This is a genomic window from Streptomyces sp. YKOK-I1 (assembly GCF_054660435.1).
In genome coordinates, this window is sequence record NZ_BAAGDR010000001.1 from 7,625,664 (window position 1) to 7,682,547 (window position 56,884).

At 71.2% G+C, this 56,884-nt stretch carries 48 protein-coding genes and 2 pseudogenes (2 of these 50 only partly in view); 25 read left to right on the plus strand and 25 right to left on the minus strand.

Annotated elements, in window-relative coordinates:
* The 6 genes and pseudogenes from ACYQ8Q_RS34020 to ACYQ8Q_RS34045 all read left to right on the plus strand — a co-directional run.
* Positions 1–273, plus strand: a pseudogene (locus ACYQ8Q_RS34020) (IS256 family transposase) (its annotated part extends 881 nt beyond the left edge of the window); the annotation flags it as partial.
* A gap of 48 nt (positions 274–321) precedes the next feature.
* Positions 322–696, plus strand: coding sequence for a YybH family protein (locus ACYQ8Q_RS34025; RefSeq protein ID WP_460070451.1), 375 nt, complete (start codon positions 322–324; stop codon positions 694–696).
* A gap of 96 nt (positions 697–792) precedes the next feature.
* Positions 793–1,557 (plus strand): annotated as a pseudogene (locus ACYQ8Q_RS34030) (TIGR03560 family F420-dependent LLM class oxidoreductase); the annotation flags it as partial.
* 119 nt (positions 1,558–1,676) lie between these two features.
* The gene (locus tag ACYQ8Q_RS34035; RefSeq protein ID WP_460070452.1) at positions 1,677–2,639 is read left to right on the plus strand and encodes a DUF4232 domain-containing protein; all 963 of its coding nucleotides are present in this window, start codon (positions 1,677–1,679) and stop codon (positions 2,637–2,639) included.
* Between the two features lie 105 nt (positions 2,640–2,744).
* Entirely contained in the window at positions 2,745–4,214 is a 1,470-nt protein-coding gene (locus tag ACYQ8Q_RS34040) for a 3' terminal RNA ribose 2'-O-methyltransferase Hen1 (protein WP_460070453.1), read from the plus strand.
* Positions 4,211–6,796 (plus strand): polynucleotide kinase-phosphatase, encoded by a 2,586-nt coding sequence (locus ACYQ8Q_RS34045; RefSeq protein WP_460070454.1) that lies wholly within the window; start codon positions 4,211–4,213, stop codon positions 6,794–6,796. The genes ACYQ8Q_RS34040 and ACYQ8Q_RS34045 overlap by 4 nt, the downstream gene beginning before the upstream one ends.
* A gap of 2 nt (positions 6,797–6,798) precedes the next feature.
* On the opposite strand, the gene ACYQ8Q_RS34050 is transcribed toward ACYQ8Q_RS34045, so the two are convergent.
* The 3 genes from ACYQ8Q_RS34050 to ACYQ8Q_RS34060 form a co-directional block, all read right to left on the minus strand.
* On the minus strand, positions 6,799–7,896 hold the full coding sequence (locus tag ACYQ8Q_RS34050; RefSeq protein WP_460070455.1) for a Kelch repeat-containing protein: 1,098 nt from the start codon (positions 7,894–7,896) through the stop codon (positions 6,799–6,801).
* A gap of 109 nt (positions 7,897–8,005) precedes the next feature.
* Positions 8,006–8,905: an NAD(+)/NADH kinase gene (locus ACYQ8Q_RS34055; RefSeq protein ID WP_460070456.1), complete on the minus strand. Its 900-nt coding sequence runs from the start codon at positions 8,903–8,905 to the stop codon at positions 8,006–8,008.
* Positions 8,902–10,065 (minus strand): SPFH domain-containing protein, encoded by a 1,164-nt coding sequence (locus ACYQ8Q_RS34060; protein WP_460070457.1) that lies wholly within the window; start codon positions 10,063–10,065, stop codon positions 8,902–8,904. Before ACYQ8Q_RS34060 ends, ACYQ8Q_RS34055 begins: the two co-directional genes overlap by 4 nt.
* A gap of 139 nt (positions 10,066–10,204) precedes the next feature.
* Between ACYQ8Q_RS34060 and ACYQ8Q_RS34065 the strand changes: the two genes are divergently transcribed.
* Both ACYQ8Q_RS34065 and argF read left to right on the plus strand, forming a co-directional pair.
* The gene (locus ACYQ8Q_RS34065; RefSeq protein ID WP_460070458.1) at positions 10,205–11,428 is read left to right on the plus strand and encodes an arginine deiminase; all 1,224 of its coding nucleotides are present in this window, start codon (positions 10,205–10,207) and stop codon (positions 11,426–11,428) included.
* 88 nt (positions 11,429–11,516) lie between these two features.
* Positions 11,517–12,524 (plus strand): ornithine carbamoyltransferase, encoded by a 1,008-nt coding sequence (gene argF / locus ACYQ8Q_RS34070; RefSeq protein ID WP_460070459.1) that lies wholly within the window; start codon positions 11,517–11,519, stop codon positions 12,522–12,524.
* Between the two features lie 6 nt (positions 12,525–12,530).
* On the opposite strand, the gene ACYQ8Q_RS34075 is transcribed toward argF, so the two are convergent.
* The 6 genes from ACYQ8Q_RS34075 to ACYQ8Q_RS34100 form a co-directional block, all read right to left on the minus strand.
* Positions 12,531–13,019, minus strand: coding sequence for an ATP-binding protein (locus ACYQ8Q_RS34075; protein WP_460070460.1), 489 nt, complete (start codon positions 13,017–13,019; stop codon positions 12,531–12,533).
* 197 nt (positions 13,020–13,216) lie between these two features.
* Positions 13,217–14,428 carry a sulfate adenylyltransferase subunit 1 gene (locus ACYQ8Q_RS34080; protein WP_460070461.1) on the minus strand — a complete coding sequence of 404 codons (1,212 nt, stop codon included), beginning with the start codon at positions 14,426–14,428 and terminating at the stop codon, positions 13,217–13,219.
* A 2-nt stretch (positions 14,429–14,430) separates the two neighbouring features.
* Entirely contained in the window at positions 14,431–15,333 is a 903-nt protein-coding gene (gene cysD / locus ACYQ8Q_RS34085; RefSeq protein WP_460070462.1) for a sulfate adenylyltransferase subunit CysD, read from the minus strand.
* Positions 15,330–15,896: an adenylyl-sulfate kinase gene (gene cysC, locus ACYQ8Q_RS34090; RefSeq protein WP_460070463.1), complete on the minus strand. Its 567-nt coding sequence runs from the start codon at positions 15,894–15,896 to the stop codon at positions 15,330–15,332. The genes cysD and cysC overlap by 4 nt, the downstream gene beginning before the upstream one ends.
* Before the next feature lie 116 nt (positions 15,897–16,012).
* Positions 16,013–16,825, minus strand: a complete 813-nt coding sequence (locus ACYQ8Q_RS34095; RefSeq protein ID WP_460070464.1) for a PaaX family transcriptional regulator — start codon at positions 16,823–16,825, stop codon at positions 16,013–16,015.
* 98 nt (positions 16,826–16,923) lie between these two features.
* Complete coding sequence (locus tag ACYQ8Q_RS34100) at positions 16,924–17,118, minus strand: DUF5999 family protein (RefSeq protein ID WP_460070465.1); 195 nt, start codon at positions 17,116–17,118, stop codon at positions 16,924–16,926.
* A gap of 234 nt (positions 17,119–17,352) precedes the next feature.
* Here ACYQ8Q_RS34100 and ACYQ8Q_RS34105 point away from each other — a divergent pair, with 234 nt between their 5' ends.
* Positions 17,353–17,781: a DUF6299 family protein gene (locus ACYQ8Q_RS34105; protein ID WP_460070466.1), complete on the plus strand. Its 429-nt coding sequence runs from the start codon at positions 17,353–17,355 to the stop codon at positions 17,779–17,781.
* A 128-nt stretch (positions 17,782–17,909) separates the two neighbouring features.
* Here the strand turns inward: ACYQ8Q_RS34105 and ACYQ8Q_RS34110 are convergent, their stop codons facing one another.
* The 4 genes from ACYQ8Q_RS34110 to ACYQ8Q_RS34125 form a co-directional block, all read right to left on the minus strand.
* Positions 17,910–18,926, minus strand: coding sequence for a LacI family DNA-binding transcriptional regulator (locus tag ACYQ8Q_RS34110; protein WP_460070467.1), 1,017 nt, complete (start codon positions 18,924–18,926; stop codon positions 17,910–17,912).
* A gap of 93 nt (positions 18,927–19,019) precedes the next feature.
* Positions 19,020–19,856, minus strand: coding sequence for an ATP-binding cassette domain-containing protein (locus ACYQ8Q_RS34115; protein WP_460070468.1), 837 nt, complete (start codon positions 19,854–19,856; stop codon positions 19,020–19,022).
* Positions 19,853–20,848: an ABC transporter permease gene (locus ACYQ8Q_RS34120; protein ID WP_460070469.1), complete on the minus strand. Its 996-nt coding sequence runs from the start codon at positions 20,846–20,848 to the stop codon at positions 19,853–19,855. Before ACYQ8Q_RS34120 ends, ACYQ8Q_RS34115 begins: the two co-directional genes overlap by 4 nt.
* A gap of 107 nt (positions 20,849–20,955) precedes the next feature.
* Positions 20,956–21,978 carry a substrate-binding domain-containing protein gene (locus ACYQ8Q_RS34125; protein ID WP_460070470.1) on the minus strand — a complete coding sequence of 341 codons (1,023 nt, stop codon included), beginning with the start codon at positions 21,976–21,978 and terminating at the stop codon, positions 20,956–20,958.
* Between the two features lie 194 nt (positions 21,979–22,172).
* Between ACYQ8Q_RS34125 and ACYQ8Q_RS34130 the strand changes: the two genes are divergently transcribed.
* From ACYQ8Q_RS34130 to helR, 3 genes are all read left to right on the plus strand, one after another.
* Positions 22,173–23,147: a carbohydrate kinase family protein gene (locus ACYQ8Q_RS34130; protein WP_460070471.1), complete on the plus strand. Its 975-nt coding sequence runs from the start codon at positions 22,173–22,175 to the stop codon at positions 23,145–23,147.
* 15 nt (positions 23,148–23,162) lie between these two features.
* On the plus strand, positions 23,163–23,453 hold the full coding sequence (locus ACYQ8Q_RS34135) for a putative quinol monooxygenase (RefSeq protein WP_460070472.1): 291 nt from the start codon (positions 23,163–23,165) through the stop codon (positions 23,451–23,453).
* 156 nt (positions 23,454–23,609) lie between these two features.
* Complete coding sequence (gene helR, locus ACYQ8Q_RS34140; protein ID WP_460070473.1) at positions 23,610–25,778, plus strand: RNA polymerase recycling motor ATPase HelR; 2,169 nt, start codon at positions 23,610–23,612, stop codon at positions 25,776–25,778.
* Between the two features lie 26 nt (positions 25,779–25,804).
* Here the strand turns inward: helR and ACYQ8Q_RS34145 are convergent, their stop codons facing one another.
* On the minus strand, positions 25,805–26,659 hold the full coding sequence (locus ACYQ8Q_RS34145) for a LysR family transcriptional regulator (RefSeq protein WP_460070474.1): 855 nt from the start codon (positions 26,657–26,659) through the stop codon (positions 25,805–25,807).
* Positions 26,660–26,728: 69 nt separating this feature from the next.
* On the opposite strand from ACYQ8Q_RS34145, the gene ACYQ8Q_RS34150 reads away from it, so the two are divergent.
* From ACYQ8Q_RS34150 to ACYQ8Q_RS34165, 4 genes are all read left to right on the plus strand, one after another.
* A complete protein-coding gene (locus tag ACYQ8Q_RS34150; protein ID WP_460070475.1) occupies positions 26,729–27,655 on the plus strand; it encodes an EamA family transporter in 927 nt (308 codons plus the stop codon).
* A 154-nt stretch (positions 27,656–27,809) separates the two neighbouring features.
* Entirely contained in the window at positions 27,810–28,556 is a 747-nt protein-coding gene (locus ACYQ8Q_RS34155) for a ZIP family metal transporter (protein WP_460070476.1), read from the plus strand.
* 220 nt (positions 28,557–28,776) lie between these two features.
* Positions 28,777–30,219, plus strand: coding sequence for a tyrosinase family protein (locus ACYQ8Q_RS34160; protein WP_460070477.1), 1,443 nt, complete (start codon positions 28,777–28,779; stop codon positions 30,217–30,219).
* A 19-nt stretch (positions 30,220–30,238) separates the two neighbouring features.
* Positions 30,239–30,673, plus strand: coding sequence for a hypothetical protein (locus ACYQ8Q_RS34165; protein ID WP_460070478.1), 435 nt, complete (start codon positions 30,239–30,241; stop codon positions 30,671–30,673).
* 84 nt (positions 30,674–30,757) lie between these two features.
* Here ACYQ8Q_RS34165 and ACYQ8Q_RS34170 read toward each other — a convergent pair whose 3' ends face one another.
* From ACYQ8Q_RS34170 to ACYQ8Q_RS34205, 8 genes are all read right to left on the minus strand, one after another.
* Complete coding sequence (locus tag ACYQ8Q_RS34170) at positions 30,758–32,773, minus strand: M36 family metallopeptidase (RefSeq protein ID WP_460070480.1); 2,016 nt, start codon at positions 32,771–32,773, stop codon at positions 30,758–30,760.
* Positions 32,774–32,823: 50 nt separating this feature from the next.
* The gene (locus ACYQ8Q_RS34175; RefSeq protein ID WP_460070481.1) at positions 32,824–34,794 is read right to left on the minus strand and encodes a M28 family metallopeptidase; all 1,971 of its coding nucleotides are present in this window, start codon (positions 34,792–34,794) and stop codon (positions 32,824–32,826) included.
* A 285-nt stretch (positions 34,795–35,079) separates the two neighbouring features.
* Positions 35,080–36,018: a hypothetical protein gene (locus tag ACYQ8Q_RS34180; RefSeq protein WP_460070482.1), complete on the minus strand. Its 939-nt coding sequence runs from the start codon at positions 36,016–36,018 to the stop codon at positions 35,080–35,082.
* Entirely contained in the window at positions 36,015–36,503 is a 489-nt protein-coding gene (locus tag ACYQ8Q_RS34185; RefSeq protein WP_460070484.1) for a hypothetical protein, read from the minus strand. The genes ACYQ8Q_RS34180 and ACYQ8Q_RS34185 overlap by 4 nt, the downstream gene beginning before the upstream one ends.
* Positions 36,503–37,729 (minus strand): macrolide family glycosyltransferase, encoded by a 1,227-nt coding sequence (locus ACYQ8Q_RS34190; protein ID WP_460070485.1) that lies wholly within the window; start codon positions 37,727–37,729, stop codon positions 36,503–36,505. The genes ACYQ8Q_RS34185 and ACYQ8Q_RS34190 overlap by 1 nt, the downstream gene beginning before the upstream one ends.
* Positions 37,726–38,652, minus strand: coding sequence for a patatin-like phospholipase family protein (locus ACYQ8Q_RS34195; protein WP_460070486.1), 927 nt, complete (start codon positions 38,650–38,652; stop codon positions 37,726–37,728). The genes ACYQ8Q_RS34190 and ACYQ8Q_RS34195 overlap by 4 nt, the downstream gene beginning before the upstream one ends.
* Positions 38,653–38,672: 20 nt before the next feature.
* Entirely contained in the window at positions 38,673–39,236 is a 564-nt protein-coding gene (locus tag ACYQ8Q_RS34200) for a DUF5134 domain-containing protein (RefSeq protein ID WP_460070487.1), read from the minus strand.
* 11 nt (positions 39,237–39,247) lie between these two features.
* On the minus strand, positions 39,248–39,691 hold the full coding sequence (locus tag ACYQ8Q_RS34205; protein WP_460070488.1) for a cupin domain-containing protein: 444 nt from the start codon (positions 39,689–39,691) through the stop codon (positions 39,248–39,250).
* Positions 39,692–40,075: 384 nt separating this feature from the next.
* Between ACYQ8Q_RS34205 and ACYQ8Q_RS34210 the strand changes: the two genes are divergently transcribed.
* The 4 genes from ACYQ8Q_RS34210 (at position 40,076) to ACYQ8Q_RS34225 (ending at position 44,176) form a co-directional block, all read left to right on the plus strand.
* Positions 40,076–40,972, plus strand: coding sequence for an RNA polymerase sigma-70 factor (locus ACYQ8Q_RS34210; protein ID WP_460070489.1), 897 nt, complete (start codon positions 40,076–40,078; stop codon positions 40,970–40,972).
* A gap of 77 nt (positions 40,973–41,049) precedes the next feature.
* Positions 41,050–41,547, plus strand: a complete 498-nt coding sequence (locus tag ACYQ8Q_RS34215) for an Ohr family peroxiredoxin (protein WP_460070490.1) — start codon at positions 41,050–41,052, stop codon at positions 41,545–41,547.
* 108 nt (positions 41,548–41,655) lie between these two features.
* Positions 41,656–43,356, plus strand: a complete 1,701-nt coding sequence (locus ACYQ8Q_RS34220; RefSeq protein WP_460073610.1) for an L-aspartate oxidase — start codon at positions 41,656–41,658, stop codon at positions 43,354–43,356.
* Positions 43,357–43,429: 73 nt separating this feature from the next.
* Positions 43,430–44,176, plus strand: coding sequence for an SDR family oxidoreductase (locus ACYQ8Q_RS34225; RefSeq protein WP_460070491.1), 747 nt, complete (start codon positions 43,430–43,432; stop codon positions 44,174–44,176).
* 88 nt (positions 44,177–44,264) lie between these two features.
* Here ACYQ8Q_RS34225 and ACYQ8Q_RS34230 read toward each other — a convergent pair whose 3' ends face one another.
* Positions 44,265–45,314, minus strand: a complete 1,050-nt coding sequence (locus tag ACYQ8Q_RS34230) for an IS701 family transposase (RefSeq protein ID WP_460070492.1) — start codon at positions 45,312–45,314, stop codon at positions 44,265–44,267.
* 875 nt (positions 45,315–46,189) lie between these two features.
* On the opposite strand from ACYQ8Q_RS34230, the gene ACYQ8Q_RS34235 reads away from it, so the two are divergent.
* From ACYQ8Q_RS34235 to ACYQ8Q_RS34250, 4 genes are all read left to right on the plus strand, one after another.
* Complete coding sequence (locus tag ACYQ8Q_RS34235) at positions 46,190–46,450, plus strand: hypothetical protein (RefSeq protein ID WP_460070493.1); 261 nt, start codon at positions 46,190–46,192, stop codon at positions 46,448–46,450.
* 107 nt (positions 46,451–46,557) lie between these two features.
* Positions 46,558–51,321 (plus strand): hypothetical protein, encoded by a 4,764-nt coding sequence (locus tag ACYQ8Q_RS34240; protein WP_460070494.1) that lies wholly within the window; start codon positions 46,558–46,560, stop codon positions 51,319–51,321.
* A 140-nt stretch (positions 51,322–51,461) separates the two neighbouring features.
* A complete protein-coding gene (locus ACYQ8Q_RS34245; RefSeq protein WP_460073611.1) occupies positions 51,462–52,274 on the plus strand; it encodes a transposase in 813 nt (270 codons plus the stop codon).
* 43 nt (positions 52,275–52,317) lie between these two features.
* Positions 52,318–52,491 carry a hypothetical protein gene (locus ACYQ8Q_RS34250; protein WP_460070495.1) on the plus strand — a complete coding sequence of 58 codons (174 nt, stop codon included), beginning with the start codon at positions 52,318–52,320 and terminating at the stop codon, positions 52,489–52,491.
* A gap of 30 nt (positions 52,492–52,521) precedes the next feature.
* Here the strand turns inward: ACYQ8Q_RS34250 and ACYQ8Q_RS34255 are convergent, their stop codons facing one another.
* Complete coding sequence (locus ACYQ8Q_RS34255) at positions 52,522–53,190, minus strand: sigma-70 family RNA polymerase sigma factor (protein ID WP_460070496.1); 669 nt, start codon at positions 53,188–53,190, stop codon at positions 52,522–52,524.
* Positions 53,191–53,517: 327 nt separating this feature from the next.
* Here ACYQ8Q_RS34255 and ACYQ8Q_RS34260 point away from each other — a divergent pair, with 327 nt between their 5' ends.
* Positions 53,518–56,292, plus strand: coding sequence for an ATP-binding protein (locus tag ACYQ8Q_RS34260; protein ID WP_460070497.1), 2,775 nt, complete (start codon positions 53,518–53,520; stop codon positions 56,290–56,292).
* 59 nt (positions 56,293–56,351) lie between these two features.
* Here ACYQ8Q_RS34260 and qcrB read toward each other — a convergent pair whose 3' ends face one another.
* On the minus strand, positions 56,352–56,884 hold the end of the coding sequence (gene qcrB, locus ACYQ8Q_RS34265) for a cytochrome bc1 complex cytochrome b subunit (RefSeq protein WP_460070498.1). 1,033 nt of this gene lie beyond the right edge of the window; the window shows 533 of its 1,566 coding nt (coding positions 1,034–1,566); the start codon falls outside the window, past its right edge — the gene reads right to left on this strand; its stop codon occupies positions 56,352–56,354.

Consider the following 56,884-nt stretch of genomic DNA (forward strand, 5'->3'; position numbering starts at 1 on the left):
CTGGCGTTCTACGACTTCCCGGCCGAGCACTGGATCCACCTGCGGACCACGAACCCCATCGAGTCGACCTTCTCCACGGTGAAACTCCGCACCAAGGTCACCCGCAGCGCCGGCAGCCCGACCGTGGCCCTCGCGATGGTCTTCAAGCTCGTCGAGCCCGCCCAGGTCCGCTGGCGCGCGGTCACCGGAGCCCACCTCGTCGCCCTCGTCCGCGCTGGCACCACGTTCGAAAACGGCGTCCTCGTCGAGCAGGAGCAGGCCACGGCAGCCTGACAGCCCCCTGTCATGTGTCCCGCCGCGAAAGGAAGAAAGGACCAGTCCATGCCCGAACCCACTGCCACGCTCACCGACTTCATCCGTGCCTACGAACAGGCCACCAACAGCCACGACATCACCCAGCTCGTCCCGCTGATCGCTCCCGAGGCCGTCTACTGGTTCTCCGACGGATCACACCGCGGCCGTGAAGCCGTCCTCTCCGCCATCACCGAGACCTTCTCCACCATCCACGACGAGACCTACCGGATCGACGACCTGGAGTGGATCACCCACAGCGACGACCAGGCGGTATGCCGCTACCGCTTCGCCTGGACCGGAACCATCGACGGCCAGCCGCGATCAGGAAGCGGCCGAGGCACCAACGTGCTCGTCAACAACGCCGGAACCTGGCAGATGCTCCACGAACACCTCAGCACATAGCCAAGCGACAGCGCCGATCCACAGGAATTGACAATTGCTCATCGTTTTCGCAGGTAAGGGACCGTGATGGTCTTAGGTAGTAAGGAGGCCGGATCTTCCTGGATCACCCTGGCCGGCCTCGCCCGCGAGACCCGCCGCATACGCCTCGGCACGCTCATGACGGCCGCCACCTTCCGGCTGCCCGGCGTGCTCGCCATCCAGGTCGCGCAGGTGGACCAGATGTCCGGCGGGCGCGTCGAACTCGGCCTCGGCGCGGGCTGGTTCGAGGAGGAGCACCAGGCGTACGGCATCCCGTTCCCGAAGGCGAGGTTCGGCCGCCTGGAGGAGCAGCTGGAGATCGTCACCGGTCTGTGGGCCACCGAGTCCGGCAAGACCTTCGACTTCCACGGCGAGCACTACGACCTCACGGAGTCGCCCGCACTGCCCAAGCCCGCGCAGCCGAAGATCCCCGTGCTGATCGGCGGCCAAGGAGCGACCCGTACGCCCCGCCTCGCGGCCCGGTTCGCCGACGAGTTCAACATGCCGTTCTCCTCGATCGAGTCCAGCGCGCGCCAGTTCGGCCGGGTCCGGGCCGCCGTCGAGGAGATCGGCCGCGACGCCGACAGCCTCACCTACTCCAACGCCCTCGTCGTCTGTGTCGGCAGGGACGACCGGGAGGTCGCCCGACGGGCCGCCGCCATCGGCCGCGAGGTCGACGAACTGAAGACCAACGGCCTGGCCGGCACCCCCGCCGAGGTCGTCGAGAAGATCGGCCGCTACGCCGAGACCGGCTCCCGCCTCTTCTACCTCCAGATCCTCGACCTGCACGACCTCGACCACCTGGAGCTGATCTCCGCCGAGGTGCAGTCCCAGCTGTCGTAGTCCGGCTGTCGTAGCCCGGCGGGCGGGGCGGCGTGCATCCGGTGATCTGTGACAGGCCTGTGACGGGAACTATGGCTTCCGCCACAGGGCGGCCGGGCCGCTCCTGATGGGGTGACCGGATGCGCCCACCCCGCCGACCCCGCCCCGTTCGTCTCCTCCCGGCCGTCGCCGCCGTGCTCCTGCTCGCCACGGCGTGCGGAACGGAACGGGCGGGCGACACCCTCGGTGAGGGCGACGGCGTGGGAGCGGCCTCCCGGGCGCCCCGCACCCCGGTCACCGACCCGCCGGTGGACGGCGTCCGCATCACCGCCGTGACCCTCCCCGCCACCGCCTCCACCCCGACGCCCAGCGCGTCCGACTGGACCGTCCACGCCGACCGCCTGGCCGACGACTCCGGGATCTCCGCCGCCTACGAGGTCACCAACGACGGCACCGAGGCGCTGACCTACTCCGTGCTGTTCGACTTCACCACGAGCGCGGGCGAGGTCATGAGCAACCAGTGGGTGACCGTGCGGGACGTGGGCGCGGGGAAGACCGTCCGGGGGACCGTCGAGCTGGGCGTCCTCGCCCCGGGCGCCTCGCCGGTGACCACCGTGAAGGTCGCCGAGGTCCGCAAGGTCCCCGCGGCCGAGGCCCCGACGCAGGAGGGCGTCTGCCCGGCCTCCGGGATCCGGGTCACCGCCGACGACGGCGACGCCGCGATGGGCCTGCGTGTCGTCGGACTGCGCCTGGAGAACTGCGGCACGAAGGACTACACCCTCGACGGCTACCCGCTGCTCACCCTCCTCCGCGAGGACCGCGAGCCGGTCGAGGGCGTGCGGATCCTGCACGGCGGCGCCGCCGTCACCACCGGCACCGGCCTCGACGACCCGCCCCGCGCCCTCACCCTGGAACCCGGCGAGAGCGCCGTCTCCGGCCTGGTCTGGCGCAACACCACCGAGGCCGGCCGGGACCCCGTGAACGTCCCCTATGTTCGGATCCGTGCGAAGTCCGGCGCCGCCCCGGTCACGATCACCCCCCGCCTCGACCTCGGCACCACCGGCAAGCTGGGCGTCGGCGCCTGGCAGCGGGCGGAGCGCTGAGGCGGAAATTCGCCCGCCCCCGGGCCCGCACCTCTGTACGTTGGAGCTGCGCACAAGCGCACGACCAGCGCTTTCGCTCGTTCCCGACCCTTCGAGGCACCCACCGTGTTCCTGACGATCACCACCACCGGCACCCCCGAACGCCCCGCCACCGACCTGGGCTATCTGCTGCACAAGCATCCCGGGAAGTCACAGGCGTTCTCCACGTCCTACGGCACCGCGCACGTCCTCTACCCCGAGGCCGAGGCCGACCGCTGCACGGCGGCGCTGCTGCTGGAGGTGGACGCTGTGGCGCTGGTCCGGCGCGGCAAGGGCAAGGGCCGCGGCGGCGCCCCCGACGCGGCGCTCGCGCAGTACGTCAACGACCGCCCGTACGCGGCCTCCTCGCTGCTGGCCGTCGCGCTGAGCGGCGTCTTCTCCAGCGCGATGCGGGCCGTGTGCGCGGCCAGGCCCGAACTTCCCGGGCAGGCCCGGCCGTTGCGCATCGAGGTGCCCGTGCTGCCCGCCCGCGGCGGCCCCGGTCTCGTCCGGGCGCTGTTCGAGCCGCTCGGCTGGACCGTGACCGCCGACCCGGTGGCCCTGGACCCCGCGTTCCCGGAGTGGGGCGATTCGCGGTACGTACGGCTCGTCCTGGAGTCGGGGACCCTGACCCTCGCCGAGGCCCTGCGGCATCTGTATGTGCTGCTGCCGGTCCTCGACGACGCCAAGCACTACTGGGTCTCCTCCGACGAGGTCGACAAGCTGCTGCGCGCCGGTGAGGGCTGGCTGCCCGAGCACCCCGAGCAGCGGCTGATCACCAGCCGCTATCTGTCCCGCCGCTGGTCGCTGACCCGGCAGGCGATGGAGCGGCTGGAGCTGGTGCGGCTCGCCGAGACCGACGACAGCGCGGTCGAGGACATCGACAACGCCGTCGAGGCGGAGGCCGAGACCGAGGAGAAGCCGACCCCGCTGGCCGTGCAGCGCCGCGACGCGATCATCGAGGCGCTGCGGAGGGCCGGTGCCGCCCGGGTGCTCGACCTCGGCTGCGGCCAGGGCCAGTTGGTGCAGGCGCTGCTGAAGGACCCGAAGTTCACCGAGATCGTCGGCATGGACGTGTCGATGCGCGCGCTCACCATCGCCGCCCGCCGGCTGAAGCTGGACCGGATGGGCGAGCGGCAGGCGTCGCGCGTCCGGCTGGTGCAGGGCTCGCTCGCGTACACCGACACCCGTCTCAAGGGCTACGACGCGGCCGTGCTCAGCGAGGTGATCGAGCACCTCGACCTGCCGAGGCTGCCCGCCCTGGAGTACACGGTGTTCGGCGCGGCCCGCCCCCGCACGGTCCTCGTCACCACCCCGAACGTCGAGTACAACGTCCGCTGGGAGTCCCTCCCGGCCGGACACGTACGGCACGGCGACCACCGCTTCGAGTGGACCCGCGAGGAGTTCCGCGCCTGGGCGGCCGCCGTCGCCGAACGACACGGCTACACCGTGGAGTTCGTCCCCGTCGGACCGGACGACCCCGAGGTGGGCCCGCCCACCCAGATGGCCGTGTTCACGGCCGGCACCCCGCACGAGAAGGAGGCGAAGGCGGCATGACCGAGACAGCGAACAAGGGCCGGGTGCTCCCCGTCACCGATCTCTCCCTCGTCGTGCTGATCGGCGCCTCCGGCTCCGGCAAGTCCACTTTCGCGCGGCGGCACTTCAAGCCCACCGAGGTCATCTCCTCCGACTTCTGCCGGGGTCTGGTCTCCGACGACGAGAACGACCAGAGCGCCACCCGGGACGCCTTCGACGTCCTGCACTACATCGCGGGCAAGCGGCTCGCCGCCGGCCGCCGCACGGTCGTCGACGCCACCAGCGTCCAGCAGGAGTCCCGCAGGCAGCTGATCGACCTGGCGAAGCAGTACGACGTGCTGCCCATCGCCATCGTGCTCGACGTGCCCGAGGAGGTGTGCGCCGAGCGCAACGCGGGCCGCACCGACCGCGCCGACATGCCGCGCCGCGTCATCCAGCGCCACACCCGCGAACTCCGGCGCTCCCTGCGCCACCTGGAGCGCGAGGGCTTCCGCAAGGTGCACGTCCTGCGGGGCGTGCAGGACGTGGAGAACGCCACCGTCGTCACCGAGAAGCGCTTCAACGACCTGACCCACCTCACCGGCCCGTTCGACATCGTCGGCGACATCCACGGCTGCGCCGCCGAACTGGAGTCGCTGCTGGGCAAGCTGGGCTACGCCGACGGCGTGCACCCCGAGGGCCGGACGGCCGTCTTCGTCGGCGACCTCGTCGACCGCGGCCCGGACAGCCCCGGCGTGCTGCGCCGGGTGATGTCCATGGTGAAGTCGGGCAACGCCCTGTGCGTGCCGGGCAACCACGAGAACAAGTACGGCCGCCACCTCAAGGGCCGCAAGGTCCAGCACACCCACGGACTCGCCGAGACCATCGAGCAGATGGACGGCGAGAGCGAGGAGTTCCGCGCCGAGGTGCGGGAGTTCATCGACGGACTCGTCAGCCACTACGTCCTCGACGGCGGCCGGCTGGTGGTCTGCCACGCCGGTCTGCCGGAGAAGTACCACGGCCGCACCTCCGGCCGGGTCCGCTCGCACGCGCTGTACGGCGAGACCACCGGCGAGACCGACGAGTTCGGGCTGCCGGTGCGCTACCCGTGGGCGGAGGACTACCGGGGCCGGGCGGCGGTCGTCTACGGCCACACCCCCGTCCCGGAGGCGACCTGGCTGAACAACACCATCTGCCTGGACACCGGTGCCGTCTTCGGCGGCAAGCTCAGCGCGCTGCGCTGGCCGGAGCGCGAGCTGGTCGACGTACCGGCGGAGCAGGTCTGGTACGAGCCGGCGAGGCCGTTGCGGTCGGAGGCGCCCGGCGGGCACGACGGGCGGCCGCTCGACCTGGCGGACGTCCACGGCCGCCGGATCGTCCAGACCCGCTACGACGGGCAGACGCGCGTGTCGATCCGGGAGGAGAACGCGGCGGCGGCCCTGGAGGTCATGAGCCGGTTCGCGGTCGACCCGCGGCTGCTGCCGTACCTCCCGCCGACCATGGCCCCCACGGCTACGAGTCAGGTGGAGGGTTACCTGGAGCACCCGGCGGAGGCGTTCGCGGAGTACGCGAAGGACGGCGTGCGGCGGGTCGTGTGCGAGGAGAAGCACATGGGCTCGCGCGCGGTGGCCCTGGTGTGCCGCGACGCGGAGGCCGCGCGCAGGCGCTTCGGTGTCGAAGGGCCGACCGGGTCGCTCTACACCCGTACCGGCCGGCCGTTCTTCGACGACGCCGCGGTGACCGAGGAGGTCCTCGGGCGGCTGCGGGCGGCGGTGGACGCGGCGGGCCTGTGGGCGGAGCTGGAGACCGACTGGCTGCTGCTGGACGCCGAGCTGATGCCGTGGTCGCTGAAGGCGTCGGGGCTGCTGCGGTCCCAGTACGCGGCGGTCGGCGCCGCCTCCGGGTCCGTCTTCCCGGGCGCGCTGGCCGCGCTGGAGGGCGCCGCGGCCCGGGGCGTCGACGTCACGGACCTGCTGGCGCGGCAGCGCGAGCGCGCCTCGGACGCGGCCGCGTTCACGGAGGCGTACCGACGCTACTGCTGGACGACGGACGGCCTGGACGGCGTACGCCTGGCCCCGTTCCAGCTGCTCGCCGTCCAGGGCCGCAGCCTGGCCGGCCTGCCGCACGACGAGCAACTGGCCCTGCTGGACCGGCTGGTGGAGCACGACGGCACCGGACTGCTGCAGACCACCCAACGGCTGTACGTCGACACCGCCGACCCGGCCTCGGTGGCGGCCGGTGTCGACTGGTGGCTGGAGATGACCGGCCGGGGCGGCGAGGGCATGGTCGTCAAGCCGCTCGGCGCCGTGGTCCGATGGGGGTCCCCCCGCTCGAGCGAAGCCGAGAGTGGGGGAGGCGAGGGCCGTCTGGTCCAGCCCGGCATCAAGTGCCGGGGCCGGGAGTACCTCCGGATCATCTACGGCCCGGAGTACACCCGCCCCGACCACCTGACCCGGCTGCGCGGACGCTTCCTGAACCACAAGCGTTCGCTGGCGATCCGCGAGTACGTGCTCGGCCTGGAGGCCCTGGACCGCCTCGCGGAGGGCGAGCCGCTGTGGCGCGTCCACGAGGCGGTGTTCGGGGTGCTGGCCCTGGAGTCGGAGCCGGTGGACCCGAGACTGTGAGGTCAGCGCCTGCTGCCGAGCGGCGGGTCGAGGGCCTCCAGGGTGGCCAGCGCGTTGTTCCTGATGCCGCCGACGACATAGACGCAGTTGCCGTTCTCCCCGGGCGGGCAGGGGAGGGCGGCGGCCGCCGCGGAGTAGCGGCGGGTCGGCGCCGACGGCAGCGTGGTCCAGAAGCCGGAGGCCGGGTTGTACGACTCGGCGTCGGCCAGCGCGCCGCCGTTGTTCAGACCGGTCACCGCGTAGACACAGGTGCCGGTCTGACCCGGCGGACAGGTCGTGGCCGCCACACCCAGGGCGCCCCGGGGAACGGGCAGCGACGCCACCGTGCTCCAGGCCCTGGTGGCGGGGTTGTACGACTCCACCGTGCCCAGGTACCGGCCGCGGCTGTCGATGCCGCCCACCGCGTAGACGCAGGTGCCCTTCTGGCCCGGCGGGCAGGGGGCGGCCGCGGCGCCCAGGGCGTACCGGGCCGTGGGCAGGGACGCGAGCGTGGTCCAGGTCCTGCTGACCGGATCGAAGGTCTCCACGGACGCCGTGACACCGGAGCGGGCGTACCCGCCCACCGCGTAGACACAGGTCCCCCCCTGCCCGCCCGGGCAGGGCGCGGACGCGGCGCCCAGGCCGTACCGGGCCGTCCGCAGCGCGGTGACCGTGGTCCAGCTGCTGGTCGCGGGGTTGTAGGACTGGGCCGTCGGCAGGACGCCGCCGGTGTCGGCGCCCCCGAGGGCGTACACGCACGTTCCGCTCTGTCCGTCCGGGCAGGGCGCGGCGGCCGCCGTGGGTTCGCTGCGTGGCGACGGCAGATTCGGCAGCGTGGACCAGGCGTTGGTGCGCTGGTTGTACGCCTGCACCGTGGCCAGGAAGCCGGTGCCGTAGCCGCCGATCGCGTAGAGACAGCTTCCGGTCTGCCCGCGCGGACAGGGCGCGGCAGCGGCGCCCAGGTCGAAGCGGGCCGTGGGCACGGACGGCAGCGTGGCCCAGTTCAGTCCGGTGCCGGCACCGGCGGGCAGCATCCCGCACAGCACCGCGACGGCGGCGAGGATCCCGGTCAGGGTGCAGCGGGCGCGCCACCTTCCCGGGATCGTACGTATGGGGGGCACGGCGGACTCCTGTCACCGAGGGGGCATGTACCAGAGATGTCCCACGCCTCCGCGCCGACGCGCCGCCACGGTCCCGTAGTTAGCCCTATCGGCCCAGGGCCCCCGCGCCTCATCCCACCAGCCGCAGCCGCTCCCCGCACACCCCCACCGTCACCGTCTGTCCCCAGGTCAGCTCCACCGCGTCGCTCTCGATGCCGTCCCCGAACGCGACGATCCGCTCGGACTCGACGGTGAGCGTCAGCCGGCTCCCGCCGGTCAGCTCGCCCGCCACGTACGAGGTCCCCGTCGCCGGTGACGGCCATGCCTCCCGGACGCACCACACCAGCCGGTCCTCCGTCGGCGCGGGCAGCCGGGGTCCTTTGCCGCGCTCCTGCCACACCGAGCGGATCCAGCCCGTCGCGCCCGTGCCGGTGCCGACCAGCACGCCGGAGGAGGCCTGGGCCTCGACGACACCCCCGTCGTCCTCGAGGCCCAGGCGGTAGCGGGCGGTCTGGTGACCGGCGGCGCCCAGATAGATCTCGTTGAGGGCCAGCAGCCGCTGGGTGTCGTCGGCGACCGCCTCGACCATGGTCAGCTCGGACACCCCGGTCCCGGAGGCGAGTGCCGAGGGCAGCAGGGCGGCGGCGTCGGCGGGGCGGTGGCGGACCAGGACGCCGGGGTTGCGGCCGGGGTCGGTGTCGATGCCGACCACGGGCTGCCCGGCGAGGTACTTGGCGACGTTCGCCACCAGACCGTCCTGGCCCACCACGATCACCACGTCCTCCGGGGCGAACAGGAAGCGGTCCAGGTCGGCCCGTTCCACCTGGCTCTGGCGCCAGGTCAGGGGGATCGCCGAGGTCACCTCCGCCAGCGCGCGCCGGGTGCGGCGGTGCCGTTCGGCGATCTCCTCGACGTCCCGGCCCCGCGAGGAGAGGAAGAAGGCGGCCTGGCCGTGGGTGCCGTGCCGGGCCACCAGTTCCTCGTACTCCGTGGTGCGGTGGACCAGCACGGCCCGCGGGGCGAGGCTCACTCCCGCGCTCCCAGCTTGGCGAGCAGGCCGGTCAGCACGTCCGGCGAGATGGTGACGCTGTCGATGTGCGGCAGGTTCTCGGCGAGCCGGGTGCCGGTCAGCGCGTTCAGGGTCGTGACGTCGACGTCCGCGTGGACCCGCAGCCAGGCCGCCTGCGCCTGGGCGCGGGCCTCGCCGACCTCGCGCGCCGCCTCGGCCTCCGCCCGGGCGAGCCGTACCGAACGGGCCGCCTCGGCCTCCGCGAGCTTCACCGTGCGCGCCGACTCCGCCTCGGTCAGCCGCTCGCTGCGCCGCGCCTCGGCGTCCGCGAGACGCACCTGCCTGGCGGCCTCGGCCTCGGCGAGCTTCACCGAGCGCGCGGCCTCCGCCTCCGCGAGGCGGACCGTCCGGGTCGCCTCGGACTCCGCCCGCACCTGGTCGGCCGCCGCGGTCTCCTCCGCCTCCCGGCGGGCGTTGGTGCCCCGCTGCTCGACCAACTGCTCCTCGCGCCGGGCGAGTTCGATCCTGCTGGCCAGTTCGTTCTCGGCGATGGTCCGTTCCCGCTCGACCGCCACCGCCCGCCGTTCGTACGTCGCCCGGTCGGCCTCCTGCTGGATCTGCTCACGGGCCGGGGTGCGCAGCGCGCGTTCCACCTCCGGCTCGGGGCGCAGCGCCATCACCCGTACGGCGACCACCTCGATGCCCGTCGCGGGCAGCCGCGGTTCCGCCGCGAGTCCCGCGGCGACCCGTTCCCGTACCGCCGTCACGCCGTCGACCAGCGCCGCCGACAGCGCCGTACGGGCGAGGACGTCCAGGGCGTGCTGCTGGGCGGTCTCGGTGAGCAGGGTGCCGAGCTGTTCCAGGGGCGCGCCGCGCCAGACGCCGGTGTCCGGGTCGACGGAGAAGTCGAGGCGGGCGGCGGCGACGGCCGGGTCGCTGATCCGGTAGGTCACCGTCGCCTGCACGGTGACGTCCTGGAAGTCGACCGTGCGGGCGTGGAAGGTCATGGCCAGTTCCCGGTCGTCGACCGGTACCTCGGAGAGCGCCGCGGTGAGCGCGCGGAACCAGAAGCTGAGCCCCGGGCCGTCGTGCACCAGGGTGCCCGAGCGGTGGTGGCGGATGTGCGCCGTCGGTGCGCCGCGCAGATGGCGCCAGCCGAACCGGCGGGTGATGTCGGCCATGAGAGGTCCCCCCTCGTCCTGATTGTCGTCACTGAGACGATAATCGGAGGGATCACTTGTCGTCAAGAGGACGAAAACAAGCGGTTGCGAAACGACACAAGAGCGGGTGAAGGCGGGCGCGGATGGTCAGGATGGAGGCATGGGATTCCATGTCGACTCCGAGGCCGGGCGGCTGCGCCGCGTCATCCTGCACCGGCCGGATCTCGAGCTCAAAAGGCTCACCCCCAGCAACAAGGACGCACTGCTCTTCGACGACGTGCTCTGGGTACGCCGGGCACGCGCCGAGCACGACGGGTTCGCCGACGTCCTGCGCGACCGGGGCGTCGAGGTCCATCTGTTCGGTGATCTACTCGTCGAGGCCCTGGAGATCCCGGCGGCCCGCGCGCTCGTCCTGGACCGCGTCTTCGACGAGAAGGAATACGGGGTGCTCGCCACCGACCACCTCCGCGCCGCCTTCGCGAACCTGTCCGCGCCCGACCTGGCCGAGGGCCTCGTCGGCGGCATGACCAAACGGGAGTTCCTCCAGGCCAACCCCGAACCGACCTCCGTGCGCTTCCACGTCATGGACCTCGACGACTTCCTCCTCGCCCCGCTGCCCAACCATCTCTTCACCCGCGACACCTCCGCCTGGATCTACGACGGCGTCGCCGTCAACGCCATGCGCTGGCCCGCACGGCAGCGGGAGACCGTGCACTTCGAGGCGATCTACCGCCACCACCCGCTGTTCCGCGGGGAGGACTTCCGCGTCTGGTCCGAGGGGCAGGCCGACTACCCGTCGACCATCGAGGGCGGCGACGTGCTCGTCATCGGCAACGGCGCCGTCCTCATCGGCATGAGCGAGCGCACCACCCCGCAGGCCGTGGAGATGCTCGCGCACAAGCTGTTCGCCGCGGGCTCGGCACAGACCATCGTCGCTCTGGACATGCCGAAGCGGCGCGCCTTCATGCACCTCGACACCGTGATGACGATGGTCGACGGCGACACCTTCACCCAGTACGCCGGCCTCGGCATGCTCCGCTCCTACACCATCGAGCCGGGCGTCGGCGAGAAGGAGCTGAAGGTCACCGACCATCCGCCCGAGCACATGCACCGGGCGATCGCCGCCGCCCTCGGCCTCAGCGAGATCCGGGTGCTCACCGCCACCCAGGACGTGCACGCGGCCGAGCGCGAGCAGTGGGACGACGGCTGCAACGTCCTCGCCGTCGAACCGGGTGTCGTCGTCGCCTACGAGCGCAACGCCACCACCAACACCCATCTGCGCAAACAGGGCATCGAGGTGATCGAGATCCCGGGCAGCGAGCTGGGCCGGGGCAGGGGCGGGCCGCGCTGTATGAGCTGCCCGGTCGAACGGGGGGCCGTGTAGCGAACACGGGAGCCGACGGGACTGTATAGAAATGCTAATCGTCGTATAGACTTCCATGGTCCCGTTCTCGTACCCCTGGAGCGCCCCCATGGCGACTGTCCCGACCGCCCTCGCCGGCCGCCACTTCCTCAAGGAGCTGGACTTCACGGGGGAGGAGTTCCGCGGTCTGATCGAGCTGGCCGCCGAGCTGAAGGCCGCCAAGAAGGCCGGGACCGAGGTCCAGCACCTGCGCGGGAGGAACATCGCGCTGATCTTCGAGAAGACCTCGACCCGCACCCGCTGCGCGTTCGAGGTCGCCGCCGCGGACCAGGGCGCCGCCACCACCTACCTCGACCCCTCCGGCTCGCAGATCGGCCACAAGGAGTCGGTCAAGGACACCGCGCGCGTGCTGGGCCGGATGTACGACGGCATCGAGTACCGCGGCGACAGCCAGCAGAAGGTCGAGGAGCTCGCGGCGTACGCCGGTGTGCCCGTCTACAACGGTCTGACCGACGACTGGCACCCCACCCAGATGCTCGCCGACGTCCTCACGATGACCGAGCACACCGCGAGGCCCCTGCCGGAGATCGCCTTCGCCTACCTCGGGGACGCCCGCTTCAACATGGGCAACTCCTACCTGGTCACCGGGGCCCTGCTCGGCATGGACGTCCGGATCGTCGCGCCGAAGACCTACTGGCCCGCCCAGGAGATCGTGGACCGGGCCCGTGAGCTGGCCGAGGCCAGCGGCGCCCGGATCACGCTCACCGAGTCCGTCGCCGAGGGCGTGCTCGGCGCGGACTTCGTCGCCACCGACGTCTGGGTGTCCATGGGCGAGCCCAAGGAGGTCTGGGACGAGCGGATCGCGGCCCTCGGCCCGTACGCGGTGACCATGGACGTCCTGCGCGCCACCGGCAACCCGGACGTCCGGTTCCTGCACTGCCTGCCGGCCTTCCACGACCTCGGCACCAAGGTGGGCCGCGAGATCTTCGAGACCCACGGCCTGGACTCGCTGGAGGTCACCGACGAGGTCTTCGAGTCCGCCCACTCGGTCGTCTTCGACGAGGCGGAGAACCGCCTGCACACCATCAAGGCCGTCCTGGTCGCCACCCTCGCCTGACCGGCCTCACTCGGGCCGCGGCCGCCACTGCGGGGGCACCACGGCCAGCCGGAACCACACCGCCTTGCCCTTGTCGGTGGGGCGGTGCCCGCAGGACGAGCTGAGGGCGCGGATCAGCAGCAGCCCCCTTCCGTGCTCCAGCCAGGGGTCGGGCTCCACGCCGGAGGGGCGGGTGAGATCGCCCGGCGGCATCGGGTCGGGGTCGTGCACCTCGACCTGGCAGCCGCTCGGGCGCAGCTCCACCACCAGCTCTATCGGGGCGTCCCCGGCGGCCGTGTGCTCCACGGCGTTCGCCACCAGCTCGGCCGTCAGCAGCTCCGCGGTGTCGCTGTCGGCTCCGTGCTCCAGCTCCGCCAGCGCCGTACGGACCAGTGCACGGGCCACCGGCACGGCCGCGGCGGAGTGCGGCAGTGCGATCCGCCAGGAGGCGGCCGAGTCGGAGGGGCGATCTTGCAAGGCGAGTCCGTTCTTGGCGCAGGGTCCCGTGATCGGCATCAGGTGGTCCTGCCTTCAACTTTCAGGAATGGTACGGCTAACGGGTTGCTTACCCCGCCCAACGCTCCGTCTCGCCTGCCTGCTCCCGTTGTTACCGCGTTATTGACGAGCGGTGACACTGCGGGGGGCCGTACAAGAAAAACCGCCCTCCCGAGGGGGAGGGCGGTAAGAAGGCTTACCTCGGTCGCACATGTGCCTCAGCCGAGGTCCACCATGCCCGCCGTGAGCGTCGCCCCGTCGGCCGGGTCGATCAGGATGAACGCCCCCGTGCGCCGCGAGACGGCGTAGTCGTCCAGCGCGAGCGGCTCGGCGGTGCGCAGGGTGATCCGGCCCAGGTCGTTCACGGCCAGCGCGGAGGCCCCGCCGAGGTCCTTCACCAGCGCCTTGACGGTCCTGGTGGTGTGCTTGAGCAGCACCCGGTCGCCGACCCGCAGCGGACGGTCGGCCAGATGGCACACGGCCGCCCGCACGTCCTGGGTGAGCGTCGGCGCGTCGCCGCCCGCCGTGATCATGTCCCCGCGGGAGACGTCCCGCTGGTCCGCCAGCCGCACCCCGACCGACTGCGGCGCGTACACCACCGGCACGTCCTCGCCCAGTACGTCGAGGGCGGCGACCTCGGTGCTCTCGCCGGACGGATGGACCCTCACCCGGTCGCCCACCCGCAGCGAGCCCGACACCAACTGGCCCGCGTAGTGGCGGACATCGCCGTGCCGCAGGACGTACTGCACCGGGAACCGGGCGGGCGCGTCGGCCGGATCGGTGCCGACGGGCACGCTCTCCAGGAACTCCAGCAGGGCCGGACCGGTGTACCAGTCCATGGGCGCCGACCGCTCCACCACGTTGTCTCCGGCCAGCGCCGAGACCGGGATCGGGGTGAAGCCGGGCAGCCCGAACTCGGCGGCGTCGGCGGCGAATTCCTCGACGATCCGCTCGAAGACGTCCTGCCGGTAGCCGACGAGGTCCATCTTGTTGACGGCGAGGACGACCTGCGGCACCCGCAGCAGCCCGGCCACCGCCGCGTGCCGGCGGGTCTGCTCGACGATGCCGTTGCGGGCGTCGACCAGGATGATCGCCAGCTCGGCCGTGGAGGCACCCGTCACCATGTTGCGGGTGTACTGCACATGGCCCGGGGTGTCGGCGAGGATGAACCGCCGCCTGGGCGTGGCGAAGTAGCGGTAGGCCACGTCGATGGTGATGCCCTGCTCGCGCTCGGCGCGCAGCCCGTCGGTGAGGAGGGCCAGGTCGGGCGCGTCCTGGCCGCGGTTGCGGGAGGCGGTCTCCACGGCCTCCAACTGGTCGGCGAGGACCGACTTGGAGTCGTGCAGCAGCCGGCCGACGAGGGTGGACTTGCCGTCGTCGACGGACCCGGCGGTGGCGAACCGGAGGGTGTCTACAGTCATGCCGGTCATCTCTAGAAGTACCCCTCGCGCTTGCGGTCCTCCATGGCGGCCTCGGAGAGCTTGTCGTCGGCGCGGGTGGCGCCGCGCTCGGTGAGCCGGGAGGCGGCGATCTCGGAGATCACCTTCTCGATGGTGTCGGCGTCGGAGTCCACCGCGCCGGTGCAGGACATGTCGCCGACCGTGCGGTAGCGGACCTGCCGCTTCTCGACGGTCTCACCCGGCCGGGGCCCGCCCCACTCACCGGCGGTCAGCCACATCCCGCCCCGTCCGAACACCTCGCGGTAGTGCGCGAAGTAGATGTCGGGCAGTTCGATGTCCTCGCGGGCGATGTACTGCCAGACGTCCAGCTCGGTCCAGTTGGACAGGGGGAAGACGCGGACGTGTTCGCCGGGGGCGTGGCGGCCGTTGTACAGGTTCCACAGCTCGGGCCGCTGGCGGCGTGGGTCCCACTGCGAGAACTCGTCGCGCAGCGAGAACACCCGTTCCTTGGCGCGGGCCTTCTCCTCGTCGCGGCGGCCGCCGCCGAAGACGGCGTCGAACTTCTCCGCCTGGATCCTCTCGGTGAGCGGGAGGGTCTGGAGCGGGTTGCGGGTGCCGTCGGGCCGCTCGCGCAGCACCCCGCGGTCGATGTAGTCCTGTACGGAGGCGACGTGCAGCCGCAGTCCGTGCCGGGCGACGACGCGGTCGCGGTACTCGAGGACCTCGGGGAAGTTGTGCCCGGTGTCGACGTGCAGCAGGGAGAAGGGGATCGCGGCCGGGGCGAACGCCTTCAGCGCGAGGTGCAGCATGAGGATGGAGTCCTTGCCGCCGGAGAACAGGATCACCGGGTTCTCGAACTCGCCCGCGACCTCGCGGAAGATGTGCACCGCCTCGGACTCCAGCGCGTCCAGGTGCGAGAGCGTGTACCCGCTCACACCAGCCCCCGCTCCGCCAGCAGCGCGTACACCGCGTCCGCCGACTCCTGCGGGGTCTGCCGCTGCGTCGGCAGCACGAGCGAGGGGTTCTCCGGCGCCTCGTACGGGTCGTCGACACCGGTCAGGCCGGTCAGCTGTCCCGCCGCCTGGCGGGCGTACAGCCCCTTCACGTCCCGCTCGCTGCACACCTCCACCGGGGTGGCGACATGCACCTCCAGGTACGGCGTCCCGCTCTTCTCGTGCCGCAGCCGCACCGCCTCGCGGCTGTCGGCGTAGGGGGCGATGACGGGGACGACGGACAGCACGCCGTTGCGCGCCAGGACCTCGGAGACCAGCCCGATCCGCTGCACGTTGGTGTTGCGGTCGGCGCGGCTGAAACCGAGCCCGGCGGAGAGGAAGCGGCGGATCTCGTCGCCGTCCAGGACCTCGACGCGGTGTCCCTGGGCCTTCAGTCGCTCGCCGAGCAGGCGGGCGATCGTCGTCTTGCCGGCGCTCGGCAGTCCGGTGAGCCAGACCGTGGCCCCCTGGGCCCTCGGGGCAACGGCCCTTGGCGTGCTGGTCATCCGCAACAGTCCTCTTTCCTACCCGGCGTACAACCCGTCGAACGGTAGGTAAGGAGTCTGAGAGGAGTTGTTAAGGAACCTGAGGTTTAGCTGAGTGACACCTGGTGTCCGTGAGGTCACACCCCGGCGAACTCCGCTCCCGCGTCGCGCAGTCGCTCGTGCAGCCCGTGGAACACGGCCGCCGAACGGGCCCCCGGCCAGTCCCGCGGGAGCAGCCGCGCGGGCAGCCCCGGATCGACGTAGGGCAGATGGCGCCAGGAGTCCAGGGCAAGGAGGTAGTCGCGGTAGGCCTCCTCCGGCGGGGTGTCCGGCCGCTCCTGCCAGGCGTGCAGCACGCCCGCGTGGCGGTCGAGGAACGCCTCGTGCTCCTTGGCGATGGCCGTCAGGTCCCACCAGCGGGCCACCGCCTCGACGGTGGGCGCGAAGCCGAGGTGCTCACCGCGGAAGAAGTCGACGTAGGCCTCCAGCCCGAGCCGCTTCAGGGCGTGCCGGGTCTCCTCGTACAGCCGGGCGGGGGCGATCCACACGCCCGGTGCGGCCGTGCCGAAACCGAGACCGGCCAGCCGGGACCGCAGGACGTGCCGCTTCTGCCGCTCCGACTCCGGCACGGAGAACACCGCCAGCACCCAGCTCTCGTCCCCGGCCGGTGCGGCGCCGTAGACCCGCCGGTCCCCGTCGTCGAGCAACTCCACGGCCTCGTCGGAGAGTTCGTACCCGGCCGAGCCCTGTGCCGTGCGGGCCGGCAGCAGCAGCCCGCGCCGCTTCAGCCGGGACACCGAGGAGCGTACGGAGGGCGCGTCGACGCCGACCGCGGCGAGCAGCCGGATCAGCTCGGCGACGGGCAGCGGACCCTGCGCGAAGCGGCCGTACGCGCCGTAGAGCGTGACGATGAGAGACCGAGGTGCGGGCTGGTCGGACACATTGATCATTTTAGGTCGTCACCCTCACGGCCGGTCACCATCGGTGTCCCGACCGGATGTGACCTTCGTCGTGCCGGCCGACGGCGTACCGCGGGCGGCGTGCGGGGTCAGGCCGCGACGGTCAGGCGGTCCGCCGGGACGCGGTGGGGGGCCACCACGCTGCCGTCGGGGAGGAGTTCGCCGGAGTCGTCGAAGACGATCGTGCCGTCGCACAGCAGGTTCCAGCCCTGCTCCGGGTGGGCGGCGACGACGTGCAGGGAGCGGGCGTCGGCAGGAGCGGCGGCGAAGGAGTGGGAACACATGGCGCACCTCCACGTCGGTGGTGGGCCGGCCGTCCGGTCGGCCTCGCATGGAACGACCATGCGCCCGCCCCCGGGGGCATCGCCAGAGCGTTGCCCGAAGCGTGACAGCACCAGGACAACTCCAGGACCGTTCGCCGACGACCGGTGCGGACTCGCCACCGAAGGGGTGACGGTCACGGCCGCGGGCCCCTTCGCCCGGTACCAGTGGAGGCCCCCCACCACAGGAGGTCTTCCATGTTGCTCCGCCCCGCACTGGCCACGGCGGCCGGTGCCGCCCTGGTCCTGCTCGCGCTGCCGGCCCAGGCCGCCACCGCCGACCCCACCGAGTCCCTCACCGTCTCCTCGGCCGGCACGATCGCCGCGGACGGCACCATCACCCTCTCCGGCACCTACCGCTGCGTCGGCAACACGGGCCCGGTGTTCATCAGCTCCGCCGTCCAGCAGGGCGACGCCCCCGCCCGTTACGGCATCGGCGGCAGCCGTGCGGTGTGCGACGGCGCCGTCCACTCCTGGCGGAACGCCGGCAAGGTCCAGGGGGACGCCGTGGTGGCCGGTCCCGCCCACGTCGAGGCCACGATCACCGAACTCGAACCCCGCGGCGGCCTGCCCCTGCCCCGCTTCCACGCGATCCACCAGCAGGACGTCACGCTGACCCAGAGCTGATCACCCGCCGCGCGCCCCGGCGAGCAGGACGGCAGCCGGGGCGCGGGGGCGGTTGGAGTGTCGGGCGGAGGGCGGTTACCGGTGTCCTTCGCCCGATGGCGACGGATGCCGAGCCCCGGCCCGGTGATTCACGGAGCCGGTCGTTCTCCGGAGCCCCGGACGATCAGGTGGGTGGGTACGGTGAGGGTGCGGGCGCGGGAGCGGTCGCCGTCGAGGCGGGACAGGGCGGTGGTCGCGGCGGTGCGGCCGATCTCCTCGGGATCCTGGGCCACCACGGTCAACGCCGGTTCGAGCGCGTCCGCGAGGGCCACGTCGTCGAAGGCGACGACCGCGACGTCCTTGCGGTGGCTGCGGGCGAGTTCGGTCACTATGCCCAGCGCGACGATGTTGTTGCCGGCGAACAGGGCCGTGGGCGGATCGGGCAGGTCCAGCAGCTGCGCGGTGGCCACCGAGGCGCCGTGCTGGTCGTGGGCGTTGGTGACCAGGGAGCGGTCGTCCGGCAGGCCGGCCTCCCGCAGTGCCTCGCGGTATCCGGCCAGACGTTCGCGGCGGGTGTACAGCTTGGTGGGCAGGTCCCCGATGAAGCCGATCCGGCGGTGGCCGTGGGCGATCAGATGGGCGACGCCGTCGTGGGCGCCCGAGCGGTTGGTGCTCACGACGCTGTCCGTGGCGAGGCCCGTGCCCGGCCGGTCCAGGAAGACGACGGGCAGCCCGCCGGACCGGTGCGGCTTGAGGTGGGAGTGGTCGGCGCCGACGGAGGGGACGACCATCAGAACGCTGACCCGGCGGGCCAGGAAGGTGGCGGTCAGGGCGCGTTCGCGTTCGGGGTCGTCCGCGGAGGAGCCCATGAGCAGGGTCAGCCCCCGGTCGCGGACCGTGTCCTCGATGCTGCTGGCCACGGCCCCGAAGAAGGGGTTGCCGAGGTCGGGGATGACGAGCCCGACGGTGGTGTCGGGCCCGCCGACGCGGATGTTGCGCGCCATCAGGTTCGGCTGGAAACCCAGCCGGGCCACGGCGGCGAGCACCTGTTCCCTGGTCTGCGCGGAGGCGGGTCCGTCCTCGTTGAGGACGCGGGAGACGGTCTTGGCGCTGACACCCACTTCACGGGCGACATCGGCCAGGGTGGGGCGGCGGCTGGCTGCCATGGAGGTGCGGATCTCCTGTGCTCGTCGGTTCCGCCCGCGGCCTCGGGCGGATCCTTGGAGTCGAATCGTGTCGCCAGAACCTGTGGAGCGGTTCTAGCCGGCCTGGACCCCGGCGGCCTTGGCGGCCTTGGAATCCGTCACGACAGTATCCCCGGCCGCGTCGATGGTGAGCGCGCCGGTCATGACGGCGACGACCTCGGCCATCGAGTAGTCGGAGGGCTTGATCACGGCGGCCCGCCGCCCGAGGCGGTGGACGTGGATCCGGTCGGCGATCTCGAAGACGTGCGGCATGTTGTGGCTGATCAGGACGACCGGCATGCCCTTGTCCCGGACGCGCCGGATCAGGTCGAGGACCTGACCGGACTCCTTGACGCCGAGGGCGGCGGTGGGTTCGTCCATGACGACGACCGAGCGGGCCCAGGCCACGGACCGGGCCACGGCGACGGCCTGCCGCTGTCCGCCGGAGAGGGTCTCCACCGACTGGGTCAGCGAGCGCAGCCCGATCTTCAGATCGGCCATGTGCTCGGCGGCCTCCTGCCGCATCCGCTTCTTGTCCAGCATCCGCAAGACACTGCCGAGGACTCCGGGGCGGCGCAGCTCCCGCCCGAGGAACATGTTCGAGGCGATGTCCATCGAGGCGGCCACGGCGAGGTCCTGATACACCGTCTCGATGCCGTGGGCGCGGGCGCTCTGCGGACCGGAGAAGGTGATGGGCTCTCCGTTGAGCCTGATCTCGCCGGCGTCCGGCGTCACCGCGCCGGTGAGCGCCTTGATCAGGCTGGTCTTGCCGGCGCCGTTGTCGCCGATCACGGCGAGGACCTCACCGGGCAGCAGATCGAAGTCCGCGCCGTCGATGGCGGTGACATGGCCGTAGCGCTTGACCAGACCACGGGCCTGGAGGACGGGGGTGGGGGAGTCCGAGGTGGTCATCGGGCCTTCTTCCGGGAGATCTGGTCGACGGTCACCGCGAGGATCACCAGCACACCGGTGATCAGGGTCTGGTAGATGGAGGCGACGCCCATCAGCTGGAGCCCGTTGCGGAAGACACCGACGATGAGCACGCCGATGAACGTGCCGAGGACCGAGCCCCGGCCGCCGAACAGACTGGTCCCGCCGAGGACCACGGCGGTGATGCTGTCGAGGTTGTCGGTCTGCCCGGCCTGCGGATCGCCGACCCCGGTGCGGGAGATGAGCAGCAGGGCGGCGACGCCGTAGAGCAGACCCGCGACGGTGTAGATGCCGATGGTGAGCCGGGAGGTGCGGATGCCGTTCAGCCGGGCGGCTTCCTGGCTGTTGCCGAGGGCGTAGACGTGCCGGCCCCAGCCGGTGCTGCTCAGCGCGTAGGCGAAGGCGAGGAACAGGGCGATGGTGACGAGGGAGCCGTAGGTGATGTCGGTGCGGCCGAGCGGGAAGGTCTCCCCGAGGGCGGTCAGCGGCGCGGGCAGGCCGGTGACCGTCTGCTCCTCGGAGTAGATGTGGGTCAGCGCGAACGCCACGTTGAGCATGCCGAGGGTGACGATGAACGGCGGCAGCGGGATCTTCTGCACCAGCAGCCCGTTGAGCAGTCCGAAGCCGCCGCAGACGACGATGCCCAGCCCGATCGCGACGAGCGGCGGAAGCGACCCCTGCGCGGCCATCTTGGCGATCACGATGCTGCCGAACGCCATGACGGCACCGCACGACAGGTCGATGCCGGCCGTGAGGATGATCAGGGTCTGTCCGATGGCGAGGGTGCCGACCACCATGACCTGTTGCACGATCAGCGAGAAGTTCCCGCCGGTGAGGAACTGGTCGGTGGAGAGGGAGAAGAAGGCACAGGCCAGGAGGAGGGCGACCAGCGGGCCGGTGGTGGGTGCCGTGAGCAGTCTGCGGGCCGTGGTCGGTGCCTTGAGCTCGGCGTACGGCGTGGTCGTGGCTGTCATGCGAAGTCCTTGTCGGAAGACAGAAGTCCTGGTCGGAAGGCACAGGCCCTGAGGGGAGGGCGGCCCGTACGACGGGAAGGGCGTCGTACGGGCCGGGCGCGGCCGGCTCAGCCCCAGCAGTTCTCCAGGCCGAAGGCGGTGTCCTTGGAGTCGACCCCGGTCTGCGCCTTGTCGGTGATCAGGGTGACGCCTGTGTCGGTGTAGCCGGAGGCCTTCTTGCCGTCCTTGGCGTACGTCACCACGGCCTTGACGCCCTCGGCGGCCATCTTCAGCGGGTACTGCTGCGAGGTCGCGGCGATCTTGCCGTCCTTGACCGCCTGGGTGCCGGTGCAGCCGCCGTCCACGGAGACGACGAGGACGTCCTTCTCACGGCCCTTGGCCTTCAGCGCGGTGAACGCGCCGAGGGCGGCCGGCTCGTTGATGGTGTAGACGACGTTGATGTCCGGCTCCTTCTGGAGGCAGTTCTCCATCGCCGTCTGGCCCTTGGCCTGGTCGCCGCCGGTGTCCTGGGCGCAGACCACGTCCTTGTCGGTGGCGCCGAAGCCCTTGAGGAAACCGTTGTGCCGCTGGACGCCGACGGAGACGCCGGGCGCCAGGTCGAGGGTGGCTATCTTCGCGCTCTTGCCCGCCATGGCCGCCTTGGCGTACTCGCCGATCAGCTGCCCGGCCTTGAGGTTGTCGGTGGCGAAGAGGGCGTCGACCGCGCTCTCCGGCTCGGTCGGGGTGTCCAGCGCGATGACCAGGACGCCCTTGGCGCGGGCCTTCGCGATCGCGGGCACGATGGCCTTGGAGTCGCTCGGGGTGATGAGGATGCCCTTCACCCCGGCGGCGACCATGTTCTCGATCGCGGTGACCTGCCCGGCGTTGTCGCCGTCGAACTTGCCGGCCGCGGTCATGAGCTTGACGCCCTCGGACTTCGCGGCCTTCTCCGCGCCCTCCTTCATCTTCACGAAGAACGGGTTGGTGTCCGTCTTGGTGATCAGACCGACCTTGACGCTGCCCGATCCCGATCCGGAGCTCGCGGAGTCCGAGCCGGAGCCGGACCCGCAGGCCGTCAGGGTCAGGGCCGCGACGCCCAGGACCGCGGCGGCTCTGAGGAGGGAGGTGGACGGACGAGTGGTGCGAGACATGAACGACTCCTGCGGGATTGCGAGCGGCGCGGCCGGCATCGGAGGGATGCCGTCCCGAGTTGTCATCGTTGACTTATGTCATCGTTGACACTGCATGGCGAGGATGATGGACTCCGTCTCCCGGAAACGTCAATGCCCCGTACTCGTCACGAATCGGCAACGTCCCCACGGTCGCCCGCAGAGAAGAGCAGCCCATGAGCCCGCGTCAGATCACCGTCCTCGGAGAGTGCGTCGCGGACGCGTTCACCGAGCCCGCGAGCGCCCCGAACGAGCTCGCCCTGCGGGTGCTGCCGGGTGGCGGACCTGCGAACACGGCCGTCTCCCTGGCCCGGCTCGGCACCCCGGCCCGCTTCCTCGCCCGGCTCTCCGGCGATGTCTTCGGCCGGCTGTTCCGCGGCCACCTGGAGGCGTCCGGGGTGGACCTGTCGTACGCCGTCCCGGCCGCCGAACCCAGCACCCTGGCCGTGGCCGAACTCGACGACGGCGGCCAGGCCGCGTTCTCCTTCCACGCGCAGAACACCGCCGACTGGCAGTGGACGGCCGAGGAACTCGCCCGGGTCGACCTGTCCGGCACCGCCTGTGTGCACACCGGATCCCTGGCCCTGGTCCGTGCGCCCGGCGCGGCCGTCGTCGAGGACTTCCTGGCCGCGGCCGCCGCCCGGACGACCGTCAGCATCGACCCCAACGTCCGCCCGCTGCTGGTCGATCCCGACGTCTACCGCGCCCGGCTGGCGCACTGGTGCTCCCTCGCCGACATTTTGCGCCTCAGCGAGGACGACCTGGCACTGCTGCTGCCGGGCACCGCGCCCGAGAAGGCCTGCGACCTCTGGCACACGGCCGGGGTCCGGCTCGTCGTGATCACCCTCGGCGCCGGCGGCGCCCTGGCCTCGCTCGACGGGGAACGGGTGCGGGTGCCCGCGGTCGCCACGAGGGTCGTCGACACGGTCGGCGCGGGCGACTCCTTCACCGCCGGACTGCTCCACCACCTCGGCGCCCGCTCGCTCCTCGGCGGCCGGCTGACGGACGTCCGCCTCGACGACGTCACCGAGGCCTGTCGCTTCGCCGCCCGGGTCGCCGCCCTGACCTGCTCGGTCGCCGGCCCCAACCCTCCGTGGCGCAGCCGGCTGGAGGAGCCCGTACCCCCGTTCGCCCCCTCGACCCTCGACTGACAAGGACCCGAGACCATGACGAAGACACTGCTCGCCGAGTTCACCGCCCGTGAGGGCACCGAGGACGAGGTCGCCCGACTGATCCTGGAGTACGCCGGGAAGGTGCGCGAGGAGGAGGGGAACCTCGCCTTCGACGTGTACACCAAGGCGGAGGCACCGCGCGCCTACTGGATCTTCGAGGTGTACCGGGACGAGGACGCCTTCCAGGCGCATCTGAACGCCCCGTACGGCGGCCCGTTCAACGCGGCGCTCGTCCCGCTGATCGAGGAGGACGCCTCGGTGCTGACGTTCCTGGAGAAAAAGTGACGTTCCTGGAGAAAAAGAAGGAGGCCGGAGACCGGCTCCAGCCGCCTCCCGCCACTCTCAACATATAGCGCACCGGGGGGCTTGCGGCAAGGCCCCCCTCGTACCGCAAAATCCCAGGTCGTGGCCAGGATCCAGCAGAAAAGAGGAATCCACGACGTGCGTGTGCAGAGTGCGTTCGACCTTGCCGACCAGCTCTCCCGGAAGGCCGATCCGGCGCTGATCGCCGCCGACGAGCGGCACTTCGCGGCCGTCGCGGAGTGCCTGGAGGAGTCGATCGCCGAACTGTCCGACCTCCTCGACGCCGAACTCAGGGCGCCCGGCGGCACCGGCCGCCAGGCGATGGACCGGGACATCGAGGTCCACCGTCTGACCGGCCGGCTGCGCACCCTGCGCCGGTTCGGACTGGACCTGTGCCTCGGGCACATGGCCGGCGCGGACGGCTCCGAGCCCGTGTACGTCGGCAGGCTCGGCCTCACCGACCGCGAGGGCCGCCGGCTGCTCATCGACTGGCGCTCCCCGGCGGCCGAGCCGTTCTTCGCCGCGACCCACGCCGACCCGATGGGCCTCGCCAGCCGCCGCCGCTACCGCTGGACCCGGGGCCGGATCAGCGACTACTGGGACGAGGTGTTCACCGCCGACGGGTTCGAGGGGCACGCCGCCGCCCTCGACGACCAGTCCGCCTTCATCGCCAGCCTGGGCGGCAACCGCTCCGAGCGGATGCGGGACGTGCTCTCCACCATCCAGGCCGACCAGGACGCCATCATCCGGGCGGGTTCGCGCGGCGCCCTCGTCGTGGACGGCGGCCCGGGCACCGGCAAGACGGTCGTCGCCCTGCACCGCACCGCCCATCTGCTCTACTCCGACCCGCGCCTCGGGCACCGCCGCGGCGGGGTGCTGTTCGTCGGCCCGCACCGGCCCTATCTGTCGTACGTCGCCGACGTCCTGCCGAGCCTCGGCGAGGAGGGCGTCCAGACCTGCGTCCTGCGCGACCTGGTCCCCGAGGGGGCCGGCGCGGGCGTCGAGACCGACCCGGAGGCGGCCCGGCTGAAGGCGTCCGCGGACCTGGTGAGGGCGATCGAGAAGGCCGTCCGGTTCTACGAGGAGCCGCCCGCCGAGGGCATGACCGTCACCGTCGACCACACCGACGTACGGCTGACCGCCGCCGACTGGGCCGAGGCCTTCGACGCGCCCGAACCCGGCACCCCGCACAACGAGGCCCGCAACCAGATCTGGGAGCGGCTCGTCGAGATCCTGCGGGACCGCCACGGCGGCGACGACCTGCCGCCCGAGCAGTTCCGCCGGGCGGTGCGACAGGACAAGGAACTCCTCGGCACCCTCCAGCGCGCCTGGCCGCTGCTGGAGGCGGCCGACCTGGTCGGGGACCTGTGGACGGTGCCCGCGTATCTGCGGATGTGCGCCCCCTGGCTGAGCCCCGACGAGGTACGACGGCTGCAGCGTGCCGACGCCCAGGCCTGGACGGTGTCCGACCTGCCGCTGCTCGACGCGGCCCGGCAGCGGCTCGGCGACCCGGAGGCGGCGCGGCGCAGACAGCGCGACAAGGCCGTCCTCGCCGCCCAGCGCGAGCGCATGTCCCATGTCGTGGACAACCTGATCCACGCCGTGGCCGACTCCGGCGCCGACGGGGACGACGGCGAGGGACTGGTGACCATGCTGCGCGGCGCGGACGCCCGGGTCAGCCTGGTGGACGAGGCCGAACTGCAGGTCCTCGACCCCGATCTGCTCGCCGGCCCGTTCGCGCACATCGTCGTCGACGAGGCCCAGGAACTCACCGACGCCGAGTGGCAGATGCTGCTGTCGCGCTGTCCGTCCCGGAGCTTCACCGTCGTCGGGGACCGCGCCCAGGCCCGGCACGGGTTCACCGAGTCGTGGCGGGAGCGTCTGGAGCGGATCGGCCTCGACCGGATCGACCTGGCCTCCCTGAGCGTCAACTACCGCACCCCGGCCGAGATCATGGCGGAGGCCGAGCCGGTCGTCCGGGCCGCGCTCCCCGACGCCAACGTCCCGACCTCCATCCGCAGCAACGGCATCCCCGTCGTCCATGGATCCGCCGCGGACCTGGACACGATCCTCGACGACTGGCTCGCCGCCCATGCCGACGGGATCGCCTGTGTCATCGGCGCCCCGGCCTTCCCCGGGACACCCCGGGTCCGCTCCCTGCCCCCGGAGCTGACCAAGGGCCTCGAGTTCGACCTGGTCGTCCTGGTCGACCCGGAGAAGTTCGGCACGGGCGTCGAAGGGGCGGTGGACCGCTATGTCGCGATGACCCGCGCGACCCGCCAACTGGTCGTCCTGACCAGCTCCTGAGGCCTGGCGGGCGGGAAGGCGGCCGGTCAGTCGGTGCGGTAGAGCGCGGTGAGGAGTTCCACCGCGGGCTGGGTGGCGGGATGCGGGTCGTCCCGCCACCAGGCGAGCCGTACGACGATCGGCTCGGCGTCGAGCACCGGGAGGTAGGCGACGCCGGGCCGTGGGTACTGGTGGGCGGTGGACTCGGCCGTCATGCCGACACAGCGGCCGCTGGAGATGACGGTGAGCCAGTCGTCGACGTCATGGATGTCCTCGGTCGCCGGACGGGCGTCCGGCGGCCACAGCTCCGGTGTGGTCGTCCCGGACCGCCGGTCGACCAACAGGGTGCGCTCGGCGAGGTCGGCGAGCCGGACGGGGCCGTCGGCGGCGAGGCGGTCGTCGGTGGACACGGCCGCCATACGCCGTTCGAGACCGACGACGGCCGAGTCGAACCGGCGGTCGTCCAGGTCCCGGCGCACCACCGCGAGGTCGCAGGCGCCCTCCGCGAGGCCGGAGGTGGCGGAGTTCAGACGGACCAGGTGCAGGTCGGTGGCCGGGTGCGCGGTCGCCCAGCGGCGCTGGAAGGCGGGGGTGTGCTGGCCGAGCGCCGACCAGGCGTAGCCGATGCGCAGGCTGGTGTGGCCCGAGGTCGCCGTGCGGACCAGCTCGTCGGCCTCGGCGAGCACCCGCCTGGCCTGCGCGACCACCCGCAGCCCGGTCGCCGTCGGCGTCACCTCGCGCGAGGTGCGGCGCAACAGCCGTACGCCCAGGGACCGTTCGAGTGAGGCCAGGGTGCGGGACACAGCCGCCTGGGAGACGCCGAGGGCGAGGGCGGCGTCGGTGAAGGTGCCCTCGTCGACGATGGCGACGAGACAGCGCAGATGGCGCAACTCCGGATCCATGACTCCAGCGTATAGACGGCTGCCCGGGATGCATTTTGCGCATCGGCCGCGCCACCCCACGATCGCATCATGCGAGCCGCCCCTGCCTCCACCACCCCGGCCTCCACCACCCCCGCGAGCCCTGCCGCACCCTCGTCGCCCGAGCCGTCCCGGATACGGCCGGCCGGTGTGCTCACGATGATCGGCAGCGGTCTGTCCAACCAGACCGGCGCCGCGATCGGTTCCCTCGCCTTCCCCGTGCTCGGTCCGGTCGGGGTCGTCGCGGTCCGCCAGTACGTCGCGGCCGCCGTGCTGACGGCCGTCGGACGGCCGAGGCTGCGCAGCCTCACCTGGTGGCAGTGGCGGCCGGTGCTGGCCCTGGCCGTGGTGTTCGGGACCATGAACCTCTCCCTGTACACCGCCATCGACCGGATCGGCCTCGGCCTCGCCGTGACCCTGGAGTTCCTGGGCCCGCTCACCCTCGCACTGGCCGGCGCGCGCCGCCGGATCGACGCGGTGTGCGCCGCCGTCGCCGCGGCGGGAGCGGTCACGCTGATGCGCCCGCAGCCCTCCGGCGACCACCTCGGCCTCGGGCTCGGTCTGCTCGCCGCGTGCTGCTGGGCCTCGTACATCCTGCTCAACCGGACCGTGGGCCACCGGATCCCCGGCGCCCAGGGCTCGGCGGCGGCCGCACTGGTCTCCGCGGTGACCTTCCTGCCCGTCGGCGCCGCCATCGCCCTCCGCCATCCCCCGACCCTCGCCGCGATCGGCTGCGCGGTGGCCGCCGGTGTGCTGTCCTCAGCCGTCCCCTACCTGGCCGACCTGTACACCCTGCGCCGGGTGCCCGCCCAGGCGTTCGGCCTCTTCATGAGCGTCAACCCCCTGCTCGCGGCCCTGGTCGGCCGGACCGTCCTCGGCCAGCGGCTCGGCGTCCTGGAGTGGACGGCGATCGCGGCGATCGTCACGGCCAACGCGGCGAGCATGCTGACCCGGAGCCGGGACCGGCGCCGGGACTGAGCCGTTCAGCCCGGAGAGCCTCCACGGCGGCGGCCCATCGCCCCTCTTCACACCGACGGCCCAGGGAGCGGGCCGGGCGCATGCGGCCGGGCGGGAGCTGTGGAAGCGTCACGAGCAACCGATCCCATTCCCCGCTGCTCATGAAGGGCCGACGGTGGTTGCTGCGGTTGCCGAGACGGGGGCTCGATTCGCGCTGTCCTGGGGCGAGTTCAGCCTCGGCCAGTACCTGGGGCTGATCCTGATCGCGGTGGGGACGCTGGTCGGCGCCTGGCTGGGGCGCCGGTGGTCGCACCGCTCGACGATGCTGCTCGGCGCCGCGTCCGGGGTGCTGCTGGCGGTGGCCGGCGCCGACATCGTGCCGCACGCCCTGCACGAGGCGGAGGAGCAGGGCCTCGCGGGCTGGATCGTGCCGGTCGTCGTCGCGGCCTCCGCCCTCGCCTCGGCGGGGCACAGCCTGCGCAGACGGGGGGAGCCGGGACGGCTGCTGGGCGCCGGAACGGCCGTCGCCCTCGTACTGCACCGGCTGGTCGAAGGCATGACGGTGGCTCTGCTGGCCTCCGTTCCCGTCGTGGCGGCGCTGACCGTGCACTCCGTCAGCGAAGGACTCGCGTTGACGGCGGTCCTCGACGCGCGCGGCCGAAGGCCGCTGACACCCTGGCTGGTCGCCGTCTGCGTGAGCCCGCTGGTGGGCGGCTGGATCACGCTGGTGGCACCGGTGCCGGAGTGGACGCACGCGCTGCTGCTCGCCATGGTCGCGGGCGTGCTGTTGCGGAACGCGGGCACCGCGCTGGCCCTGGCCCGGCGCCGGCACCTGGCCGGGGAGCTGCCGGCGGCTCCCGTGCTGCTCGCCCTCGGCTCGGCCGCCGCCGTCACCACGGCGGCCGTGCTGGTCCTGCGCTGACCGGGCCGGCCGCGCGCCGTTGAGTTGCGTGTCCGTGACGCGATGCGATGCTGGAGGTGGTTACCCCGCTCGGGGTATGCGCGGCACGCCCTTCATCCGCTGCCGCGCCCTTCCACCCCCGCCTCGGTCAGTGCCGAGTGGCGCGCGGCGGCAGCCACCCCCCCACCGGAAGGGCAGAACCATGGCCCAAGCAGCTCGAGTGCGTCGTGACACGACCAAGATGACCGACATCTGGGACGACCAGCTCCTCTGGTACGCCCGCGCGGTACGGAAGATGCAGAGCAGGCCGGAGAGCGATCCGACCAGCTGGCTCTGGCAGGCCAACATCCACGGCGAGAAGGCGGAAGCCCCCGGCCCCAACCCGGAATGGAACAACTGTCCGCACGGTGGCTGGTTCTTCCTGCCCTGGCACCGCGCCTACCTCCTCTGCTTCGAGGAGATCGTGCGCGACGTCATCCAGAACGAGCTGGACGGACCCGACGACTGGGCCCTGCCGTACTGGAACTACACCCGGGTGACGAACGGCGACCCGGACAGTCCGGAGTCCCTGGAATGCCGTCGCCTGCCGGGCGCGTTCCGCAGCCCGGGCTGGCCCGACGACGACGGCGGCAACCCGCTGTACCTGGCGGAGCCCGAGCGCAGTCCGGGCGCCGCCCTGGGAGCTCCCGTCGGGTGGACCGAGGTCAACCCGCACAAGGCCATGCAGGCAACCCACTTCACCGGGATGACCCAGTTCGGCAGCGAGTACACCGACGGCCATCTGGTCCACAGCAACGGGCAGTCCGGTCTGCTGGAGATGCAGCCGCACAACCTCCTCCACGGTTACGTGGGAGGGGTGATGCTGCAGTTCTACTCGCCCCGGGACCCGATCTTCTGGCTGCACCACGCCAACATCGACCGTCTCTGGGCCGCCTGGATCGCGAGCAACACCGGGCACAAGAACCCGACGGACGCGGACTGGCTCGGCTTCACCCACACCTTCCGCAACGCGCAGGGCAACCAGGTCGGGTTCACGTCCGAGGACCTTCAGTCCGAGCAGGTGCTCGGGTACGTCTACGAGTCGCTGACGGACGGAGTCGGGCTGAAGCCGCCCGAGCGGCTGGTCGCCATGGTGGCGGCCGGTGCCGACCCCTCGCCGGAACAGGTGGCGGCCACCTCGGGCCCGACCGACCTGGGTCCGGACACGCTCGCCGTCCCGCTGACCCCTGAGCCCGGCGCCCGTGCCGGGGCCCTGCCGGAGGCCGCCTCACCGCGGACGCCGAACCGAGCCATCCTCACCATGGACGACGTGCGCGCCGACGCGCCGCCCCAGACGAACTACCGCGTCTTCGTCGGCGCCCGCCCCGGCCATGAGGAGGACCTCGACCCCGAGGGCCCGTACTTCATCGGCCACCTGCACTTCTTCGGCGCCGTCGGCGCCAACACCCACCATCACGGTGGTGCGGGCCTGACCTTCACGTTCGACATCACCGAGCACCTCACCGAGTTGCGCCAGCTGGGCGTGTGGGACGGCGAGGGCATTCCGCCCGTCGTGGTGACACCGGCTCCGCTGGGCCCGCCGCCGCCCGACGCCGGGGAGGAGGCACGGGCCCTCGCGGCCGTGCAGACGCCACCGCCGGACTCGCGTCCCCGCATCGGCAGCATCTCCCTGAGCACCACCTGACCGAGGCAAGGAGGCCGGAATGGACACAGCAGACCTGGCCGGAACCTACACCTACCGAAGCTTCCTCGACCGGCCCGAGCCGGTGGACGACTTCAACCGGCTGCGGTTCGCCCAACTGGAGCTGAGGCTGTCGGTGGAGCCCGGCGGGGCGATCAGCGGAGCGCTGGTCTTCTCCGACGCACCCGACGACTTCCTCGCGATGGACATCACCGGGAAGGCCACGAACGGGTCCCTCGTGCACTTCACCCTGACCGGCAGAGGACAGCCGGACACGCCCATCTCGGACTTCCACTACGAGTACGACGGCATCATCCTCCCGCACTGGCCGACGGGGGTGAACCAGCGGCAGACCCTGGCCGGGACCGTGCTGCGCGCGGCTGACCACGGCAGCGGTCCCGACCGGGCACCGGCCGGTCAGACCGCCGGCTTCCTCGCGGTCAAGCGGGACGGCTGATCCCGCACGCGTGCACGCATGCACGCACGGGCGCCGGCGGCGGAAAGGATCCGCCGCCGGCGCTCCGTCTGCCGAACCGCCTCCTCAGTCCTCGTGTCCGGCCGGGGGCAGCGCGGCACCGGCCCGGCAGCCGACGAAGGAGGCGTTGGGGCAGAAGGCGTCGAAGCCCATGCCGTAGCGGGCGAAGGATCCCCACACCGCCATCCGGACCTCGGGGTACTCGGCCTGGGTGATCGACCTCCCCTGGAGGTCCTTCAGGGCCCGCAGGATCGCGTCGCGGGCCGTGAGGAGGGACGGGTTCTTGGGGGTGAGTTTCAGCCCGTCGACGACGGCCTGCCAGGCGGTGCGGTAGCCGCGTTCCTTGCTGCCGAGCTTCGCGCTGATCCGGCGGGTCATCTCCATGAGCGCGGCGCACCAGATCTCGCCGACGTTGTGGATCCTCGTGTAGTCGAGCCCGTTCGGGGTCTTGCCGATGTCGCCGAAGTCACCGGGGTACCGGTCGTCGTACGGCCGTTGGCGGAAGCCACCCGCCCTGTCGAGAACCCATTCGCCGATGACGGTGTGTTCCTGCTCGTGGGAGAAGTTGAGGATGGTGAGCGCGAAGAAGTCCGACCAGCCTTCGCCCATCGCCAGGGACTGGTTCTCCTGCAGACCGTTGGCATCGTGCAGGCCGCCGACCAGCCGGTTGGTCACACCGTGCGTGAACTCGTGGCGGACGACGTTCGCTTCCTTGGCCGTGTGCCGCTGGGAGCTGCCGACCAGACCCATGTTCATCTCCGCTGCCACACCGTCGGCGCGCGTGATCATATTGGCCGTGCCGAAGACAGGCCGGGGATGGGCGCGTGCCACGACGGGGTCGGCGCCCTGGCCCAGGCCCGAGAAATTGACGGTCTGGAAGTTGCCGTGCTCCTCCGTGAAGCCGAGCATCATGAAGAAGTCGTGCATGTAGTTGCACAGGAAGAAGATGTTCGTGACGAGCTGTTCCGGTGTGTCGGGGTTCGGGGCGAACACCCCGTTGCCCGCCGCGTCGACGTCCACCTGGAAGGTCTTGCCGGTGTCCGCGTCGACGGCCCGCACATTGTTCCCGGCGGTCGCCACGTGCCCGTTCTGCCGTGTGACCCAGGGCCCGGGGAATCCGGGCAACGCCGCCGCCGGGGGTTTGACCGGATAGTCGGTCAGCGGCAGGGGGAAGGAGGCCAGGGCGGGCTCGGTCTCGTCCGGGTTCTGCCGGATCACCACTCCACCGATGACGTGAGGGGTGAGGTCCTGGAGGTACAGGACCTGGGGTGCCGCCGCGTCCGCCGTCCTCGCGTCGGCCTCCACGAGGGCGTGGTACTGCACGGCCCCCTTCTCCCGGGAGAACCTGAACGACCAGGCGAGCCGCACGTCGTCGCCCATGTAGAAGTACACCAGCCGGGCGGGGATCGCCTCGTCGAAGGCGCCTGCCTCGAAGGTCATCGGCTGGTCGTTGCGTGCCTGGGAGCTGAGCCGGCGGAAGCCGGCCGAGATGTCCAGGCCCGGCAGCTCGTCGGTGCCGAACGGGCCGTCGAACGTGGCCGGTTCGGCGGCCTTTGCGGCGCCGGCGGCCAGCGCCGTCTCGACCGGCACCGTCGGCATCGTGGGGACGTTGCGCGGCACGCTCGCCGTGTCGCCGACGACCCTGTCCACCGTGCCGTCCGCGCGCAGCCACACCTTGGGAGCCATGCCCCACACGTCGATGCCGTTGAGCGTCTGCTGGAGGCTGACCACCCGTATGCCGCCGCTCGTTTCCGTCACCTTCGGATCGGCCTCGAACTCGGCGGGTTCTCCGGCGGCGAAGCCGATGGCCCCCGAGACCGAGGAGAGGTACTCCTTGGCCCGGGCGATGTAGTCGCCGTCGGCGGCCTCGGCGCCTGCCCGTTCGGCGAGGCCGGCCGGTGCGCCCTCCACCCGTAGCTCGGTCAGGTGCCCGGTGAAGCGGTTCACCTTGCCGCTCTCGGCGATGAGGGTGTGGCGCACCGACTCCGCCACACGATCGGTCTCGGCGAGGAAGGCCTCGGCGCCCGGGACTCGGGCGAGCCGGTCGTACTCCAGGTCCCGCTTGTCGATCAGCTGTGTCATGACGGATGCTCCTGTCACGGGCGTGGGGCCCGGTGTCGCGGTCCTACGGGTCACAGGCCCGCGAGGGTCAGGGCGGTCGCCGTGACGGAACGGGCGACCGTGGCTGCGAACCGCGTGCTGTGGTCCTGGTCCAGGAGGGTGTCTCCCGGGGTGTGGTACTGCCGGGTGCCCGTGCCGGGCCCTCCGTCGGCGGCGAAGATGTCCTCGGAGACGGCGACGGCGGCCCACCCCCGCTCGTGGAAGCTCGCGTGGTCGCTGCGCCCGATCGCCGGATCGGAGGGCCCCGTGAGCTGCTGCACCGTCACCGCGGGATCGACGGTGGGGACGGTCCCCGCGACGAGCGCGCCCAGCGCGTCGGACGCGCTCACGACCGGACCCGGCACCGAGGAACCGGCGTGGATCTCGACGGTGGGCGGGCTGCCCTGCTGGAGGCCCGCGATCATGTCCATCTGGAAGACACCGGCGATGCGCTCGTCGGCCGTGGCGGCGGCGCGGGCGTAGAACTTGCTGCCGACCAGTCCCTGTTCCTCGGCGTTGAAGAGCACGAAGCGCACGCTGCGGGTCGGTGCCCTGCCGTCCGCGAGCAGTGCGTGCAGGCACTCGGCCGCGGCCAGGACGGCGGCGGTTCCGCTGCCGTCGTCGTCGGCGCCCGGGGCGGGGTCCACGGCGGGATCGTAGGGGCGCGGGTCGCCGTTCTCGTCGACGAAGTCGCCGCTGGAGGCGGTGGAGTCCAGGTGTGCGGTGATGAGCACCGTGGAGTCCGCCCCGGCGACCCGGTGCTCGGCCTCCACGTTGAACAACCGCTGCCCGCGCCACCGGAACGGGTGCAGTCGTACGCTCAGGCCGAGGTCCTGGAAACGGTCCGCGAGCGCCTCGACGACCCGGGGGTTGTCCGCGGCGGAGGCGTCCCGGCTGCGCACCGGCGGTGCCTCGCCGTCCCCGAGCGGCTCGACACCGGAGATGCGCGCGACATGGCCGCGCAGTACCTCGGGGGTCACGGCTGCGAGCACCGCGGCGATCGTCTCCGGGGAGGGACTGCCGTCGCCGGCCGCGTGGGGGCCCGGCTCCGCCATGCCTTCCGCCGGGCCGACGGCGAGTCCTTGCGCCCATGCCTCTCCGGGGCGGGAGAGGAGTGCCGGGTCCGGAAGCAGTCGCTCGGTGTGTCCGGGCTTGGCGTCCGGCAGATGGACGTCCTCGATCGGGGCGCCGGCGGGTGCGGCGACGTAGACACCGCCCGGCGCGGGACCCAGCGGGAGGAGCGGCGGGGTGGTGGGTCCGGCGAGTTCGTCGGCGAGCAGGCCGAAAGCGGATGTGGCACGCGTCGTCGCCTCGTCCGGAGCGTCCGCGAGGCCCTGGGCGGGGGTGAGGCGACGGTCGTCGCGGATCAGGAACGCCGCCGTGTCCTCCAACGGCCCCCGCAAGTCGACCGAGAACCCCGCCTGTTCGAGCGCCGCGGCGCCGCGCATGCTCGTCATGGCCAGCACGAGGCGTGGGGACGCGATGTGCACGGGGACGACCTCGGTCTGGTTCACGACCGCCGCCAGCGCGGGCAGCCCTTGGCCTTCGGACAGCTCGATCCGCGCCCAGAGGACGGGACGGTTCTCCAGGGCGGCCCGGGTGAACACGGGATGGGCCGCCGTGCGCAGCCCGGCTTCCCTGGCGAAGGCGCGCTCCTGGTGGTCCTCGCCCACGAAGACGCACTCATCGGCCGCCGAGGCAGGTGTTCCCGCCCCCGCCGTGCCGGCGACCGCCTCGTCGAAGATCTCCCGGCTGTTCTTGGGGCCCCAGTTCACGAGCGCGTCGTCCGTGAAACGGCCGGGGAACGCCTCCCGCAGGGCCGACGCGGCCCGCTCGACGTCGCCTTCAGCCGAGCCGGGGTTGGAAATGACGCCCTTGCGTACGTCGTGGAAGGTGTCGAGCACGGCGAGGACACGTGGTCGGGGCAGGAACGTCAGCGAACCGTCGGCCTCCCGGCGGGAATCCGCCAAGGTCGCACCAATGTCGAAGAAGAGTACGGGCATTTCGGTGCCTCCACGAAGCGAACCCGTCCGGAATCGGCAGGTGACCGAGTGAACGTCTCGGGCGGCGACGGCCGTTCGAGAACCGGGGGAACCGCGCGAGCGGATGGCGCGGCACGACGGGAAAACCGTGAACGGCCCCGCGCTGTCGGCTGCTGCCACACTCCACTCCGGGATGGGGTTCCCGACCACTCCATCGTCTGCCTGCGGTTGCGCGCGCGCATCCCGGGGTATCGGTGAATTCCTTTCAACACCCGACAGTTGAAGAGGAAACAGTGCTTGTGCCACTCATGGCAACAGGTCGCCTCGCGTGACGGTGGCGCCGTGGTGGGCGCGGATGACCGCGATCACCGTGTCGGCGGTGCGGTCGAGGTGGCTACGGCCGTCGGGCAGTGGTGCCGTGGGGCTGATGTAGCTCTGCGGACCGAAGTGCGTGGCCGGGTCGAGTCGATGGACGGTGATCTTCCCGGCGCGACGGGCCCGGTTCCATCCGCTCCCGCGCGACAGCCGCCAGCGCTGCGGGAAGATCCAGGTGGCGATCTGCTCGATCCGGTCGTTCGTGCTGGTGAGCTGATGCAGGTGCTCGGCATGGGTGAGGTCGTTGGCTCCGTTGTGGAACCCGCCGAGTGTGATCAGCAGGAGCGGGCAGCGCAATTCGGCGTACAGCTCGCGGACGGCGCCGGTGGCGACCTGGGCGCCGCCGCTGTAGCTGAGCAGCACCACGGGCATGCCGCTGTCGGGCCGGTAGCCGGCGAGCCGGAGCTGAGTGGCGATCTGGGAGCCGACGGCCCGGTTGTAGAGGGGTCGGTAGCGGTGATCGGCGGCGACGAAGGTCTGCATGACGTTGTGCAGGAACAGCAGCAGCCCGAAGTGGCGACGCAGCCATGCCCATACCGGCCGATCGGCCAGCGGGTCGGCCAGCGGCGAGTAGGGCTGCACCTGGCCCAGTACCCGAAGCTCCGGTGCTCCGGCGATCAGGGCCTCGACCAGCAGGCCACCGTCCCGGCTGTCGCGGACGCGGCGTTTGCCGATGCCGTCGAGGTAGACGAGGTAGGCGCCCGGGGGACTGTCAGGGGCCGCGCCCCGGGCGTAGGGAACGCCCTCCGGGAGCTCGTCGGCAGGGGCCCGCCAGCCGGCGCCGTAGGCCAGAACCTCGTAGCGGGCCAACAGGGCCTCGGCCAGCAGAGCGGGCCCGACCACGCAGGCCCAGAACAGGAAACCGTTCATGCGATCGACTCCGGTGTCTCGCTCGCGCTGATCCTCACGACAAGTCGCCGGACGGTCTCCACAGCGAGACCCAGCCCGACCCCGGCGACGGCGACACAACCGGCGGCGCTCCACCAGCCCAGCCCGCTCTCCGCGGCGAGGGGGCCGACCAGACCGGTCCCGACCCCCACGAAGAGCAGCAGGTGCAGCAGCGGCCCGAGCAACGGGAAGGCGAGGACGGCGGCGAGCAGCAGCGGGGCGACGACGCCTGGTGTCCACACCAAGCCGGTTTCCGGAGATGACGCGGAGCGCACGAGCCCGGCCAAGGTCCACGCGGTCAGCGGCCACAGCGCGAACACCACACCCTCGACGAGGCCGGCGGGCAGCAGCACCGCGGCCACGCGAGCCCGTGGCATACCGGGCCGGCGCGCCACCAGAGGCAGGATGCGCCCGGCGGCCTCCGACAGCCCGGCGAGCAGCAGCAGGACGACGACCGTGGGGGACATCACTCCGCCTCGCTGTGCCGGACCGGCGGAGACGACTGACCGGCGGGGCCGGCCCGGTGCAGATACCGCTCGAGTTCGTCGGTGGCACGCCGGTATCCCCCCGCCTCGCGCTGGGCGGCCTGCAGGCTGCGGGCCGCTGCCCGGAACCGTGGTTCGTGGAGCAGCCGCCGGGCGAGGACGTGCACCGAGCCCTTGGCCACGTCCTGGGTGCGCATCGACAGGCCGGCGCCGAGCTCGACGACGCGGCGGGCCACCATCGGCTGGTCGGCGCCCTGGGGGATCACCAGCAGCGGAACCCCGGCGTACAGGGCCTCGTTGACGCTGTTCATCCCGCCGTGGGTGACGAACAGCGCCGCCCGGGCCAGCACCTCCGGTTGGGGCACGAACCGGCGGGCGAGCACGTTGGCCGGCAACGGACCCAGCGCCTCGGGATCGGTCTGTCCGGTGGAGACGATCACGGTGCCGCCCAGCGGGGCGAGCGCGGTGGCCAGGCCGCGCAGCAACCGGGGGTCGGCGTCGAACACCGTACCCAGGGAGGCGAACAGCACCGGGTCCCGCAGCCGGTCGGCCGGGAACGACGGGTCGACGGGTCGGGCGCCGATGCTCGGGCCGACGAACCGGTAGGACCGGTCGAAACTCTCGACGGCGGGCTGGAACGCCCGTGAGGTGTACACCAGATTCAGCGGCTGGCGGATGTTGGCGAGGTCGAGCAGGGGCAACCCGCGCGCGTCGAAGCGCCGGTGCAGCGCCCAGCGGGACCGCAGATAACCCCGGACACTGCGGGGCTGAGCCGTCGCCGCGGTCAGCAGGTCCCAGGAGCCACGGGTCGGGCTCGGGACCTGCCGGTCGAGGGCGAACGTGGTGAACGAGGAGGCAGCGGGCACCCCGAGTTCGCGGGCGGCCACCGCGCCCCACGGACAGGCACTGTCGTGGACGATCAGGTCGGGTCGGTCGCGGCGCAGTGCGGTGAGCACGGCGGGCAGCAGGTGGACGGCGGTGCTCGCCAGCGACTCCATCCATGTGACCGGCGTAGGCGGATCGGGGAGCGGCTGGTCGCCCCCGGGGTACAGGTGTACGGCCGCTCCGGCCGCCTCGATCTCGTCACGGAACGCGGGCGAGGTGTGGTACGTGACTTCGTGGCCGCGCCGGACGAGTTCGGCCACGACGGGCAGCGTCGGATTGACGTGCCCGTGCATGCCGATGCCGAGGAACGCGATGGTGCTCACAGACCGACCTCCGTCATGGAAGAAGTTGATGACCGGCCTGGGCCCGTCGGTGCCGCCAAGGAGTCGTCGGCCCGGTACAGCCCCGGCCCACTGACGCGCAGCCCGTCCAGAAAGCGCTCCGCCGTGCGGCACGCGGTGCTGATCAGCCGCTGGGACTGGCCGAAGTCCCACGGTGCGGGCCAGACTTCGATGCCGGTCGGCAGCATGACGGTCGGGATGTGCTGAGACACCTCGCGCAGGTCACGCTCGATCTGGTGGTGCAACAGCAGCAGCCCGGCCCTGGCGGCGATCGCACCGGCACGTCGGCGTGGAACGATGGGGCGCAACGGCGAGCTCTCCGGCCCGGTCGCCACCACCACGACGCTGGCCGCTCCGGCCTGCAGGGCCGCCAGCACCGGGACATAGGCGATCAACCCGCCGTCGACGAGTGTCCGGCCGGCCCGGTCCACCGGGGGCAGCATCCCGGGAACGGCCGCACTGGCCAGCAGCGCGGACTCCAGGTCCCCCTCGTCGAGCAGCACCGCAGCACCGGTGACCAGGTCCGTGGCCACCGCCGTGAACGGGACCGCCAACTCCTCGATCCGCGACGGCAGTCCGGCCCGGGCGATCAGCCGACGCAGACCGCGATCGGTGAAGACGCTGGTCCGTGAGGACAGGCCGCCGAGCGGATACACGTCACGGCGACGCAATCGGGTCCACACGTGTTCCAGCCACGGCGCGGCCCGGTGCGGGTGAGCGGCGGCGATGGCCCCGTTGAGGGCACCCACCGAGGTTCCGACGATCATGTCCGGCAGGAACCCATGGCGCTCCAGCGCGTACCCGACACCGATGTGCGCCGCTCCGAGCACGCCACCGGCGCCGACCACCACGGCCACGGGGCGGGGGAGGGTGTGCAGGCCCGCCGTTGGGGGATTTCCCCTCATGATCCACCTCTCTTGTCATGTCAGTGGTGCATGAGCAGCACGAGGGCCGTGCCCATGGCCGTCGATCCGTGCCAGAAGCGGTCCAGGGGCCCGCCGAGGCCGGTGGACCCGTCCAGGCCGCCGGTGGTTCCGCGCAGCCTGGGCATGTCACGGGTCAGCGACCGGAGCGCGTAGGCCAGCAGACAGAGCGTGAGCGCACCGGTGATCAGGTCGCCGGTCCGCGCGTCCGTGACTCCGCCGTGCCGCACGGGCATCCACGCCATGGCGGCCATGCCGACCGCGTGGGGCGACCTGCGGACGAGGACGGCCAGTCCAGGGCCACGGCGGCCGAGAACCGCGGTCAGCGGAAACCACAGTGCCGCGCCGGCAAAGAGGAACGACGTCGTCCGTCCCGGTGGGGGCCCTTCGCCGATCGGATGCCACGGCATCGCCGCCATCGCCGACGCCATGGCCGCGTGCAGGAGACCGTCGCCTCGGACGAGCCATCCGGAGCCCCGTGGCAGCACGGCATGCCGGAGCGCGTGGACGGCCGCGGCCGCGAACAGCGCTGTCAGCATGCCGCTCACCACGTCAGTGGCGCTCATGCCTTGGACAGTCAGTCAGTGGGCCGTGGGGCGCGAAGAGGGGCCCGCCGGGCCAGTTCCTCCTCCTCGACCAGTTCCAGCATGGGCTTGCCCGGCGCGCAGAGCATCGTCACCACGAACCGGGTGCGCGCGTCGGACAGCGCGTTGCCGTCCTGGTAGTGGATCGGGTCGCCGCCCGGCTCCCAGAACGTCCCGCCCGCCTCGATCACGCGCTCGGGCTCGCCCTCCAACTCGAAACGGACGGCGCCCTCGACGACGTATCCGAACGCCGGTCCCGAGTGGCGGTGGGGCGGGCTTCCCGGGTCGCCGGGCTCCCACTCGACGAAGATGGTCATCGCCGACGCGCCCTCGGGAACGGTGAGCGGAGCGGTGTCCTGCAGCATCGTCGCCGCCGTCTTCCATCCCTCCGACCCGGTCCGCTCTCCGGTCCCCTGCGCTGAGTCCTTGTCCGACATGTGTCGGCCTCCCTCGGATTCATCCGGCCATGGCCACCATGGCCGTCTCCAGTGATGACCGGGCTCCACACGCATCTGTGACACTCGCGGCCACACCAGTGTCACAACATGGGTATGAGCCCTTTCCCAGGTGGTGGCCCGACGTCGCGCCGGGCGCTGTGGCCGGCCGTCGCCGAGGCTGCGCCGGCACGATGAGACGTTCTGGATGTGGTCGGCCATCCGTGCGGAGATGATCGCGGAGCTGGAGCGGTACGGTTTCATCGCGCTGCCGGAACGGCCGGACCCGTCCGTTCCGGCGGTACGACTGGCACGCCAGGACGTATCCCGCCCGCCTCACCACGAGCGAGCGCTTGCGCGAAGGGGCTGGAACTGAAGGCGGTACGCATGGGCATGAGGGACGACAGGGACTCCCTCGACGAGGCGACGAACGTGTTCATGGCGGTACGGCCCCGGCTCTTCGGTATCGCCTACCGCGTGCTCGGCAGCACCACGGAGGCCGAGGACGTCCTCCAGGAGGCGTGGCTGCGCTGGCAGCACACCGACCGGGACGTCGTCCGCGAGCCGGAGGCGTTCCTGGCCACCGTCACCGCCCGGCTGGCGATCAACCTCGCCCAGTCCGCCAGGGTGCGGCGCGAGTCGTACACCGGTCCCTGGCTGCCGGAGCCCATCGACACGCGCGCCGACCCGCAGCTGGGTGCCGAACGGGCCGAGGCGCTCGACCTGGCGGTCCTCTTCCTCCTGGAGAGACTGAACCCCGTGGAACGGGCCGCCTATGTGCTGCGCGAAGCCTTCGACTACCCCTACCGGCAGATCGCGGACATGCTGGAGACCAGCGAGACCAACACGCGCCAGCTGGTGAGCCGCGCGCGCAAGCGCCTCTCCTCGGAGCGCCGCAAGCCCGTCGACGCCACCGAGCACCGACGGCTGATGGAGGTGTTCCTCACCGCGGCGCAGACCGGCGATCTGGCCGTGCTGGAGGACATCCTCACCGAGGACGTGGTCAGCTACACCGACGGGAACGGGCTGCGCGGGGCGTCCCGGATCCCGGTCGTCGGCGCGGTGCGCGTCTCCAGGTACCTCGCCGCCTTCGCCCCGCGCTTCTGGCCGCAGAAGGAGATCGACTGGGTTGAGGCGAACGGCGGTCCCGCCGTCCTCGTCTCGGCCGCCGGGGCCCCCGTGGTCCTGCTGACCCTCGACATCTCCGAGCGCGGCATCGAGCGCGCCCTGTGGGTCATGAATCCGGAGAAACTGGCAGGTTACGTGTCGTCGCTGGGCAACTGAACGGGCCGGGCCGTCACACCACCGGGCACTCGTCGGTCAACCAGTGGTCCGAGACCCGACACACAGAGGTGCGCTCGATGACCGAACCGATCCAGCCGCCCGACCTGTCCATCGCGATGGACTTCGCCGGGGGCTCGTTCGCCCCCCTCTACACCACGACCGTGACCGTGACCGGCGGGACGGCTGCCCACGGGAGAGCCTCGGGGAGGGCACGCTCGGACGACGGAATCCTCGACCTCGACCTGCGTCTGCCCGCCGAACTGGGCGGAGACGGCCGGGGGACCAACCCCGAACAGCTGTTCGCCGCGGGGTTCGCGGCCTGTTTCCACGGCGCGCTGAGCCTCGTGGCGCGCCAGGCCGCGCTCGACCCCGCCGCGCTGTCCGTCGAGGCGACCGTGGCGTTCGGCCGCAGTCCGCAGGACGGCGGATACGTCCTGCACACAGACGTGGTCGTGAGCTGGCCGGGCATCACCCCCGAGGTCGCCATCCCGCTCCTGCGGCGGGCCGACGCACTGTGCCCGTACGCGAGGATGGCCTGGCACGGAACGCCGGCCACCATCACCCTGGCCCCCTGAAAGCCACGGCCAGGGTGTCACAGATCGCGAGGCCGTCCGGTCGTACTGGAGGAAGACCCAGGCGATCGGAGTGGACCCGTGGCTGTCACCGAACAACGTCTTGCCACCATGGTGCTGGTGATCGGCACCGGAGGTGCCGGACTGCGCGCGGCGATCGAGTTGGCCGAGGCCGGCATCGACGTCCTCGCCGTCGGCAAACGCCCCAAGGAAGACGCCCACACCGCCCTCGCGGCCGGGGGCATCAACGCGGCACTGGCCACCATGGACCCCGAGGACAGCTGGCAGCAGCACGCCGCCGACACCCTCAAGGAGAGCTACCTCCTCGCCGATCCCCGCACCGTGGAGATCGTCACCCAGGGCGCCGCCCGCGGCATCGACGACCTGGAGCGCTACGGCATGGCCTTCGCCCGGGAGGAGGACGGCCGGATCTCGCAGCGCTTCTTCGGCGCGCACAAGTTCCGCAGGACCGCCTTCGCCGGCGACTACACCGGCCTGGAGATCCAGCGCACGCTGGTCAGGCGTGCCGAACAGCTCGACATCCCGGTGCTCGAAGGCGTGTACATCACCCGGCTGCTGGTGCACGAGGGTGCCGTGTTCGGCGCGTATGGCTTCGACCTCACCAGCGGCAGGCGCCACCTGATCCGCGCCGACGCCGTGATCCTCGCGGCGGGCGGCCACACCCGTATCTGGCGGCGGACGTCCTCGCGGCGCGACGAGAACACCGGTGACTCCTTCCGGCTGGCCGTGGAGGCCGGAGCAAGGCTGCGGGACGCCGAGCTGGTGCAGTTCCACCCCTCCGGGATCATCGAGCCGGAGAACGCGGCCGGCACCCTGGTCAGCGAGGCCGCCCGGGGCGAGGGCGGCATCCTCCGCAACGCGCTCGGGGAACGCTTCATGGCCCGCTACGACCCCGACCGCATGGAGCTGTCCACCCGCGACCGGGTGGCCCTGGCCGCGTACACGGAGATCAAGGAAGGCCGCGGCACCCCCAAGGGCGGCGTATGGCTGGACGTCTCGCACCTGCCCCGACAGACGATCATGACCCGGCTGCCCCGCGTCTACCAGACCCTGCTGGACCTGCAGATGCTCGACATCACCCGCGAGCCGATCGAGATCGCGCCCACCGCGCACTACTCGATGGGCGGGGTGTGGGTCAGGCCGGAGGACCACAGCACCGACGTACGCGGCCTGTACGCCATCGGCGAGGCGTCGAGCGGGCTGCACGGCGCCAACCGGCTCGGCGGCAACAGCCTCATCGAGCTGCTGGTCTACGGCCGTCTCACGGGCCGGGCCGCCGCGGAGTACTCCCAGTCGCTCACCGCACCGCCACGGTCCGCGGCGGCCGAGGCACGGGCCCGCGCGGAGGTCGACGGACTGCTGGCGGCCGACGGACCCGAGAACGTCCGCGCTCTGCAGCGCGCGATCCGCAACACCATGACCGAGCACGCCGGCGTCGTCCGCGACGAGGAGGGGCTGCGGGCCGGCCTGGCGGAGCTCACGCTGATCGAGAAGCGGATGGCGGACGTCGGCGTCCACCCCGACATCGCCGGCTACCAGGACCTCGCACACGCCTTCGACCTCAAGTCCGCCGCGCTCGCGGCCCGGGCCACCCTCGAATCCGCCCTGGAACGCCGTGAGACCCGCGGCTGCCACAACCGCAGCGACCACCCCGACCTGGATCCCGGTCTCCAGGTCAATCTCGTGTGGTCCCCGACGGCAGGCGTCACACACGAGAGCATTCCGGCCGTCCCCGACGAGATTTCCACTCTGATGGAGGAAGTCTCCACCACGGGAAAACTCGTCGAATAGACGTGTCACAGACAGATCCGGTGCCCGGTCTCTCTTGATACAGGCATCAGGAAAACCCGAAAGGAATTCCGTCATGAAGGTCGTAGTGATCGGTGGAACAGGGCTCATCGGCTCGAAGGTGGTCACCGGGCTCCGGGAGCACGGACACGAGGCGGTCGCGGCGTCGCCCAACACCGGTGTCAACACGCTGACGGGAGAGGGGCTCGCCGAGGTTCTGCGGGGTGCGTCGGTCGTGGTCGACGTGTCGAACTCGCCCTCGTTCGAGGACGACGCCGTCATGGAGTTCTTCCGCACCTCCACGGCCAACCTGCTGAAGGCGGAGACCCAGGCCGATGTGGCGCATCACGTGGCGCTGTCCGTGGTCGGCACCGACCGCCTCCAGGGGAGCGGGTACTTCCGCGCCAAGCAGGTCCAGGAAGACCGGATCAAGGCGTCCGGCAACCCCTACTCCATCGTCCACGCCACCCAGTTCTTCGAGTTCGCGAAGGGGCTCGCCGACGGGCTGACCGAGGGCGACACCGTGCACCTGCCCGCCGGCCGGATCCAGCCCGTCGTCTCCGACGACGTGGCCGCGGCCGTCGCCCGTGCGGCGGTCGGGACCCCGGTGGGCGGCGTGGTGGAGGTGGCCGGTCCCGAGGCGTTCGAGATCGAGGAGTTCGTCCGCATGGGACTGACCGCCCAGAACGACCCCCGCAAGATCGTCACTGACCCGCAGGCGACGTACTGGGGCGCTCCGCTGCAGGAGAACACGCTCCTGCCCGGCCCGGACGCGCACATCGCCGGGACCAGGTTCGCCGACTGGCTCGCACGGCAGAAGTAATTCCTCGGGGTGGCCCTCACCGAAAGGAAAGGGTCACCCGTTTCCCTTGACCGTGAAATCACTCGGCTTTCGTCGTTCTGACTGATCGTCATGCCAAGTCTGCGCTGGCTGCGGCCCATGCCTCCTGTACGGCGCGGATTTCGGTATCGGTGGGCTGACCGGCGTCGATGGGCATGAATCGGGCTGCGATGATCGTTCGGCGGAGCTTGGCGGTCATGTCGGAGATGACGGTGATCGTGTAGCAGTACTGGCCGAAGGGAACCCCTCGCTCAACCGCGCGGCGGGTGCGGTGGTGGGCCTGGCCGACGCCGAGGATGCTGCGGGCTTCGCCGAAGGTCACCTCGATCGACCATCGCGCGGCGTAGCGGGCCACCAGGTGCCCGGCCGGCGCGGTCAGGTCGGTGGAGACCAGGGCCAGGTCGTAGCCGGTGTCCGTGGCATCCTCGCGCAGCAGCACCACCTTCACGGTCCTGGTGTGGAAGGAGCCGTGCCACAGGCAGGTGGTCTCGGCGGTGAACACGGTCTCGGTGCGGCCGTAGCGGGTGACGGCCTGTGGGGTGAACGTCAGGGTGGCGGCCAGTTCGGCCGGGGTGCCGAGCCTGTCGCCTTTCAGGCGGGGACGCCCGCGCCTGCCGGTCGGCGGCGGAGCGAGAGCGTAGAGCACCGCGTGGGATGGCAGACGGGTGGTGAAGGTGACAGATACGGGCAGGTCGCGCAATGCCTTGCCGTGGTAGGCGGCATCCGCGACCACATCGATACGCCGGCCCCAGTGGCAGGCCGCCAGGAACCGGATCATGGATGCGGCCAGTTCGACCTTGGTCTGCTCGCCTTTGGGGCGGTGCAGCCGGGCGGCCACCGGCAGACACACCGGCCGGGGCAGGAACGGCAGCTCCACGACCAGGCCGAGGACGACGAAGCAGGTGCCGTAACCGATCCCGTCACGGCCCGCGGCAGAGCCGTCGTGCTGCCAGGCGGCGCCGAAGACCTTCTTCCCGCGCCGTTTGAACAGTGTGTCGTCCACCACCACCGTCAGCGGGGCGCCGTCGGGCACCAGCGAGCGCACGACCAGGTGGGACAACGACGCACCCAGCGTCTGCGGGTCCCAGCGCGCGGGCAAAGAAGGAGTGCGCCCGGTCATGAGACCAGTGGCGCGTCAAGTTCGCGCCCAGCAGCATCCCGGTGACCGTGCCCCGGCCGGTGTTCGCGATCAGCCCCGTGACCAGCACGGCGGACGTGGAGAAGGTCGGCGAGGTGAAACTGCCGCGCACAGCGCCCAGCACGGCGAGCAGAGATGCGGGTACGGTCGGATCCGCAAGCATCGGCGGGTCCCTCACAGCAGGCGACACAAAGCACCGCCGATGCTTCCTTCGCGTCTGCCTCCCGGCCGGGCCGACGGCCACACGTCACCCGTGTGAGCTACCTACCTTACGCGTTCTATATATGCCTGGTGAGCTGCGGGAACAGGGCCGTGCGGAGAGGTTCACCGTTCAAGAACCGACCAGATCGTGTCAGGTCACACTCTGCTCTCTTCTGTACAGACATCTGACGACGGCCTCCCGTCACCCGCAGCCTCCCGCGTGCAGAACCGATCCATCGTCACCCGATCGAGGGGCGCACGGTGGTGAAGGCGCAATCCGCCCTGGGCAGCCCCGGCAGCCAGCTCCTGATGCCACCTCACATCTCTCTGATGGCGCTGTACCTCGTCCCGGCCCCGGGGCGCCTGTGTGACTTACCGGACCGTATGGGTGAGCCGACAGCGGATCGCCGGGCGGCGTACGGACCCATACCGCTACGAAGATCACGAACCGTCCGTGACCTCCGAGAGGAACCCCTTGAGCCCCGCCCTTACGCGACGCCCTCGGCTCTCTGCCCGTCCAGGCTGAAGACCGCACCGGGTACGAACGCACCAAATTCCGCCACTGGATCGACGCCGACCACGACTCATGTAACACGCGACAGGAGGTCCTGCTGCAGGAGGCCGCCACCGCCCCCGTCCAGGACGCCAACTGCGCATTGAACGGCGGGTCGTGGTACTCCCCGTACGACGACACCTACTTCACCCACGCCCGCAAGAACCGCAGCCACACCCACATCGTCGCCTCAGGCCTCGATGACGGCACCAAGGTCACCGTCTGTGCGGCTCTGTCGGGCCGCTTCTGGTCTCCGCGCGCGGCCCCCAACCTGCTGGCGTGGATGACGTGGTGCGATGAACAGGGCGCCAAGATCCTCGATTCGAACGTGGACCTTGAGCATGATGGCTGGCTTCATCGCTGACGCAGTTGTCGTGATGTCCGTTGTTGGTTTTGTCTCCGTTTGGGGGTTGATGTATGAGGCCTTATCGGCCATCCTCCATCTATCTGAGACCGTCGAGGGGGGGCGGGATGACGACCGTAGATTTTGCTGTGCTTCCCGTTGATGAGGTGGATCTGTCGGGTCTGCCGCCGGTCAGCATCGAGGCTGTCTACGACGTAGTCGAGCCTGGCGACGAGAAGCAACCGCCGGTACGGAGAACGATCCGGCTTGATCTCGACCCCCAGCTGCGCGGAACTGTGAAGCTCGCCAATGTGGCGGCGGCGACGATTCGAGCATCAGCACTGGCCGCCGACGGGTCGGCGCTGGTCAGCAAGTTGGTGGTGATCGAACCTGCTACCGTGCAGCCGGATCAGCCCCGCGGTGAGCAGCGTGCCGAGGCGGTCTGGGAACTCGATGCCAGCGACGTGGCCCTGCTGCGGGACGGCGGCCAACAACTGCCCGGTGACGTCGTCCCCACACTGGTCACGCGCGTGGCGCGGTTCATGGCGATCGGGCGCATCGGTCCAGACTTCGCACGGTCGGCTGTCGGCGTGCTCCCAGTGGCGGATGCGGCGGCGCTGACGGCGACCGGCCTGGAGGGGATGCTGTCGACCCAGGGCGGAACCCGGATCAGCGCCATCGACCTCAACGGCCAGGACCTGTCCGCTCTGGGTCAACTGGCCTGGCAACCCGCGCATCTCGGCATCGATGGCACCGTAACGGCGGCGATGCCCCAACGTCCCGCGATCGGCTGGTTATGGTGGCTGACCGGGCCGCACCAGGTGGCCGGCTTCATGGTGGACGACCTCGACTGTCCGACCGCCGCCCCGGTCCTGCTCAGCCTGCCGGCCCTGGCCGGGACGACCGGCTCAGGAGACCCGACTGGCGGTCCCGACCAGGGCGCTCCGCCCGGCTCGGGTCAGCCGGCCGGTGAGAAGTGCGGATGCGGGTCCGGTGACCGCCTCGTCCCGGCCAACATCAACGAGAGAGAGCTGGCTGACAATCCCGACGTGTTCGCGGAGGACCCGGGATCCTTCTGCACGCCGTTCTCCAATCCCGAGCGCGTGGTCAGTGAGAAGTCCTTCTCCGTGGTCGCCCGCGTGACGCAACCTGACATCGGGCCGGTCGGGACCTCCAAGCTGCGCTCGCTCGGTGTTCTGAACCTGGACGCACCGATCACGCCCCGGCCTGTTGGGCAGCCCGGCCAACCGGGCACCGGTGTCCTGAGCCGGTTGCGTTCCCGGATCCTGGGACTGCGGACTGCCGCACCAGGTGGAGCTACCACGACCGGCGAGGTCGCGGCCCTGCTGGGCGACCGTCTGCCGGTCCGCAACCCGCTGCTCGACCGCTACGCCGATCTGATCCGCCTGCTGCCCGGCGGCCGCACCTCGATGAACGCCTCTCACCCGTTGCAGTGGGAGGACGACATGGCGCAGTACCAGGCGTCGACCGTCTGCCTCGGGCACATCCTCGAGTTTCGGGTGCGCTGGCGGTCGAACGGCTACTCGCTCGGCACCGTGGCGAAGACCCTGACCCTCGCGCCGCGGCAGACCAAGCGCATCCAGAAGATCGAGTGGCAGCGGACCGAGCGGTCCAGCCGGGCCGAGCGGACGCAGCTGACCGACCAGGAGAACGACTCGGTCACCCGGGAGCGCGACTACGACGACCGGGTGGCCGCACATCTCGACGAGTGGTCCTCCGGTGGGTCGACGTCCAGCAGCAAGGCGGTGGCCGGAGGTATCGGGTTCGCCGTCCCGGGGCTGATCGGCGGGATCGGTGGTGGCGCCGGTTCGGCGAGCAGCACCTCTCATCAGGAGGGCGGCCGCGACACCTCGGCGAGTGAGCTGCAGCGGCTCCGGGACTCCATCCGCCGGCACGGCGATGCCCTGCGCCGGTTCGAGAGCACCGTGGTCAACGAGGTGACCGAGGTCGAGACCGTGACTGGCACGACCGAGATCATCCGCAATCCCAACTACGGGCACGCGCTCACCGTCATCTACTACCAGATCCTGCGACATCTCAAGATCACGACCGAACTGGCCGGCGTTCGTGAATGCCTGTTCGTGCCGTTCGCCATCAGGCCCTTCGACGTCCAGCGCGCTTACCGGTGGCGCGAATCCATCCAGAAGAACATCCGCGCCCCCCGCTACGCCCGGGCGCTGCGGTATCTGAAGGACGTCGCCACCGGCTTCTCGACGTCGTCGATCGCACCCGGGCCGCGGGCCGGGCAGCAGCTGACGTTCGTGCGCGGCTCGATCTACGTGAAGCTCGCCGTGGAACGACCCCGGGACGGCGCCGACGGCGCCTTCGACAGCGCCGCCTGGCAGGTGGCCCAGCCGCTGTTGGACGCGGCCTCGCTCGGCGTCTTCTCGCTGCTGGCCGCACTGGATGCCAAGTCCAGGGACGCCCACTTCCAGGCCGAGCACGCACCGGGCATGGCGGCGCGGTGGTCCGATCGCATCGACATCCAGACCGGCGGTGGCCGGACCCTCAGCGCCGACTGCACTCTCGCCTCCCGCTACGGCTTCAACCAGACCGTGCGGATCGACTTCTCGGTGTCGGCCAGCGAACTGGCCGGCCTGAGCCGTCAGGACCTGACTCAGCTGAGGGTCCTACCGCAACTGCCGCTGCCGCCCGGCTCGGTGGCCAACCTGACCCGGGTGTCACTGACCTACAACACCGACCGGTTCGAGCACTCCGCCGAAGGACGCACCGGCACCAACGATCTGATCAAGCCGATCAGCGGCCTGGCGGACCCGGCCACGGTGACCCTGCCGCTGGACGGCTGGGAGCGGGTGGACGAGCGCCTGGAACTGATCCGGGCCGTGGACGAACTGGTCGAGCACCTGAACGAGCACGTGGAGTACTACCAGAAGGCGGTCCTGTGGGAGATGGACCGCGACCGGCTGCTGATGATGCTCGACGGCTTCTATGTGCCGAACAGCAATAACGTCAGCCTGGCCACCGTGGTCGACCGGGAGCCGATCGCCATCATCGGCAACTGCCTGGTATACCGGGTGGGCGCCGCCTCGTTCCTGGGCTTCGGCAAGATCACCACGCCCGAGCAGCTGCGCAACCTCTATGCCGACCGGCAGCCCGCGTCCGACCCGCTGCTGCTGAGTCTGCCGACCGACGGGCTGTACGCGCAGACGATCATGGACGAGTGTGAGGCGCTGGAGCAGCACTTCGGCAACACCGACTGGGCACTGAACGACCCCGATCCCGATCTGAGCACGCTCGATCCGGTGCTGCTGGCCAGCCGCCGGACCGACACCACGCCAGCCACCACGCCGACCCCCTTCCCCGGGACGATCATCAACCTGCAGAACGCCCCCGACGCACCGGCGCCGCAGGGCCTGGCCGGAATCATCGGAGCCGTCACCGACGCCAACGCCTTCCGCGACATGGCCGGCCTGGCCGGGACGCAGGCCAACGCCCGGGCCGCGCTCGAGACGGCAGCCGGTCTGGCGTCCACCTTCGGCAACCAGGCGGCAGCGCTCGAACTGGCCAAGATGGCGAAGGCCGAGCAGGGCACCCGGACCGCAGACCAGAAGCTCGCGTCGATCCAGAAGGCCAAGGACGCCGGGCTCACCTCGCCCGAGCAGGCCAATCAGCAGGCCACGAGCGTGCTGCAGGCCATGAACCCGGGTGGTGCGGCGGCCGAGGCGCCGCACGCGAACCCGGCCATCAACGCGGCCATCACCGCAGCGAAGGACATGCCGGGCAGCATGATCGAGGCCAGCACCGAGGAGGGCTCCACCAAGGTCACCCTCGGCGAGAAGACAGACTCGTCGCGGCCGTTCATCATCGAGGTCGGCGCCGGCCCGGCGCTGCGGGCCTTCGGTCCCAGCCATGACATCACCGGCGTGACCAGGCTCAGTGTCCGCAGTACCCGGCTGCCCGCAGGGACGCCGCTGCGCTGGAGCATCCCCCCGACCGAGACCGGGAAGTACACGATCACCCAGACCCAGTCGGTCGCCGGCGTGAGCGAGGCCGTCATCACCGGGGTGCGGCCCGGCCTGACCGCGATCGACGTCGACGCCATCGACGGCTCGGCCCCGGGGACCAACGAGAGCATCAAGTTCCCCCTGTCCATCCCGCAGTTCATCACCATCGATGACCAGAACGCCCAGCTCGATGCCTTCATGACGGCCAACAACTTCACCGCCGTCCAGGACGCGATCCTTGCCGAGGCTCGTGCGGTCGCCGAGCAGATCCTGCTCGGCCAGGCCAACGTGCGGCTGATCTGGAAGTCCACGGGCGCCAGGGTGCCCGCCACCGTCCCCGCGTCCATGGTGACCAGGATGACGATCGGCAACACCGACCCGTCCGGGAAGGGGAGGTACGGCAGCTCGGCGGCCGGGCCGTCCGCAGCCGGCGTCGGGGACACCGCCTTCGACGAGGTGCTGAATGTCTACCCCGCGTCCTTCGTGGTGCCGGCCCCGGCCGTGGCTACCGACGTCGACGCCGCGACCAACGAACTCGCCCAGATCCTGACCTCACTTCAGGCGTCGGACCCGGTGGTCGAGTCGTGGATCATCCGGGTGTTCGGCCGACTGATCGGCGAGACGCTGGCCCACGAGACCTTCCACTCCCTGCTTCCCGTGCCGTTCGTGCACAACGTGGATGGGTCAGGCAATGCCATCGACACCCGCGACATCATGGATCAGGGCTCCGAGCGGTCCTTCCTGGAGCGGACCGGGATCATCGCCTTGAGCACCGCACCCGGTGACTTCATCGACCACTTGACCGACAACGGCCGGGCCGCCGTCGACGGGCTCGTGAATGCGACGCATCTGGCCAGCCTGCGCAAAACGTTCCCAATCCCACCGACGCCGCCGTTCGATCGGTGACGTCGGCGGGCTCCGGGAACGCACCGCAGACCTCCTTGGCCTGGTCACTTCTCTGAGCTAAGAGGGTTTCTCGGAACCGAGTGTGGGGCTGGGGGTTCCGTACGGGTGTGCTGTTCAGGTGATTGTGGCCGCGCGGGGGCATGAAGGCAGGGCCTCTCGGTAGCACAGAGGGTGTCTACGCCACTGCTCACCGGGAGGCCCTGTGGCCGCAGTTGTATCGGTCTGCCGCGAGAGAGTCCATTCCGGACACGCGTACGTGCGACTGCTTCGCCCACACGTACGGCATCGATGTGGTCGCGGATGCCGCCTACCACGGCAAGGCATTGCGCGACCTGCCCGTATCTGTCACCTTCACCACCCGGCTGCCATCCCACGCGGTGCTCTACGCTCTCGCTCCGCCGCCGACCGGCAGGCGCGGGCGTCCCCGCCTGAAAGGCGACAGGCTCGGCACCCCGGCCGAACTGGCCGCCACCCTGACGTTCACCCCACAGGCCGTCACCCGCTACGGCCGCACCGAGACCGTGTTCACCGCCGAGACCACCTGCCTGTGGTACGGCTCCTTCCACACCAGGACCGTGAAGGTGGTGCTGCTGCGCGAGGATGCCACGGACACCGGCTACGACCTGGCCCTGGTCTCCACCGACCTGACCGCGCCGGCCGGGCACCTGGTGGCCCGCTACGCCGCGCGATGGTCGATCGAGGTGACCTTCGGCGAAGCCCGCAGCATCCTCGGCGTCGGCCAGGCCCACCACCGCACCCGCCGCGCGGTTGAGCGAGGGGTTCCCTTCGGCCAGTACTGCTACACGATCACCGTCATCTCCGACATGACCGCCAAGCTCCGCCGAACGATCATCGCAGCCCGATTCATGCCCATCGACGCCGGTCAGCCCACCGATACCGAAATCCGCGCCGTACAGGAGGCATGGGCCGCAGCCAGCGCAGACTTGGCATGACGATCAGTCAGAACGACGAAAGCCGAGAAATCATGGAGACCCGATGTCCGTAATCGGTGAGGGCCGTGCCGACCTCGCTGCCGCCTTCGTGTCGCTGACCGCCGAAGCCGCCGAGCTGCGTATCAGGGTCACGGAACTCCGCCAGGAACTCGCGGATCTCCGTGAACGTATGAATGTCGTCTCGACCGCGCTGAACCGGCGGACGCACTGCCGCTGATCTTCCCTCGGCCCGGCCACGGCGCAGGCGTCACCGTCGACCGCTCGCATCGGCCGACAGCACTTTTTCCAGGTGCTTCAGGTCACCGGACCGGGCCGCCGCGAGGAACGCCTGAACGAGACGCCGGTGCGCCACGGAGTCGACCGGCTGCCTGCGGCGGATCCCGGTGAGACGCCGCTGGGCGCGTGCGACCTGCTGTCGTGAGTTGACGACGCTGAGGTGCAGGATCTCGGCGATCCGGTCGTACGGGTATCCGAACGCCTCCCTCAGGACGTACGCGGCACGTTGCCTCGGAGTCAGGGTCTCCATCAGCAGGAGCACCGATCGCTCGACGGCGTCCTGACGCTCGGCCACCGATTCGGGGCCCGCGTGGTGGTCCATGGGCTCCGGCAGCGCGGGGTCGGCGCAGGACTCCCGGCGTTTCCAGGCGGACTGGACGACATTGATGGCCAGCCGGACGGCGGTCGTCCTGAGCAGTGCCGACGGGTTGGAGACCGCTGTGCGGTCGGCACCCTGCCACCGCAGCCACGTCTCCTGGATGACGTCCTCGGCCTCGTGCGCGTTCCCGACGATCTGCCCGGCGAGGGCAAGCAGTCCGGGCCTGGCCCGCACGAACACCCAGGTCGCGTCGTCCAGCGCGATGACGGACGGGTCCACCGTCTCCCGGCTCTGCCTCGTCCCGGTCAGATGTGTGTCCATCTCCGGCTCCTCTGCGCAGTGGGGCGGCGGCTCGAAGGGCGGCCGGCACCAATGTCGCGCCCGGGAGTGGCCCCCCGCGCCCTTGGAATGCCGTAGGGGAGTGCGTGGTCCTGCCGTGGCAGGTCCCTGGCCCGGCCCCTCCGGACCGTCGTTCCGGGACGTCGTTCCGGGGCGCGCTCGATCCACCACACGCGCTCGACGTCGGACGTTCTCCGTTTTCGCAGCCGTTTACGATGGATCAGGCTCGCCTCGGTCGGACCACGGCCGCAGTGATCCGGCGACGCACCGGCTGCCGTGCCGCCGGGAGGATCTGACGTGGGAGACTGCATGACGAGCGGCGGTTCCGGAGCCGGACTCCTCGACAGGCGGGACGAGCGTCGGGCCCTCGACGACCTGCTGGCGGGCGCCAGGGAAGGGCGCAGCGGAGTCCTGGTCCTGCGCGGTGAGGCGGGGATCGGGAAGACCGAGCTGCTGAAGTACCTGCGAGGGCGTGCCACCGGATGCCGTACCGTCAGCGCGGCCGGCGTCCAGTCCGAGATGGAGCTCTCCTACGCCGGTCTGCACCAGCTCTGCGCGCCCCTGCTGTCGAGACTCGACAACCTCCCGGAACCGCAGCGCGACGCACTGCGCACGGCGTTCGGGCTGCACGGCGGAGCCACGCCCGACCGGTTCCTGGTGGGTCTGGCCACGCTGAGCCTCCTCTCGGACGCCGGCGGGAGCGAGCCGCTGGTCTGCGTGATCGACGACGCCCAATGGCTGGACCACGTCTCGGCACAGACCCTGGAGTTCGTCGCCCGCAGGCTGCTCGCGGAATCAGTCGTGCTCGCCGTCGCCGTGCGCGAGCCGACCACCGGAGAGAGGTTCACCGGCCTCCCCGAACTGCGCGTGACCGGACTGTTCGAGGACGACTCCCGGAAGCTCCTCGCCTCGGTCGTCACCGGCCCGCTCGACCGCAGGGTGCGTGACCGCATCGTCGCGGAGACCCGCGGCAATCCACTTGCCCTGCTCGAACTGCCGCACGTGCTCACCGCGTTGGACCCCGCGGGCGGCTTCGGACGCCCCGGCGCGGGGACCGTGTCGAACCGGCTGGAGCAGGACTTTCTCCGCCGCGTCCAGGCACTCCCGGCCGAGACGCGACGCCTCCTGTTCATCGCCGCCGCCGAACCGGTCGGCGATGTGACGCTGCTCAGGCGCGCAGCCGAGCAGCTGGGAATCGCCGTGGACGCGGCTGCGGCGGACGCCGAGGCGTCGGGACTGATCACCCTCGGCACCTGGGCGCGCTTCCGTCACCCCCTGGTGCGTTCGGCGGCCTATCGGGCGGCAGACCCGGACGACCTGCGCGAGGTGCACAGAGCTCTGGCGGAGGTGACCGACGCCCGGCTCGATCCGGACCGTCGGGCATGGCACCTGGCGCGTGCCACGCTGGGGCCCGACGAGGCGGTGGCCGCCGAGCTGGTGCGTTCGGCGGACCGGGCGCAGGCGCGGGGCGGAATCGCCGCGGCGGCGGCCTTCCTCGACCGGGCCGCCCAGCTGACGCCCGACCCCGCGCGCCGTGGAGCCAGGGCGCTGGCAGCGGCACACGCCAAATACCAGGCCGGCGCCTTCGACGCCGCGCGGGAACTGGCGGGCGCGGCCGAACTGGGCCCCCTCGACGCCCTGGGAGCCGCACGGTCGACCCTGCTGCGCGGTCGGATCATGGCCGCGTCCAACAGCGCCGGGGCCGGCCTGCCGCTGCTGCTCGAAGCGGCCCGGCGGCTGGAACCGCTCGACGCCGGACTCGCCCGTGAGACGTACCGGGACGCGATCTACGCGGCCCTCACCGCTGGCCGGCTGCCGCAGGGCAAGGGGATCCTCGAAGTGGCCCAGGCCATTCTCGCGGCGCCCACACCCGCCGAACCGACCCGCGACGATCTCCTGCTGGACGGCCAGGCGCTGCTGACCACTCAGGGCTACGCCGTGGGCACACCGATGCTGCGCCAGGCACTGGCCGCGTTCCGCGCCGACGCGATCCCCCCGAAAGAAGCGCTCGGCTGGCTCCCGCTCGCATGCCGCCTGGCCCACAGCACGTGGGACTTCGAGAGCTGGTCCGTGCTCTCGGCACGGCTGGTCGACCTCGCACGGGAGACGGGAGCCCTGTCGGTGCTGCCGTCGGCGCTCCTGCTCCGTCTGTCGAACCGGGTCTTCGCCGGTGATCTCGCCGGTGCCGGCTCCCTGGTCGCGGAGGCGACGGCGATCGGCGAGGCGACCGGCAGCAGCTTCTTCGCCCACTACAGCGCGCTGGTCGTCGAGCCCTGGAAGGGCAGGGAGGCCACGACCCAGCGAGCGATCGACGCGGTCACCCAGGACCTCCTCCTGCGCGGGGAGGGGAAGGTGGAGACCGCCACGCAGTGGGCCGCGGCGGTGCTCTACAACGGCCTCGGCAGGTACGCGGAGGCGTATACGGCCGCCCTGCGCGGCTGCGAGAACCCGCAGGAACTCGGTCTCTCCCTCCAGTCCACGGTCGAGCTGGTCGAGGCTTCCGTACGCCTGGGAAGACCCGCGGACGCGGCCGGGGCGGTGCGCAGGATCAGCGACATGGCGCAGGCCGCCGGGGGCACCGAGTGGGCGCTGGGCACCGCGGCCGGCGTCCGGGCGCTGGTGAGCGAGGGGCAGGTCGCCGACGATCTGTACCGGGAGGCGATCGAACGGCTGGGTGGCGCGGGGGTGCGGATGGACCTCGCCCGGACCCATCTGCTGTACGGGGAATGGCTGCGCCGCGAGAACCGCCGGGCCGATGCCCGTGCTCAGCTGGGCATCGCGCACGACATGCTCACCCACATCGGAGCCGGGGCGTTCGCCGAACGCGCGCGCCGCGAACTTCAGGCGACGGGAGCGAGAGTCCGCAGACATCCCGCCGCGACGCAGACGGCCCTCACCCCTCAGGAGGAGCAGATCGCCCGCCTGGTCCGGGACGGTCTCACGAACCCCGAGATCGGCGCCCAGCTGTTCATCAGCCCCCACACCGTGGAATGGCATCTGCGCAAGGTGTTCTCGAAGCTCGGCATCACCTCCCGAAAGGAGATCCGCACCATCCGTCTCGCAGGCGAGGCGGCGCCGGCCTAGGCCCTGTCGTCACATTCCCGCCTGCCCCGCGGGCGACGGCGGGAATGTGACGACAGGGCCTAGGCGTGGTCGTCCGCGCGCTCGATGTGCGTCTTCCGGTATTCCCGCGCGGTCGGCTTGGCGATCTGCGCACCTTCCCCGTAAAGGATCTCACTGATCCGGGAACGCAGCTGCCGGGAAAGGCCGGCACCCGGACCGATCGGCTTGTACTGCTCGTGCTGGGTGAGGACGTGGAGTCGTTCCTGGCTGAGTGGCTCGTGCACCTCGACGAATTCACCGTCGGGCGTACGCTCGATGATTCCGGTCTCACGTCCGTGCAGTACCTTGTCGCGGTCACCGCGCTGGAGGGCGAGCGCCAGTCGTTTCGTCAGCACGTACGTCGCGAGAGGAACGACGAAGAGGCCGATGCGGACCGCCCACGTCACCGACTCGACCGGAACATGGAAACGGATGGCGATGATGTCGTTGGCGGCGCCGATCACGGCCACCAGATAGAAACCGAGCCATGCGACACCGAGTGCCGTTCGCACAGGACGGTTGCGGGGCCGGTCCAGAAGATTCTGTTCACGTGTGTCACGGGTCGCCCAGGACT

What these genes read in the sequence shown, in the direction of transcription:
- ACYQ8Q_RS34025 (WP_460070451.1), top strand. Translation starts at nt 322, where the DNA reads ATGCCCGAACCCACTGCCACGCTCACCGACTTCATCCGTGCCTACGAA.
- ACYQ8Q_RS34035 (WP_460070452.1), top strand. Translation starts at nt 1,677, where the DNA reads ATGCGCCCACCCCGCCGACCCCGCCCCGTTCGTCTCCTCCCGGCCGTC.
- ACYQ8Q_RS34045 (WP_460070454.1), top strand. Translation starts at nt 4,211, where the DNA reads ATGACCGAGACAGCGAACAAGGGCCGGGTGCTCCCCGTCACCGATCTC.
- ACYQ8Q_RS34060 (WP_460070457.1), bottom strand. Translation starts at nt 10,065, where the DNA reads ATGGCCGACATCACCCGCCGGTTCGGCTGGCGCCATCTGCGCGGCGCA.
- ACYQ8Q_RS34065 (WP_460070458.1), top strand. Translation starts at nt 10,205, where the DNA reads ATGGGATTCCATGTCGACTCCGAGGCCGGGCGGCTGCGCCGCGTCATC.
- argF (WP_460070459.1), top strand. Translation starts at nt 11,517, where the DNA reads ATGGCGACTGTCCCGACCGCCCTCGCCGGCCGCCACTTCCTCAAGGAG.
- ACYQ8Q_RS34075 (WP_460070460.1), bottom strand. Translation starts at nt 13,019, where the DNA reads ATGCCGATCACGGGACCCTGCGCCAAGAACGGACTCGCCTTGCAAGAT.
- ACYQ8Q_RS34080 (WP_460070461.1), bottom strand. Translation starts at nt 14,428, where the DNA reads ATGACCGGCATGACTGTAGACACCCTCCGGTTCGCCACCGCCGGGTCC.
- cysC (WP_460070463.1), bottom strand. Translation starts at nt 15,896, where the DNA reads ATGACCAGCACGCCAAGGGCCGTTGCCCCGAGGGCCCAGGGGGCCACG.
- ACYQ8Q_RS34095 (WP_460070464.1), bottom strand. Translation starts at nt 16,825, where the DNA reads ATGATCAATGTGTCCGACCAGCCCGCACCTCGGTCTCTCATCGTCACG.
- ACYQ8Q_RS34100 (WP_460070465.1), bottom strand. Translation starts at nt 17,118, where the DNA reads ATGTGTTCCCACTCCTTCGCCGCCGCTCCTGCCGACGCCCGCTCCCTG.
- ACYQ8Q_RS34105 (WP_460070466.1), top strand. Translation starts at nt 17,353, where the DNA reads ATGTTGCTCCGCCCCGCACTGGCCACGGCGGCCGGTGCCGCCCTGGTC.
- ACYQ8Q_RS34110 (WP_460070467.1), bottom strand. Translation starts at nt 18,926, where the DNA reads ATGGCAGCCAGCCGCCGCCCCACCCTGGCCGATGTCGCCCGTGAAGTG.
- ACYQ8Q_RS34115 (WP_460070468.1), bottom strand. Translation starts at nt 19,856, where the DNA reads ATGACCACCTCGGACTCCCCCACCCCCGTCCTCCAGGCCCGTGGTCTG.
- ACYQ8Q_RS34120 (WP_460070469.1), bottom strand. Translation starts at nt 20,848, where the DNA reads ATGACAGCCACGACCACGCCGTACGCCGAGCTCAAGGCACCGACCACG.
- ACYQ8Q_RS34125 (WP_460070470.1), bottom strand. Translation starts at nt 21,978, where the DNA reads ATGTCTCGCACCACTCGTCCGTCCACCTCCCTCCTCAGAGCCGCCGCG.
- ACYQ8Q_RS34130 (WP_460070471.1), top strand. Translation starts at nt 22,173, where the DNA reads ATGAGCCCGCGTCAGATCACCGTCCTCGGAGAGTGCGTCGCGGACGCG.
- ACYQ8Q_RS34135 (WP_460070472.1), top strand. Translation starts at nt 23,163, where the DNA reads ATGACGAAGACACTGCTCGCCGAGTTCACCGCCCGTGAGGGCACCGAG.
- ACYQ8Q_RS34145 (WP_460070474.1), bottom strand. Translation starts at nt 26,659, where the DNA reads ATGGATCCGGAGTTGCGCCATCTGCGCTGTCTCGTCGCCATCGTCGAC.
- ACYQ8Q_RS34150 (WP_460070475.1), top strand. Translation starts at nt 26,729, where the DNA reads ATGCGAGCCGCCCCTGCCTCCACCACCCCGGCCTCCACCACCCCCGCG.
- ACYQ8Q_RS34160 (WP_460070477.1), top strand. Translation starts at nt 28,777, where the DNA reads ATGACCGACATCTGGGACGACCAGCTCCTCTGGTACGCCCGCGCGGTA.
- ACYQ8Q_RS34165 (WP_460070478.1), top strand. Translation starts at nt 30,239, where the DNA reads ATGGACACAGCAGACCTGGCCGGAACCTACACCTACCGAAGCTTCCTC.
- ACYQ8Q_RS34170 (WP_460070480.1), bottom strand. Translation starts at nt 32,773, where the DNA reads ATGACACAGCTGATCGACAAGCGGGACCTGGAGTACGACCGGCTCGCC.
- ACYQ8Q_RS34175 (WP_460070481.1), bottom strand. Translation starts at nt 34,794, where the DNA reads ATGCCCGTACTCTTCTTCGACATTGGTGCGACCTTGGCGGATTCCCGC.
- ACYQ8Q_RS34180 (WP_460070482.1), bottom strand. Translation starts at nt 36,018, where the DNA reads ATGAACGGTTTCCTGTTCTGGGCCTGCGTGGTCGGGCCCGCTCTGCTG.
- ACYQ8Q_RS34185 (WP_460070484.1), bottom strand. Translation starts at nt 36,503, where the DNA reads ATGTCCCCCACGGTCGTCGTCCTGCTGCTGCTCGCCGGGCTGTCGGAG.
- ACYQ8Q_RS34195 (WP_460070486.1), bottom strand. Translation starts at nt 38,652, where the DNA reads ATGAGGGGAAATCCCCCAACGGCGGGCCTGCACACCCTCCCCCGCCCC.
- ACYQ8Q_RS34200 (WP_460070487.1), bottom strand. Translation starts at nt 39,236, where the DNA reads ATGAGCGCCACTGACGTGGTGAGCGGCATGCTGACAGCGCTGTTCGCG.
- ACYQ8Q_RS34205 (WP_460070488.1), bottom strand. Translation starts at nt 39,691, where the DNA reads ATGTCGGACAAGGACTCAGCGCAGGGGACCGGAGAGCGGACCGGGTCG.
- ACYQ8Q_RS34210 (WP_460070489.1), top strand. Translation starts at nt 40,076, where the DNA reads ATGGGCATGAGGGACGACAGGGACTCCCTCGACGAGGCGACGAACGTG.
- ACYQ8Q_RS34215 (WP_460070490.1), top strand. Translation starts at nt 41,050, where the DNA reads ATGACCGAACCGATCCAGCCGCCCGACCTGTCCATCGCGATGGACTTC.
- ACYQ8Q_RS34220 (WP_460073610.1), top strand. Translation starts at nt 41,656, where the DNA reads ATGGTGCTGGTGATCGGCACCGGAGGTGCCGGACTGCGCGCGGCGATC.
- ACYQ8Q_RS34225 (WP_460070491.1), top strand. Translation starts at nt 43,430, where the DNA reads ATGAAGGTCGTAGTGATCGGTGGAACAGGGCTCATCGGCTCGAAGGTG.
- ACYQ8Q_RS34230 (WP_460070492.1), bottom strand. Translation starts at nt 45,314, where the DNA reads ATGACCGGGCGCACTCCTTCTTTGCCCGCGCGCTGGGACCCGCAGACG.
- ACYQ8Q_RS34240 (WP_460070494.1), top strand. Translation starts at nt 46,558, where the DNA reads ATGACGACCGTAGATTTTGCTGTGCTTCCCGTTGATGAGGTGGATCTG.
- ACYQ8Q_RS34245 (WP_460073611.1), top strand. Translation starts at nt 51,462, where the DNA reads ATGAAGGCAGGGCCTCTCGGTAGCACAGAGGGTGTCTACGCCACTGCT.
- ACYQ8Q_RS34250 (WP_460070495.1), top strand. Translation starts at nt 52,318, where the DNA reads ATGTCCGTAATCGGTGAGGGCCGTGCCGACCTCGCTGCCGCCTTCGTG.
- ACYQ8Q_RS34255 (WP_460070496.1), bottom strand. Translation starts at nt 53,190, where the DNA reads ATGGACACACATCTGACCGGGACGAGGCAGAGCCGGGAGACGGTGGAC.
- ACYQ8Q_RS34260 (WP_460070497.1), top strand. Translation starts at nt 53,518, where the DNA reads ATGACGAGCGGCGGTTCCGGAGCCGGACTCCTCGACAGGCGGGACGAG.